51 protein-coding genes (1 of these 51 cut by a window edge) are annotated in these 57457 nt (G+C 68.6%); 32 read left to right on the top strand and 19 right to left on the bottom strand.

Annotated elements, in window-relative coordinates:
• Positions 1 to 80 carry the 3' end of a TrmH family RNA methyltransferase gene (locus tag AC07R7_RS23410; protein ID WP_494636768.1) on the top strand. The gene continues 712 nt to the left of window position 1, outside the view, so only the last 80 of its 792 coding nucleotides appear in the window; its start codon lies off the left edge, out of view; its stop codon occupies positions 78 to 80.
• On the opposite strand, the gene hrpB is transcribed toward AC07R7_RS23410, so the two are convergent.
• On the bottom strand, positions 77 to 2518 hold the full coding sequence (gene hrpB / locus AC07R7_RS23405; RefSeq protein ID WP_494636794.1) for an ATP-dependent helicase HrpB: 2442 nt from the start codon (positions 2516 to 2518) through the stop codon (positions 77 to 79). The genes AC07R7_RS23410 and hrpB overlap by 4 nt on opposite strands.
• Positions 2519 to 2648: 130 nt before the next feature.
• On the opposite strand from hrpB, the gene AC07R7_RS23400 reads away from it, so the two are divergent.
• The 5 genes from AC07R7_RS23400 to AC07R7_RS23380 all read left to right on the top strand — a co-directional run bounded on the left by AC07R7_RS23400 (position 2649) and on the right by AC07R7_RS23380 (position 8336).
• Positions 2649 to 4277: an amino acid permease gene (locus AC07R7_RS23400; protein ID WP_494636767.1), complete on the top strand. Its 1629-nt coding sequence runs from the start codon at positions 2649 to 2651 to the stop codon at positions 4275 to 4277.
• A gap of 75 nt (positions 4278 to 4352) precedes the next feature.
• Positions 4353 to 5096, top strand: a complete 744-nt coding sequence (locus AC07R7_RS23395; protein ID WP_492884498.1) for an MBL fold metallo-hydrolase — start codon at positions 4353 to 4355, stop codon at positions 5094 to 5096.
• Positions 5097 to 5262: 166 nt separating this feature from the next.
• A complete protein-coding gene (locus AC07R7_RS23390) occupies positions 5263 to 6027 on the top strand; it encodes a response regulator (protein ID WP_492884496.1) in 765 nt (254 codons plus the stop codon).
• On the top strand, positions 6024 to 7445 hold the full coding sequence (locus AC07R7_RS23385; protein ID WP_492884495.1) for an ATP-binding protein: 1422 nt from the start codon (positions 6024 to 6026) through the stop codon (positions 7443 to 7445). Before AC07R7_RS23390 ends, AC07R7_RS23385 begins: the two co-directional genes overlap by 4 nt.
• A gap of 114 nt (positions 7446 to 7559) precedes the next feature.
• The gene (locus AC07R7_RS23380; RefSeq protein WP_494636766.1) at positions 7560 to 8336 is read left to right on the top strand and encodes an EF-hand domain-containing protein; all 777 of its coding nucleotides are present in this window, start codon (positions 7560 to 7562) and stop codon (positions 8334 to 8336) included.
• Here the strand turns inward: AC07R7_RS23380 and AC07R7_RS23375 are convergent.
• Positions 8333 to 9001 carry a DUF1345 domain-containing protein gene (locus AC07R7_RS23375; RefSeq protein WP_494636765.1) on the bottom strand — a complete coding sequence of 223 codons (669 nt, stop codon included), beginning with the start codon at positions 8999 to 9001 and terminating at the stop codon, positions 8333 to 8335. The genes AC07R7_RS23380 and AC07R7_RS23375 overlap by 4 nt on opposite strands.
• Before the next feature lie 118 nt (positions 9002 to 9119).
• On the opposite strand from AC07R7_RS23375, the gene AC07R7_RS23370 reads away from it, so the two are divergent.
• Positions 9120 to 9251 (top strand): hypothetical protein, encoded by a 132-nt coding sequence (locus AC07R7_RS23370; RefSeq protein ID WP_125157400.1) that lies wholly within the window; start codon positions 9120 to 9122, stop codon positions 9249 to 9251.
• A 40-nt stretch (positions 9252 to 9291) separates the two neighbouring features.
• A complete protein-coding gene (locus tag AC07R7_RS23365) occupies positions 9292 to 9498 on the top strand; it encodes a con-10 family general stress protein (protein ID WP_047413350.1) in 207 nt (68 codons plus the stop codon).
• Between the two features lie 93 nt (positions 9499 to 9591).
• On the opposite strand, the gene egtB is transcribed toward AC07R7_RS23365, so the two are convergent.
• From egtB to AC07R7_RS23350, 3 genes are all read right to left on the bottom strand, one after another.
• On the bottom strand, positions 9592 to 11772 hold the full coding sequence (gene egtB, locus AC07R7_RS23360) for an ergothioneine biosynthesis protein EgtB (protein ID WP_494636764.1): 2181 nt from the start codon (positions 11770 to 11772) through the stop codon (positions 9592 to 9594).
• A 311-nt stretch (positions 11773 to 12083) separates the two neighbouring features.
• Positions 12084 to 12713, bottom strand: a complete 630-nt coding sequence (locus tag AC07R7_RS23355) for a TetR/AcrR family transcriptional regulator (protein WP_494636763.1) — start codon at positions 12711 to 12713, stop codon at positions 12084 to 12086.
• A gap of 58 nt (positions 12714 to 12771) precedes the next feature.
• Positions 12772 to 13869 (bottom strand): MBL fold metallo-hydrolase, encoded by a 1098-nt coding sequence (locus tag AC07R7_RS23350; RefSeq protein ID WP_494636762.1) that lies wholly within the window; start codon positions 13867 to 13869, stop codon positions 12772 to 12774.
• A gap of 89 nt (positions 13870 to 13958) precedes the next feature.
• On the opposite strand from AC07R7_RS23350, the gene AC07R7_RS23345 reads away from it, so the two are divergent.
• Both AC07R7_RS23345 and AC07R7_RS23340 read left to right on the top strand, forming a co-directional pair.
• A complete protein-coding gene (locus AC07R7_RS23345) occupies positions 13959 to 14879 on the top strand; it encodes a haloalkane dehalogenase (RefSeq protein WP_494636761.1) in 921 nt (306 codons plus the stop codon).
• Positions 14876 to 15292 carry a DUF1330 domain-containing protein gene (locus AC07R7_RS23340; protein WP_494636760.1) on the top strand — a complete coding sequence of 139 codons (417 nt, stop codon included), beginning with the start codon at positions 14876 to 14878 and terminating at the stop codon, positions 15290 to 15292. Before AC07R7_RS23345 ends, AC07R7_RS23340 begins: the two co-directional genes overlap by 4 nt.
• Positions 15293 to 15423: 131 nt before the next feature.
• Here AC07R7_RS23340 and AC07R7_RS23335 read toward each other — a convergent pair whose 3' ends face one another.
• Positions 15424 to 16437: a formylglycine-generating enzyme family protein gene (locus AC07R7_RS23335; RefSeq protein WP_494636759.1), complete on the bottom strand. Its 1014-nt coding sequence runs from the start codon at positions 16435 to 16437 to the stop codon at positions 15424 to 15426.
• Entirely contained in the window at positions 16425 to 18077 is a 1653-nt protein-coding gene (locus tag AC07R7_RS23330) for a sulfatase-like hydrolase/transferase (RefSeq protein WP_494636758.1), read from the bottom strand. The genes AC07R7_RS23335 and AC07R7_RS23330 overlap by 13 nt, the downstream gene beginning before the upstream one ends.
• 91 nt (positions 18078 to 18168) lie before the next feature.
• Here AC07R7_RS23330 and AC07R7_RS23325 point away from each other — a divergent pair, with 91 nt between their 5' ends.
• Positions 18169 to 19509, top strand: a complete 1341-nt coding sequence (locus tag AC07R7_RS23325; RefSeq protein ID WP_492884475.1) for a 2-hydroxychromene-2-carboxylate isomerase — start codon at positions 18169 to 18171, stop codon at positions 19507 to 19509.
• Positions 19510 to 19557: 48 nt separating this feature from the next.
• Here the strand turns inward: AC07R7_RS23325 and AC07R7_RS23320 are convergent, their stop codons facing one another.
• A complete protein-coding gene (locus AC07R7_RS23320; RefSeq protein WP_494636757.1) occupies positions 19558 to 20181 on the bottom strand; it encodes a cysteine hydrolase family protein in 624 nt (207 codons plus the stop codon).
• Positions 20178 to 21242 (bottom strand): LLM class flavin-dependent oxidoreductase, encoded by a 1065-nt coding sequence (locus tag AC07R7_RS23315; protein WP_494636756.1) that lies wholly within the window; start codon positions 21240 to 21242, stop codon positions 20178 to 20180. The genes AC07R7_RS23320 and AC07R7_RS23315 overlap by 4 nt, the downstream gene beginning before the upstream one ends.
• Positions 21243 to 21396: 154 nt before the next feature.
• Between AC07R7_RS23315 and lptC the strand changes: the two genes are divergently transcribed.
• The 7 genes from lptC to spt all read left to right on the top strand — a co-directional run bounded on the left by lptC (position 21397) and on the right by spt (position 28699).
• The gene (lptC, locus tag AC07R7_RS23310) at positions 21397 to 22029 is read left to right on the top strand and encodes an LPS export ABC transporter periplasmic protein LptC (protein WP_494636755.1); all 633 of its coding nucleotides are present in this window, start codon (positions 21397 to 21399) and stop codon (positions 22027 to 22029) included.
• Between the two features lies 1 nt (position 22030).
• On the top strand, positions 22031 to 23158 hold the full coding sequence (locus tag AC07R7_RS23305; protein WP_492884467.1) for a CDP-glycerol glycerophosphotransferase family protein: 1128 nt from the start codon (positions 22031 to 22033) through the stop codon (positions 23156 to 23158).
• Positions 23155 to 24534 (top strand): lipopolysaccharide biosynthesis protein, encoded by a 1380-nt coding sequence (locus AC07R7_RS23300; RefSeq protein WP_492884465.1) that lies wholly within the window; start codon positions 23155 to 23157, stop codon positions 24532 to 24534. Before AC07R7_RS23305 ends, AC07R7_RS23300 begins: the two co-directional genes overlap by 4 nt.
• The gene (locus AC07R7_RS23295; protein WP_494636754.1) at positions 24497 to 26215 is read left to right on the top strand and encodes a fatty acyl-AMP ligase; all 1719 of its coding nucleotides are present in this window, start codon (positions 24497 to 24499) and stop codon (positions 26213 to 26215) included. The genes AC07R7_RS23300 and AC07R7_RS23295 overlap by 38 nt, the downstream gene beginning before the upstream one ends.
• Positions 26208 to 27152 (top strand): ceramide reductase, encoded by a 945-nt coding sequence (cerR, locus tag AC07R7_RS23290; protein WP_494636753.1) that lies wholly within the window; start codon positions 26208 to 26210, stop codon positions 27150 to 27152. Before AC07R7_RS23295 ends, cerR begins: the two co-directional genes overlap by 8 nt.
• A gap of 77 nt (positions 27153 to 27229) precedes the next feature.
• Positions 27230 to 27481, top strand: a complete 252-nt coding sequence (locus tag AC07R7_RS23285) for an acyl carrier protein (protein WP_013079816.1) — start codon at positions 27230 to 27232, stop codon at positions 27479 to 27481.
• Between the two features lie 3 nt (positions 27482 to 27484).
• A complete protein-coding gene (gene spt / locus AC07R7_RS23280; protein ID WP_492839594.1) occupies positions 27485 to 28699 on the top strand; it encodes a serine palmitoyltransferase in 1215 nt (404 codons plus the stop codon).
• A 97-nt stretch (positions 28700 to 28796) separates the two neighbouring features.
• Here the strand turns inward: spt and AC07R7_RS23275 are convergent, their stop codons facing one another.
• Genes AC07R7_RS23275 through AC07R7_RS23265 form a run of 3 tightly spaced genes read right to left on the bottom strand, consistent with a single transcriptional unit; the run spans position 28797 to position 31644 of the window.
• Positions 28797 to 29678: a hypothetical protein gene (locus AC07R7_RS23275; protein ID WP_492884459.1), complete on the bottom strand. Its 882-nt coding sequence runs from the start codon at positions 29676 to 29678 to the stop codon at positions 28797 to 28799.
• Positions 29675 to 30667, bottom strand: coding sequence for a diacylglycerol/lipid kinase family protein (locus AC07R7_RS23270; RefSeq protein ID WP_494636752.1), 993 nt, complete (start codon positions 30665 to 30667; stop codon positions 29675 to 29677). Before AC07R7_RS23270 ends, AC07R7_RS23275 begins: the two co-directional genes overlap by 4 nt.
• Entirely contained in the window at positions 30586 to 31644 is a 1059-nt protein-coding gene (locus AC07R7_RS23265) for a CDP-alcohol phosphatidyltransferase family protein (protein WP_492884455.1), read from the bottom strand. The genes AC07R7_RS23270 and AC07R7_RS23265 overlap by 82 nt, the downstream gene beginning before the upstream one ends.
• A gap of 158 nt (positions 31645 to 31802) precedes the next feature.
• Between AC07R7_RS23265 and AC07R7_RS23260 the strand changes: the two genes are divergently transcribed.
• Positions 31803 to 32717: a metallophosphoesterase family protein gene (locus AC07R7_RS23260; RefSeq protein WP_494636751.1), complete on the top strand. Its 915-nt coding sequence runs from the start codon at positions 31803 to 31805 to the stop codon at positions 32715 to 32717.
• Here AC07R7_RS23260 and AC07R7_RS23255 read toward each other — a convergent pair.
• Entirely contained in the window at positions 32714 to 33211 is a 498-nt protein-coding gene (locus tag AC07R7_RS23255; protein WP_492884452.1) for a DUF2141 domain-containing protein, read from the bottom strand. The genes AC07R7_RS23260 and AC07R7_RS23255 overlap by 4 nt on opposite strands.
• A gap of 62 nt (positions 33212 to 33273) precedes the next feature.
• Between AC07R7_RS23255 and AC07R7_RS23250 the strand changes: the two genes are divergently transcribed.
• From AC07R7_RS23250 to AC07R7_RS23230, 5 genes are read left to right on the top strand one after another with little or no spacing between them, the layout of a single operon-like run.
• Entirely contained in the window at positions 33274 to 33711 is a 438-nt protein-coding gene (locus AC07R7_RS23250; protein WP_492884450.1) for an HIT family protein, read from the top strand.
• Positions 33708 to 34928 (top strand): LptF/LptG family permease, encoded by a 1221-nt coding sequence (locus AC07R7_RS23245; protein ID WP_494636750.1) that lies wholly within the window; start codon positions 33708 to 33710, stop codon positions 34926 to 34928. Before AC07R7_RS23250 ends, AC07R7_RS23245 begins: the two co-directional genes overlap by 4 nt.
• Positions 34925 to 35986, top strand: a complete 1062-nt coding sequence (locus AC07R7_RS23240; protein ID WP_494636749.1) for an LptF/LptG family permease — start codon at positions 34925 to 34927, stop codon at positions 35984 to 35986. The genes AC07R7_RS23245 and AC07R7_RS23240 overlap by 4 nt, the downstream gene beginning before the upstream one ends.
• The gene (gene bcerS, locus AC07R7_RS23235) at positions 35986 to 37140 is read left to right on the top strand and encodes a ceramide synthase (RefSeq protein WP_492884444.1); all 1155 of its coding nucleotides are present in this window, start codon (positions 35986 to 35988) and stop codon (positions 37138 to 37140) included. The genes AC07R7_RS23240 and bcerS overlap by 1 nt, the downstream gene beginning before the upstream one ends.
• Positions 37044 to 37892 (top strand): nucleotidyltransferase family protein, encoded by an 849-nt coding sequence (locus AC07R7_RS23230; RefSeq protein WP_494636748.1) that lies wholly within the window; start codon positions 37044 to 37046, stop codon positions 37890 to 37892. Before bcerS ends, AC07R7_RS23230 begins: the two co-directional genes overlap by 97 nt.
• Positions 37893 to 37996: 104 nt before the next feature.
• Here the strand turns inward: AC07R7_RS23230 and AC07R7_RS23225 are convergent, their stop codons facing one another.
• Positions 37997 to 38761, bottom strand: coding sequence for a phosphocholine cytidylyltransferase family protein (locus AC07R7_RS23225; RefSeq protein WP_492839580.1), 765 nt, complete (start codon positions 38759 to 38761; stop codon positions 37997 to 37999).
• Between the two features lie 355 nt (positions 38762 to 39116).
• On the opposite strand from AC07R7_RS23225, the gene AC07R7_RS23220 reads away from it, so the two are divergent.
• Both AC07R7_RS23220 and AC07R7_RS23215 read left to right on the top strand, forming a co-directional pair.
• Positions 39117 to 40319 (top strand): glycosyltransferase family 4 protein, encoded by a 1203-nt coding sequence (locus tag AC07R7_RS23220; RefSeq protein WP_494636747.1) that lies wholly within the window; start codon positions 39117 to 39119, stop codon positions 40317 to 40319.
• 53 nt (positions 40320 to 40372) lie between these two features.
• A complete protein-coding gene (locus AC07R7_RS23215; RefSeq protein WP_494636746.1) occupies positions 40373 to 41314 on the top strand; it encodes a flippase-like domain-containing protein in 942 nt (313 codons plus the stop codon).
• On the opposite strand, the gene AC07R7_RS23210 is transcribed toward AC07R7_RS23215, so the two are convergent.
• Genes AC07R7_RS23210 through AC07R7_RS23195 form a run of 4 tightly spaced genes read right to left on the bottom strand, consistent with a single transcriptional unit; the run spans position 41311 to position 44810 of the window.
• The gene (locus AC07R7_RS23210) at positions 41311 to 41916 is read right to left on the bottom strand and encodes a response regulator transcription factor (protein WP_494636745.1); all 606 of its coding nucleotides are present in this window, start codon (positions 41914 to 41916) and stop codon (positions 41311 to 41313) included. The two genes, AC07R7_RS23215 and AC07R7_RS23210, sit on opposite strands and share 4 nt — an antisense overlap.
• Complete coding sequence (locus AC07R7_RS23205; protein ID WP_494636793.1) at positions 41913 to 43076, bottom strand: sensor histidine kinase; 1164 nt, start codon at positions 43074 to 43076, stop codon at positions 41913 to 41915. The genes AC07R7_RS23210 and AC07R7_RS23205 overlap by 4 nt, the downstream gene beginning before the upstream one ends.
• Positions 43077 to 43078: 2 nt before the next feature.
• Positions 43079 to 43816 carry an ABC transporter permease gene (locus AC07R7_RS23200; RefSeq protein ID WP_494636744.1) on the bottom strand — a complete coding sequence of 246 codons (738 nt, stop codon included), beginning with the start codon at positions 43814 to 43816 and terminating at the stop codon, positions 43079 to 43081.
• 1 nt (position 43817) lies between these two features.
• Positions 43818 to 44810 (bottom strand): ABC transporter ATP-binding protein, encoded by a 993-nt coding sequence (locus AC07R7_RS23195; RefSeq protein ID WP_494636743.1) that lies wholly within the window; start codon positions 44808 to 44810, stop codon positions 43818 to 43820.
• 124 nt (positions 44811 to 44934) lie between these two features.
• On the opposite strand from AC07R7_RS23195, the gene AC07R7_RS23190 reads away from it, so the two are divergent.
• The 6 genes from AC07R7_RS23190 (at position 44935) to AC07R7_RS23165 (ending at position 55710) form a co-directional block, all read left to right on the top strand.
• Positions 44935 to 47244, top strand: a complete 2310-nt coding sequence (locus AC07R7_RS23190) for an acyl-CoA dehydrogenase (protein ID WP_494636742.1) — start codon at positions 44935 to 44937, stop codon at positions 47242 to 47244.
• Between the two features lie 62 nt (positions 47245 to 47306).
• A complete protein-coding gene (locus AC07R7_RS23185) occupies positions 47307 to 48254 on the top strand; it encodes a UDP-glucuronic acid decarboxylase family protein (RefSeq protein WP_492839572.1) in 948 nt (315 codons plus the stop codon).
• Between the two features lie 90 nt (positions 48255 to 48344).
• Positions 48345 to 50330, top strand: coding sequence for a TonB-dependent receptor (locus tag AC07R7_RS23180; protein ID WP_494636741.1), 1986 nt, complete (start codon positions 48345 to 48347; stop codon positions 50328 to 50330).
• 85 nt (positions 50331 to 50415) lie between these two features.
• Complete coding sequence (locus tag AC07R7_RS23175; RefSeq protein ID WP_494636740.1) at positions 50416 to 52857, top strand: M1 family metallopeptidase; 2442 nt, start codon at positions 50416 to 50418, stop codon at positions 52855 to 52857.
• Positions 52854 to 53378: a DUF6702 family protein gene (locus tag AC07R7_RS23170; RefSeq protein WP_494636739.1), complete on the top strand. Its 525-nt coding sequence runs from the start codon at positions 52854 to 52856 to the stop codon at positions 53376 to 53378. The genes AC07R7_RS23175 and AC07R7_RS23170 overlap by 4 nt, the downstream gene beginning before the upstream one ends.
• Positions 53379 to 53475: 97 nt before the next feature.
• Positions 53476 to 55710, top strand: coding sequence for a TonB-dependent receptor domain-containing protein (locus AC07R7_RS23165; RefSeq protein ID WP_494636738.1), 2235 nt, complete (start codon positions 53476 to 53478; stop codon positions 55708 to 55710).
• 58 nt (positions 55711 to 55768) lie between these two features.
• On the opposite strand, the gene AC07R7_RS23160 is transcribed toward AC07R7_RS23165, so the two are convergent.
• The gene (locus AC07R7_RS23160; protein WP_492884423.1) at positions 55769 to 57175 is read right to left on the bottom strand and encodes a helix-turn-helix domain-containing protein; all 1407 of its coding nucleotides are present in this window, start codon (positions 57173 to 57175) and stop codon (positions 55769 to 55771) included.
• Between the last annotated feature and the right edge of the window lie 282 nt (positions 57176 to 57457).

Here is a 57457-nt window from a genome sequence, read left to right as displayed (position 1 = left end):
AGATCCCCATGCGCGGCCGCGCCGACAGCCTGAACCTGTCGGTGGCCACGGGGATCATGATCTACACGGTCACGGGTTAGGTTCCGCGCGGCTTGGCTCGCGTCGTCGGCGCGGTATTGGCGGGATCATCCGGCCAGACGTGCCTGGGGTAGCGGCCCTTCATCTCGACCTTCACCTCGCGCCACGAGCCCTTCCAGAAGCCGGGCAGGTCGCGGGTGATCTGGATCGGCTTGTGGCCGGGAGACAGCAGCGACAGCACCAGCGGGACCTTGCCGCCGGCGATGCTGGGGTGCTCGGTCAGGCCGAACAGCTCCTGCACGCGGATGTCGATGCGCGGGCCGGCCTCGGCGGCGTAGTCGATGGCCACGGTGGTGCCGGTCGGGGCCTTGAAGCGGGCCGGCAGCATCTGGTCGATCTTCTGCTGCAGGTCCCAGGGGACCAGCGACCGGATCGCGCCGTCCAGGCTGCTCTCGTCCAGGCTGGCCAGGGACGAGCGGCCGTGCAGCAGCGGCGCCAGCCATTCGTCGAGGCGGGCGACCAGGGCGGCGTCCGACAGGTCGGGCCAGGCCTCGCTGTCCAGGGCGCGCAGGAAGGCCACGCGACTGCGGAAGCTCTCGACGCCCTGCCCCAACCGCAGGCCCGATAGTCCGTCGGCCCGGACCTGATCCATCAGGGCGCCGGCGATCAGGGCCGGGTCGGGATTCTCGATCAGCCGCTCTTCCAGCACCAGCCGGCCCAGGCGCAGCAGACGCTTGGCGCGCACCTTGCCGCCGGCGGTCTCCAGGCGGTCTTCCGCGACCAGACGATCGGCGAAGGCCTCGCGCAGGTCGGCCTCGTCGACGGCGGCGGCCAGCAGGATGCGGTCGCGGCTGTCGCCGCCGCCCAGCTCGCCCACGGCCAGCCAGGGCTCGCGCGCCAGCGGGTCGGTCGGCTCAAGATAGACGCCGCGCCCGCCGGCCAGCTGGAACTCGCCCGGCTTGCCCCGCGCCTTGGCCACACGCTCGGGATAGGCCTCGGCCAGCATCAGGCCGATCTCCAGTTCGGGCGCCTTTGACGGCCGGCCGGCCGCGCGACTCCAGCGCTCGACCAGGGCCATGGCGTCGCGGGCTCGCGGCGAGCGATCGCGATGCAGGTTTTCCAGCCGACGGCGCAGGTCGACGTCCTTGCCGCCCAGGCCCTGTTCGGTCAGCACGGCGGCGATCTCGGCGGCCTCTCGGGCCTGGCCCGACGCGGCCGCGCGGACCACCATGTGCGCCAGGCGCGGCGGCAGCGGCATCTCGGCCAAGGCCTTGCCGTGAGCGGTCAGGTCCCCCTGCCCGTCCAGCGCCTGGATGCGGTTCAGCAAGGTCCGCGCCTCGGCGAAGGCGGCGGGCGGCGGCGGGTCCAGGAAGGTGAGCCCCGAAGGATCGCGCGCGCCCCAGCGGGCCAGGTCCAAGGCCAGGCGCGAGAGGTCGGCCTCCAGAATCTCCGGCCGGGCGAAGGCCGGCAGGGCGCGGGTCTCCGGCTCGTCCCAAAGGCGGTAGCAGACGCCCGGCTCGGTCCGCCCGGCGCGGCCCCGGCGCTGGTCGGCGGCGGCGCGGCTGACGCGGACTGTGTCCAGCCGGGTGATGCCCGAGGCCGGATCGTAGCGCGGCACGCGGGCCAGGCCGGCGTCGATGACGACCCGGACGCCCTCGATGGTCAGGCTGGTCTCGGCGATCGAGGTCGCCAGCACCACCTTGCGGCGTCCCGCTGGCGCGGCGGCGATGGCGCGGTCCTGCACGGCCGGCTCCAGCGCGCCGTAAAGCGGCGCGACATCGACATCCGGCCGGCGCAGGCGCTCGTTCAGCCAGCTCTCGGCGCGGCGGATCTCGCCCTGTCCGGGCAGGAAAACCAGGACGCTGCCGGTCTCTTCCGCCAGCGCCCGTTCGACGGCGCGGCCCACCCGCTCTTCCAGGCGCAGACGATCGTCGCGGCCGAGATACCGGGTGTCGACCGGGAACATCCGTCCCTGGCTCTCGATCACCGGCGCGTCGCCCAGCAGAGCCGAGATTCGCGCCCCATCGAGGGTCGCCGACATGACCAGCAGGCGCAGGTCGTCGCGCAGCACGCTCTGGACGTCGCGCGCGAAGGCCAGGCCCAGGTCGGCGTCGAGGCTGCGTTCGTGGAACTCGTCGAACAGCACGGCCGCGACGCCCTCCAGGCCCGGGTCGTCGAGAATCATCCGGGTAAAGACGCCTTCGGTGACCACCTCGATGCGCGTCCGGCCCGAGACCTTGGACTGCAGACGCACCCGGAAACCGACCGTCTCGCCGACGGATTCGCTCAAGTTCGCGGCCATGCGCGAGGCGGCGGCGCGGGCGGCCAGGCGGCGGGGCTCCAGGACGATGATCTTGCGGCCCAGGACCCACGGCTCGTCCAGCAGCGCCAGGGGCACGGCCGTGGTCTTGCCCGCGCCCGGCGGCGCGACGAGAACGGTCGCATCGGAAGCGAGCAGAGCCGCCTTGAGCGCGGGCAGGACATTCTCGATCGGCAGCATCATGGGGAGGCATAGACCCTCAAAACGCTTCCGTCACCGCAAGCCGTTGCGTGAGGGCTGTACTCTGACTAACGTCGCCGCCCAGTGCCTGACTAGCGGGGGTTCGCTGGTCGTTGGGGAAACGGAACACATGGCCGGAAACAGGCTGTTTTTGAAGAAATCGATCGCGAGCATCCAGAAGGAAGCCGCACACAGCCAGCTGAAACGAACGCTGGGTCCCATCAACCTGATGAGCCTGGGCATCGGCGCCATCATCGGCGCCGGCATTTTCGTGCTCACCGGTCAGGTCGCTTCGGCCAATGCCGGCCCGGCGATCATGCTGTCGTTCATCGTCGCCGGCATCGCCTGTGGCCTGGCCGGCCTCTGCTACGCCGAACTGGCCTCGACCATGCCGGTATCCGGCTCGGCCTATACCTACGCCTATGGCACCCTCGGCGAAGTCGCCGCCTGGATCATGGGCTGGCTGCTGGTTCTCGAGTACGGCGTCGCCGCCTCGACCGTCGCGGTCGGCTGGTCGGGCTACGTGGTCAGCACCCTCCACGCCTTCGGGGTGAATTTCCCACAGATCATGGTCGCTGGCGCCGATGCGCCGGTGTGGGCAACGCCGCTCATCCAGGCCGTCGCCACCCCTGAAGGCGGCACCGTTTTTGCTCTCACCGGCACCCTCAACGTCGTCGCCGCCATAGGCATCGCGCTGGTCTCGGCCCTGCTGGTGCTGGGCGTCAGCGAGTCGGCCAACGTCAACAACGCCATCGTCGTGATCAAGGTGATCGTGCTGCTGGTGTTCATCGCCGTGGGCGTCCAGTACATCAACCCCGCCAACTGGCACCCCTTCATCCCCGCCCCGACCGGTCAGCCGGGCGAGTTCGGCGCGGGCGGCATCTTCCGCGGCGCGGCGATCATCTTCTTCGCCTATGTCGGTTTCGAAGCGGTCTCGACCGCCGCCGCCGAGGCCAAGAACCCCTCCAAGGACGTGCCGATCGGCATCCTGGGCGCCCTGGTCGTCTGCACCTTGATCTACATGGCCGTCGCCGCCGTCATGACTGGCGTCGTCCCCTACAAGCAACTGGCCAGCCCCGCGCCCATCGCCGTCGCCATCGACCGCATGGCCCTGGAATGGGCCGACATCCCCTATGCGGCGGCCGAGGGCGGCAAGCTGAATCTGATCAGCATCGCCATCAAGATCGGCGCGATCACCGGCCTGTCCTCGGTCATGCTGGTGCTGTGCTACGGTCAGACCCGGATCTTCTACACCATGGCCCGCGACGGCCTGCTGCCGAAGGTCTTCGCCGCGATCCATCCGAAGTTCCGCACCCCCTGGCTCGGCACGATCCTGCTGGGCGCGGTGATCGCCATCGCCGCCTCGTTCCTGCCGATCAGCCTGCTGGGAGACCTGGTGTCGCTGGGCACGGCCGTGGCGTTCTCGATCGTCTGCCTTTCGGTGATCTATCTGCGGATCAAACACCCCGACATGCCGCGCCCCTTCAAGGTTCCGGGCGGCATTGTCACCGCGATTCTGGGCATCCTGGCCTGCCTGTTCCTGGCTTGGCAGAACTTCCAGCCGATGATTGTTCACGCGATGAACAACAACCCGTTGCCGTTGATGATCCTCGCCGTCTACTCGGCGGTCGGGGCGGTGATCTACATCGCCTACGGGTACTGGAACTCGAAGCTCGCCAAGGGCATCGACATCACTGAAGACACCGACATGAACTCTCCCGCCGAGGCCATGGGGCGCGGCGTGGACGACGTGAAGTAACCAGACTGCTTCGGCGATCGATCGAAGGCCCGGGAGAGATCCCGGGCCTTCTTTCTTGCACGCTCGCTAACGCCTATGCTGGATTCAGAAGGAGTTTTCGTGAGCCAGCCCCAAACGCCCATCGCCGCCGTGATCGCCCCGGTCACGCCGCTGCAGCAGAACTGCACGATCGTCTGGTGCACGAAGACGATGAAGGCCGCCGTCATCGATCCGGGCGGCGAGGTCGACCGCCTGCTCAAGGTCATCGCCGACAAGGGCCTGACCCTGGAGAAGATCTGGATCACCCACGGCCACATGGACCACGCCGGCGGCGCGGCCGAGCTGAAGGCCCGCACCGGCGTCCCGATCGAGGGCCCGCACAAGGACGACCAGTTCTGGATCGACCGCATCCAGCAGTCCGGCGAGCAGTACGGCATGCCCGAGGCGCGGATCTTCGTCACCGACCGCTGGCTGAACGACGGCGACACCGTCACCCTGGGCGAGACCGCGTTCGAGGTCTTCCACTGCCCCGGCCACACCCCCGGCCACGTGGTGTTCTTCCACCGCGAGACCAAGTTCGCCCAGGTCGGCGACGTGCTGTTCCAGGGCTCGATCGGCCGCACCGACTTCCCCCTGGGCAATCACCAGGATCTGATCGATTCGATCACCCAGAAGCTCTGGCCGCTGGGCGAGGACGTGCGGTTCGTGCCCGGCCATGGGCCGATGTCGACCTTCGGGGCCGAGCGGCGCAACAATCCGTTCGTGGGTGATCGGGTGGTGGCGGCCATGGAGGCCCAAGGCGGGGCCTACCAGGCTCCTGAGAACCACTCTCCGGGCTGAGGAGATCCGACCCGTTCAAAAGGGGGAGGACGGGCCGGATCTCTGGCCGCCGACGCGTCGGGTGGGGGATGACGCGCCGCCGGTGCGACGTTGGATCGCATGACCGGGTTGCGTCGCTGTTTCAGCCGTGAAATCTGAGCGTGACGGGGGCGTGACAGGAAATCGCATGGAAAACGTCCAAAGCACCGCCCAGAGCGACGCCGACGCCCAGCGTGGGGCGGCGCCACGCATCCTCATCGTCGACGACGATCCCGGCATCCGCGACGTCGTCTCCGATTTCCTCAGCCGCCATGGCTACGCCGTCGAGACGGCCCAGGACGCGCGCACCATGGAGCAGGTCCTGGCGCGCGGTCCGATCGACCTGATCGTGCTGGACATCATGCTGCCTGGCGAGGACGGCCTGGCCATCTGCCGCCGCCTGTCGTCGGCCAGCGACGGACCGGCGATCATCATGCTGTCGGCCATGGGCGAGGACACCGACCGCATCGTCGGCCTGGAACTCGGCGCCGACGACTACCTGCCCAAGCCTTGCAATCCGCGCGAGCTGCTGGCCCGCGTCCGCGCCGTGCTGCGCCGCCGCCAGGAGCCGCGCGCCGTCGACGACGCCATGGGCGCGGCCTGCGAGTTCGCCGGTTGGCGCCTGGACCTCGTCCGCCGCGAGCTGCGCTCGCCGCAGTCGGTGGTGGTCAATCTGTCCAGCGGCGAGTTCTCGCTGCTGCGCGCCTTCGTCGAGCGTCCGCAGCGCGTCCTGACCCGCGATCAGTTGCTGGACCTGGCGCGCGGCCGCGACAGCGACGCCTATGACCGCGCCATAGACGTCCAGATCAGCCGCCTGCGCCGCAAGCTGGACGACGGCGGCGGCAGCGAGCTGATCCGCACGATCCGCAGCGAAGGCTACATGTTCACCGCCAAGGTCGTCCGCACCCCATGACCCTCTTCCGGCGCGGCGCGCCGCTGTTCGTCCAGGCCCTGGGGCTGGTGATCGTCACCCTGGTGGCGGCCCAGTTGATCGCGATCGCGGTCATCTTCACCCTGCCGCCGCCGCCGCCGGAGTTCTATCGGTCCAGCGAGATCGCACGCGCCCTGAAGACCGGCCAGCCGGTGCAGCCCCGCGACGGCCGCCTGCTGGTGGTCAAGCAGCGCGTCACCCTGCACCCGATGGGCCAGGACACCCCGCGCCGCGTCGACTTCAAGACCGACATCAGCCGCGCCGTCGACGTGCCGGTGAACCGCATCGAGCTGCAGATCGACAATGGTCCGCGTTTCTTCGTGCGCCGCACGCCGGTGACGCCGCCCAAGCCCGATGCGCCGCCCCGTGGTCCCGGCGCCCGCGAACCATTCGCCCGCGAGGGCGGCGGCCCCGGGGGCGCCGGTGGTCCGCCCGGCGCGCGCGGCAAGGGCGTCGACGAGCCGCTGATCTTCGGCGACTTCAAGCTGGGCGTGCGCCAGAGCGATGGCCGCTGGCTGGTGGTCGAACCCAAGCCGACCTTTCGCTTCGACAACTGGCAGCAGCGGGTGCTGCTGATCCTGTTGCTGTCGGTGATCGCCGTGACGCCGCTGGCCTGGCTGTTCGCCCGCCGCCTGGCCCAGCCGATCACCGCCTTCGCCGACGCCGCCGAGCGCCTGGGCAAGGATCCGCGCACCCCGCCGCTGAGCATTTCCGGCTCTGGCGAGGTGGTCGCCGCCGCCACGGCCTTCAACATGATGCAGGAGCGCCTGCGCCGCTATGTCGAGGACCGCACCGCCATGGTCGGGGCCATCGCCCATGACCTGCGCACGCCCCTGACCCGCCTGAAGTTCCGCATCGAGGCCGTGCCCGACGACATCCGGCCCAAGCTGGCCGCCGACATCGACCAGATGGAGGCGATGATCGCCGCCACCCTGGGCTTCGTGCGCGACACCCAGCGCCCGGCCGAGCGCACGCGGCTGGAGCTGTCCTCCCTGGTCGAGAGCGTCATCGACGAGGCCGCCGAGACCGGCGGCGACGCCATCGTCGAGCGAACCGAGAAGACCGTGATCGAGGGCGATCCGGTGGCCCTCAAGCGCCTGGTCGCCAATCTGGTCGAGAACGCCCTGAAATACGGCGTACGGGCCCGCGGTCGGGTCTATGCCGAGGACCACATGGCGATCATCGAGGTCGACGACGACGGTCCCGGCATTCCCTCGAGCGAGCTGGAGCGGGTGTTCGAGCCCTTCTATCGCGGCGAGCCCTCGCGCAATCGCGAGACGGGCGGCAACGGCCTGGGCCTGGCGGTCGTGCGCTCCCTGGCCCGCGCTCACGGCGGCGACGTCATCCTGGCCAACCGCCCAGGCGGCGGTCTGCGCGCCAGCGTGCGGCTGCCAGCTTAGCAATTACGGCGGAAACGGACGGCTTTGTTGCGGCGCCGCAAGGCCGCGCCCGCGTCTGACATCACCGGGCAACCCGGCTGGGCTTCAAAGCCTGGCTGGATGGAGATTTGCCGGATGATGCTTCGCTCGCTTGGCCTGACGGCCGTCCTCGCCGCCACCCTGGCCGCCTGCGCCAGCGCGCCGCCGGAACATCCCGAAGGTCGTCGCGGCCCGCCCGCCGAAGGCGGCGGCGCGCCGATGGCCGGTCCGCAGCTGTTCATCAGCCCGGCCGGCGAGCCCTTCCGCGCCGCGCCCGGCGCGCCCTACCCGATCGCCGACTGGTTCGCCGGCGCCGACGCCAACCATGACGGCGCCCTGACCCGCGACGAGTTCGTGGCCGACGCGGTGCGCTTCTTCGGGGTGGTCGACGCCGACCACAACGGCGTCATCGACGGCTTCGAGGTGGCGGCCTACGAGCAGAATATCGCGCCCGAGATCATTGGCGGCGCGGCCCCCGGCGGGATGCGGCGCGGCCTGCGCGGCCTGGGCGTGGCCGAGGGCCAGGAAGCGCCGAGCGACGACGACATGTCGCCAAGCCGCCGCCGTCCGCAGAGGACGAACGTCCTGCAAGGGGCCTCGCTGTTCGGCCTGATCGCCGAACCCGAGCCGGTGATGGCCGCCGATGGCAATTTCGACCGCCGCATCACCAAGGACGAGGCGACCAAGGCGGCCAGGACCCGCTTCGCCCTGCTCGACACCGACAAGGATGGCCTGCTGAAGCTGGCCGAGCTGCCCAAGACGCCGGTCCAGGGCGGCCTGCGCCCCGGCGCGGGCCCGGGCGGCGGCAAGGGCAAGATGGGCGGCCCCGGCGGCGGAAGACGAGGCGGTCCGGGCGGCGGTCGTCGCGGCTAGCTACCGACCAGGCTGGCGATGATGTTGATCCCCAGCGCCAGGATGGCGGTGTTGTAGAAATAGGCGGCGGCCGCGTGGGCCGTCACCAGCTTGCGCAGATTCGAGGTCAGGATGCTGTTGTCCGACACCTGGAAGGTCGCTCCGACGCTGAAGGCCAGATAGGCGAAGTCCATATAGCCGGTGGGCTGTTCGCCGGGGAACTCGATGCCCGGCTTGCCGGATCCGTCGCCGAAATTGCGGTGGGCGTAGTGCAGGACGAAGGCCGACTGCAGCACCAGCCACGACAGCACCAGGGTCACGCCGGCGCAGGCCGTCACGAAGGCCTGGGCATGGCTGCCGGCATGTTTGGCCGCGATCATGGCGTCGACCACCGCCCACAGGCTGGCGGCGATGGCGGCCAGGACGATCAGCAGGAGAACAGGCACCCCCTCGTCCTCCTGGGCGGCGCGCGAGCGCACCTCGGCCTCGTCGGCTTTCAGAAACAGCGTCCACGTGGTCAGCAGATAGACCAGCGCCGCGGCGTCCCAGCCCAGAAGAAGGTGCGCGACCTGGGGCGCGCCCAAATATTTCGCCGTCAGCCACACAGCGACGCCGACGCCCTGCGCGGCGGCTAGACGCCAGTGCGACGCGACGCGGCCGACCATGTGTTTGGTCTTACGGGCCATTCTCCGGCGTCTCCTCGAACGGGCGCTTGTCCCTATGCGGCGTAATTAGTGCGAACTCACGGTGAACCGAAAGCGTCTTCGCTGGTTACTTCACCGGAACGCGCAGGAGACGACGCCAGTGACCGACCCAGACGCCCCGCCCCCGCCCGAGCCCAAACCGCCCGAGTATGAGCCGGGTGTCGTCCCCGTCGAGGAACCCCCAACCTCGCCGCCGGTCGATCCAGGGGACGACCGTCCCTATGACGCCTGATCCTTGCTCGTGCCGCCTGTGACCAGACTAGGAGCCCCACATGGACACCGATAGCGAACGTCCCCGCGGTCGTCGCGGTTTCGCCGCCATGGACCCGGAACGCCGCCGTGAGATCGCCAGGAAGGGCGGAGCTAGCGTGCCCAGTGAAAAACGCAGCTTCGCCAAGGACCGTGATCTGGCGGCCAACGCCGGCCGAAAAGGCGGTTCTTCTTCACGCGGCGGTCGCCCCGGCGAGCGCGCGCTTTAGAAGCTAACCAACAAACAACCTTGACGCGCCGGTCCCGATCTCTCGGAGCCGGCGCGTCTTCGTGCGTGTGGACCAGCGCGCCGCTATCTCCCGTCAGGCGGTCAGCGCATAGACCGCGAAGGTCGGGTCCTTGCTGATCCAGCGCTGGGCCACGGTCCAGCCGGCGCGGCGGGCGATGCTCTCGAAGACCTCGGACGGGTATTTGTACGAATTCTCGGTGTGGATGGTCTCGCCGGCGGCGAACCGGAAGCCGTAGTCGCCGACCATGACGATCTGGTCGCGCACGCTTTCCAGATGCATCTCGATACGGCTTTCCCGAGCGTTCCACACGGCCTTGTGGGCGAAGGCGGCCGGATCGAAGTCGCCGCCCAGCTCCCGGTTGATGTGGACCAGAACGTTGCGGTTGAACGCCGCCGTCACGCCCTGGGCGTCATCATAGGCCGGGATCAGCACGGCCGGATCCTTGGCGACGTCGGCCCCGACGATGAACAGCGAGCCCTCGCCCAGCAGGGCGCGGGCCTGGCGCAGCAGGGCCTCGGCTTCATCGGGCGCGAAGTTGCCGATCGTCGATCCGGGAAAGAAGCCGACGGGCGTATGGCCCTTGGCGCCGTCCGGCAGCTGGATGGCCTTGGTGAAGTCTTCGACCAAGGGGGCGATGGCCAGGTTCGGATAGTCCTGGCGCAAGCTGGCGGCGGCGGCGTCGAGGGCGGACGGGCTGATGTCGATCGGCGCGTAGACGGCGATCCGCGGCGCGGCGTCCAGAACGATACGGGTCTTGGTGCTGGCCCCGCTGCCGAACTCGACCAGCGCCGCGTTATCGGGAATGCGGGCGGCGATCTCCGGCGCGATCTGGCGCAGCAGCGCCGTCTCGGTGCGGGTCAGGTAGTATTCGGGCAGCTCGCAGATCGCCTCGAACAGACGCGAGCCCTCGGCGTCGTAGAAGTACTTGGCCGACAGGGTCTTGGGCGTCGCCGACAGGCCGGCGACCACTTCGTCCAGGAATCGGTCGCCCGGCTTGACCTCGACCAGGCGGTCATCATCGGCCAGGCGCACGCCGCCGAACATCCAGCGGCTGCCAGGGTGGAAGAAGTTGCGATAGGTCGAGCGCGAGTGGCCGGGCGGCGTGGCCTCGCAGCCCCCGCGCAGCACCATCTGGCTGACCATGAACTTGCCGTTATATTCGCCCAGCGCACCCGGTCCTGGCTTGAAACCCGGATAGGCGCTGTAGGCGCTGGCGGTCCACTGCCAGGCCGCGCCGCACAGCTGACGGAGCGCCGACGGGGCGCCGGTGGCCGTGGCGGCGGCTTCCCATTCGGCTTCGGTCGGCAGACGACGGCCCGCCCAGGCGGCGTAGGCGGCGGCCTCATAGTAGCTGACATGGACGACGGGAACATTGGGGTCGACCGGATGACGGCCGCGCAGGGTCATGGTGGTCCACGCGCCGGTCTCGTCGCGACGCCAGTAGCCAGGTGCCTCCCAGCCCTCCGCGTTGACCTTGGCCCAGCCCTCCGAGAGCCACAGCTCGGCGCGGCCGTAGCCGCCGGCCTCGATGAAGGCCAGCCACTCGCCATTGGTCACCAGGCGGTCGGACAGACGGAACGGCGCGACGTAGGTCTTGTGGCGCGGCCGCTCGTTGTCGAAGGCGAAGCCCGCCGCGCCCTTTTCGTTTTCAGGCGCCCCGATCTCGACGAGACCGCCGGCGAAGCGGTGGAAACGCTGCGGACCCGGATCCGGACGCGGGGTCGCGGCGCCGGGCTGATAGGCCGGGCTGAGCGGCGACTGGGCGAACAGGTGCAGGATGTCCATCAGGATCAGCTCCTGATGCTGCTCCTCATGATTCAAGCCCAGCTCCAGCCGCTCGCGGATCTCGGGCGTCAAAGGACCGGCCAACAGGCGGACCATGGCCGCGTCGACATGGGCGCGATAGGCGCCGACCTCCTGCGCCGACGGCCGGGTCAGCAGGCCGCGTTGCGGTCTTGGCTGCCTGGGACCGGCGGCTTCGTAATACGAGTTGAAGATGTAGTTGAAGCGCGGGTCGTGGACAGCGTAGCCCGGCAGGAACGGCGTCAGAAGGAAGGTCTCGAAGAACCAGGTCGTATGCCCCCGGTGCCACTTGGTCGGGCTGGCGTCGGGCATGGACTGGGCCGCCTGGTCCTCGGGCGATAGCGGCGCGGCCAGAACCTCGGTGCGACGGCGAACGCGGCGATAGAGGTCGATCAGGACGTCCGCCGAGGCGTCGGCGAGATCCATGGCGGGCATTTCGTCCGGGATCATGGTGTCTCCTGCGAGCTAGAGCGGCGCTGGGCCAAGGCCCCAGTCGACGACAACGTTCCGAGAACTTCGGTGTTCCCCCTCGCCGTGGCAACCGCGCAAGCCTCGCGCTGCTGCCACTCTATGGCAGCAGGTCGTCCACAAGCTTGAACGCGACGGCTCCAACGAAACGATTTTTTCGACGACAGGCTTGAGGGTGAGCCACCGCGGGAACGTCTACCAGACGGAGGACGCCAGCACGCCCCTTACGGCTGGCGTACCTGCCGGTCGGGGAATTGAGCAGCCTCGACCGGCTTTACCTCGTACCCGACATTTCAGTCCCCGATCGGCGCATCCAGCAGCCCGGCCAGAACGCCCTGCAGCACCTCGGTGGCGCGCTTGGGCGAAAGGTCCTGGTCGCGGCGCAGCCGATGCCAGGCGTCGAAGCTGAGCAGCAGGTCCATGGCCTCGAACCGCACGCGGTCCTTGGCGAGTTCGGGCGGCAACTGGGCGCGCAAAATATCGCGCGAGATCTGCACCATCTTGGCGTTGTCGACGGCCAGGGCCGGCGACTGGTGGCGGTGAACCTCGGAGGCGCGCTTGAACGGGGCGATTTTCTCGTAGGCCCAGCCTCGGCGCTCGACCAGCTCCAGCACCCGCTCGCGCCAGCTCTCGCCCTTGAACGGCGTGTGGACCAGGGCCATCAGCTCGGTCGTGATCACCGCCGACATCTCGCTATAGAGGCTGTCCAGATCGCTGAAGTGGCGGAAGACCGTGCGAAGGCCGACATCGGCGCGGGCGGCGACCAGTTCGGCCGAGGGCGAGACGCTGCCTTCGCGCACCAGCTCCAGCATGGCCTGGACGATGCGGGCGCGGCTGTCCTGCGAGCGCCTGCGGCGACCGTCGATCGCGACTTCAGGCGCGGCGTCGATTCCCGGACGAAGATTACGCGCGGCGGAACTCAAGGCCCTGGGCTCTCCCATTCGTGGCCCTTGCTTAAACCCGCGGAACGCCGACGACCACCTAAAGCTTCAGAAGGTCGAGCCGGTTGGACCATTTGATCTCGGTGGAGCCAGCCGGCAAGCTGGCGAAGTCACCGTCGCGGCCTACCTTCATCGGCCCGCCGAAGATCGCGCGCGAGCGGCCCAGGAACGGCCCCTCAAGCGCCCGGACCGGCAGCGGCGGGATGATGTGGTAGAACAGCACTTCCCTCACCCCGGCCGTCTTGGCCTCGCTGGCCACCGTCTCAGGCGCGGTGTGATAGTCCAGGATGTCGTGGAAGATGTGGGCGTAGTTGTCCCGCCCGGCCTTCTTCGCCACGTCCGCCTGGATCGCCACGAGGTTCGGCGACAGGCCCTCGTGGACCAGCAGGTCGACGCCCTTGGCCGCCTTGACCAGCCGCTCCGACGGCCCGGTGTCGCCGCTGATCACGGCGGTGCGGCCCTTGTATTCGAAGCGATAGGCGACGGCCGGATGGACCGGGTCGTGCTTGACCGGGAAGGCCCAGACCTTCAGGCCCGGCTTTTCCAGCACCAGCATGTCAGGACCGTTCGGATCGGCCGTGAAGACGTGGGTGACGGCGCCGAAGCCCGAGGGCGGCATGACGGCTTCGCCGTGGTGGGCGACGCGGTAGCCGCGATCCAGGGTGTAGGCGTCCTGGAAGCCCTTCACCACCTGATCCAGGCCCGGCGGTCCGTAGATCGGCAGCGGCGCGTGCGCGGCTCCGCCTCCCCAGCGCTGCAGCATCAGCTCGCCCAGGTCGGCGATGTGGTCGGAATGATAGTGAGTGACGAAGGCGGCGCTCAGCCGGGGCGGCGGCAGGTTCATCAGCAGCAGGTTGCGGGTCGAGCCCGAGCCGGAGTCGACGACGAACAGGTCCCTGCCCGCCACCACCGCCACGCAAGGCCCCGCCCGCGTCGGGTCGGGCATCGGCGCGCCCGAGCCGCAGAGGCCGACATGCAGGCCGTCCGGCAGCTCGGCAAGCGGGTCGGTCGCCAGGGCCGTTTCATACAGTCTGCGCATGCCCGCCTCGGCCAGGCGTTCGCGGAACAACCACGCCAGACCCAAGGCGATGGCGACCACACCCGCCACGGCGCCCAGCCCGATCCAAACCTTGCGCATATGTTCCTCCCAGAACTTGACCTAGTAGCGCCATAATGGCACTCATAGTGTCAATAGAAATCCGCCGAGCGGTGTCGAGGGAGAACGGAATGAACGTGTTGCGCACGCCGGACGAACGGTTCGAGGGCTTGGTCGACTGGCCCTACGCGCCGCGCTACACGTCGGTGGTCGACGCCGACGGCACGCCGCTGCGCATCCATCATGTCGACGAAGGTCCCAGCGACCAGCAGCCGATCCTGCTGATGCACGGCGAGCCGTCTTGGGCCTATCTGTACCGCAAGGTGATCGCCGACCTGTCGGCGCGCGGCCGCCGGGCGATCGCGCCTGATCTCGTCGGCTTCGGCCGCTCGGACAAGCCGGCCGCGCGCGCCGACTACACCTACGAGCGGCACGTGGCCTGGATGAGCGAGTGGCTGGTCCGCAACGACCTGACGAACATCGTTCTGTTCTGCCAGGACTGGGGCGGGCTGATCGGTCTGCGCCTGGTGGCGGCCTTCCCCGAACGGTTCGCCGCCGTGGTCGTCTCCAACACCGGCCTGCCCGTCGGCTCGGGCAAGAGCGAGGGCTTCGAGGCCTGGCTGAACTTCAGCCAGAACGCGCCCGAACTGCCAATCGGCTTCATCCTCAACGGCGGCACGGCGCGCGATCTCTCCGAGGCCGAGCGCGCGGCCTATGAAGCCCCCTTCCCCGACGAGACCTACAAGGAAGGGGCGCGGATCTTCCCGGCCCTGGTGCCGATCACGCCCGAGCACGCCTCGGTGGCCGAGAACAAGGCCGCCTGGGCGGTGCTGGAGACGTTCGACAAGCCGTTCATCACCGCGTTCAGCGACGCCGACCCGATCACCCGCGGCGGCGAGGCGGTGTTCCAGTCCCGCGTGCCGGGCGCCAAGGCCGTTGCTCACACGACGCTGAAGGGCGGCCACTTCGTGCAGGAAGACAGCCCCAGCGAAATCGCGGCCCTGCTCGATGGCCTCGTCGCCAGCTTGGCGAAAAAGGAGATCGCCGAATGAACGTCGTCAATCAGGTCTTTCCCTCGCCCGAGCAGTTCCAGGAGTTCTTCGGCGGCCCCGAGGACGGGCCGTTCGTGATGGTCAACCTGCTGAAGTTCCGCGACAAGGCCGAGTACGAGGACGGCGCCGAGCCCGAACTGTCTGGCCGCGAAGCCTATAACCGCTACGGCGTCGAGGTGGCCAAGCTGGTCAAGGCGCTGGGCGGCCAGATCCGCTACAGCGGCCCGGTCACCGGTCTGATGATCGGCGAGGTCGAGGAGATGTGGGATGCGGTCGCTCTGGCCGAATACCCATCCCTGGCCGCCTTCCAGAAGATGGCTCTGTCTCCGGAAATGCACGCCATCGAGCACCACCGCAAGGCCGGCCTGGCCGGACAGCTGAACATCCGCACGAAGCCGGCTCCCGGCGTCTAGAACAGCTAACTTGTCATCCCGGAAGCCTCGCAGAGGCTGTCCGGGACCCAGGGGCCAATGGCAGTGCGGTTGCCCCTGGGTCCCGGACAAGCGCTACGCGCTTTCCGGGATGACAAGGAATTAGGTCCACTCTACGGCTCCCGGTACACCGTCCTGAAGCCGACGTGGGAGGCTCCGCCGTCGGGCGGTCCGGGCGTGCGGGCCGCCGGGCGGTATCGGAAGCAGTAGTCGTCGGCGCAGAGGAACGAACCGCCCTTGACCACGTGTTTGGGCGTGTTCGGCTCGTTGGGGTCGAGGGCGCGGATCTCGGGCGGGCCTCCGGCCTCGATGACGCTGGCGACCTCCAGGCCCGGCCTGAACCAGTCCTTGGTCCACTCCCAGACATTGCCGGCCATATCGACCAGGCCATAGCCGTTGGGCGGGAAACAGCCGACGGACGCGGCCTGGGCCTTGTAGCCGTCGGTCCCCAGGTCCAGGGCCGGGAACACGCCTTGCCAGGTGTTGGCGCGGGGGCGTTGAGCGTCCTGCGGCTGGTCGCCCCAGACGTAGCGCTTGCCCACCAGGCCGCCCCGCGCGGCGTATTCCCATTCGGCCTCGGTTGGCAGGTCGCGGCCCAGCCATCGGGCGTAGGCCATGGCGTCCTCCCAGGCGATGTGGACCACCGGCCAGGCTTCGCGGCCCCTGATCGTCGAGCGCGGTCCCTCCGGATGCCGCCAGTCCGCGCCGGGGATCACCCGCCACCATTGCGCGGGATCGTCCGACCTCGCCCCCTTCGCCCCCACGAAGACGAGCGAGGCCGGACGCCGCTGCGCCGCCGACAGCTGGGCGTAGCGCGCGGGATCGAGCGGTCGTTCGGCCAGGGTGCGGTAGCCCGTGGCGTCCACGAACCGCGCGAAGGCGGCGTTGGTCACTTCCGTGCGGTCGATCCAGAACGGCGCGACCTTCACTGTCTGTGGAGGCCCCTCTTCCGGCCGCATCGGCGCCGCGCCCATGGCGAAGTCGCCGCCCGCGATCCGGACCATGCCAGCCGTCCGGTGCGCGGGATCGGCGATGGGCAGGCCCGTCAGGCACGCCTTCGGCGCCGGCTTGCCGCAGCCCGCCAGCGCCAAGAGCAGGAGGAAAGGAACCGCCCTCAATTGTCCCAATAGACGTACTCGTCGCTCGCCTTGGCCTTCTGGCCGCCCGGATGGTCGATATAGAAGGCGCCGGAGATTAGCGAGGGCCAGGCGGGCTTGACCATCTGGCTATCCAGTTGCGCCAGCGTCGCCTGCATCTCCTTGAGCTTGTCCGGCCGGGTCCTGGACAGGTCGTGGCGCTCGGTCGGGTCGGTGTTCAGGTCGAACAGCCAGACCTTGTTCGGCTCCTGGGCGACCTGCAGTTTCCAGCCGCCCGCCATCACCGTCTTGTAGCGACCCGAGCGCCAGTACATTGCCTTGTGCGGGTCGCCCGCGGCCTTGCCCTGCACGAAGGGGACAAGGTCAACGCCGTCGATCGTCCGGTCCTTGGGCGGGGTCGCGCCAGCCGCGCCGGCGGCGGTGGCGAAGATGTCCACGTGACCCACGGGGCTGCGATAGACCGCGCCCGCCGGCAGCTGCCCCGGCCAGCGCAGCAGGAACGGCACGTGGATGCCCCCCTCGAAGAAGGTCGCTTTCCAGCCGCGATACGGCCGGTTGATGTCGGGAAGGCCGATATAGTTGGCGCCGCCGTTGTCGGAGGTGAAGATCACCAGGGTGTTGTCGTCCAGGCCCTTGTCCTTCAGCGCCTGCAGCACCCGGCCGATGTTGCGGTCCAGGTTGCGGACCATGGCGCCGTAGACGCGTAGGCGATGATCCTTGATCTGCGGCAGGGCGTCGTAGTCGGCCTTGGGCGCCTGCAGCGGCGTGTGGACGGCGTTGTAGGCCAGGTACATGAAGAACGGCCGGTTCCTGTTGGCGTCGATCGACTTGATCGCTTCGTCCGTCAGGTAGTCGGTCATGTAGGTCGACGGGTGGAACATCTTCGAACCGTTGTACTGCACGGCGAACGGCAGAGCGCCCCACAGGAACTTGTCGATCGGATCCCAATCCTGCCGCGATTCCTCGACCGACGGGTCGCCGACCGGCGCGAACAGCGAGGCGCCGGCCATGAAGCCCAGGCTCTCGTCGAAACCCTGGTCCTCGGGCCGCGAGCCCTTGACCCCGCCCAGGTGCCACTTGCCCAGGTGAACGGTGTGATAGCCGCGGGTCTTCAGGGCCTCGGCGATGGTGATCTCGGTGGAGGGCACGGCCTCGGTGTTGTCGTCCTTCGGCGTGTTCTTCACCTCGTCCTTGTTGAAGTGCGAGGGGTGCAACGGGTCGCCCGCGTGACCGCCGACGACGCGCGAGAAGGCCACGGGCGTAGGCGTGAACTCAAAGCCGAAGCGGGTGGCGTAGCGGCCGGTCATGATCGCCGCGCGCGACGGGGCGCAGGTGGCGTTGCCGCTGTAGCCGTTGGCGAAGGTGACCCCCTGGTGGGCGATCGAGTCGATGGCCGGGGTCGGCACGGCCCCGTTCGCGACACCGCCGCCGTTCAGGGTGACGTCGTTGTAGCCAAGGTCGTCGGCCAGGATGAACACCACGTTCGGCGGCCGCTGCCCAGCCGGCGTCGCGGCCGGGCCTTGCGCCCAGGTCACCGCGTGATTGGCCTCGATCTTCGGCTGCTTGGCGCGCGCGATCATGATGATCAGGTCGAAGCGGAAATGCCAGGCCGCCACGCCGGCCGCGACCAGCACAACGACGATCCCCGTGAACAGCTTCCAGGCCTTCATGCGCGCCTCCCTCTTATCGTTCGCTGGAGCATATATTGACATTCATCGTGCCGCTAGATGTCATGCATCCGACAGTTGGGAGGCTGTCGCCATGTCTCTGCGCACCCACATCATGCGAAGCGTGACCACCGTCCTGACCAGCCCGGCCCGCCGCCGGATGGCCCACGATCTGGCCGCCGTTTCCGCCCGCCTGCGCGGCGAGCGCCCGACCGTCCGCTATTTCCACCAGGCCGACGATCCCTATTCGCACCTGGCCGTGCAGATGCTGCCGCGCCTGCGCGCCCGCTATGGCGTGGAGATCGATCCCTATCTGGTCCCGCCGCCCGAGGACTCGGCCGCGCCAGACCGCGAGCGCCTGCGCGCCTACGGCCTGCGCGACGCCGCCCGCCTGGCGCGGGCCAGGGGCATCGGCTTCCCCGCCGACGCCCAACTGCCCTCGGCCGAGGATGTGCGCCGGCTGCAGGTGGTGCTGGCCGACGCGATCGAGCGCGAGCGGTTCGAGGATACGGCCCCGGCGGCCGGCGCGGCCCTGTGGTCGGGTGACACCAAGACTCTGGCCGGCATGGCCGCCTGGGCCAGCGGCCAGGACACGGACCTCTGCGACGACCTCCTGGCCTTCAGCCAGCGGCGCCGCGCGCAGTTGGGCCACTATCTGGGCGGCATGTTCCATTTCGAGGGCGAATGGTTCTGGGGCGTCGATCGCCTGGGTCACCTGGAAGCCCGCCTCGCGGCGCGCGGCCTGGACCGCGAGCCCGGAGCCCCGCGATTGGCCCCGGCCCTCGAGCCGACCCTGCTGGCGGCGCCCGGCGCGTCCACGGCGACGATCGAGGCCTGGTTCTCATTCCGCAGCCCCTATTCCTGGCTGGTCCTGCCGCGCATCCGCCAACTGGCCCAAGCCCATGGCGCGAAGCTGCAACTGCGGCCCATCCTGCCGATGGTCATGCGCGGCCTGGCCGTGCCGCGCATAAAGACGATCTACATCACCCTGGACTGTAAGCGCGAGGCCGAGCGCCTGGGGCTGCCGTTCGGCAAGATCGTCGACCCGGTCGGGGCCGGGGCCGAGCGGGCCCTGGCGGTGCTGCACCACGCGATCGATCTCGGCCTGGGCGAGGAATTCGCCGAGTCGGGCCTGAAGGCCGCCTTCGCCGACGGCCTGGCCCTGGCCGAGGATGGCGGCCTCTACGCCGCCGCCCGCCGCGCCGGCCTCAACGACGCCCAGATCGCGACCGCCCTGGCCGACGACAGCTGGCGCGACCGGGTCGAGACCAACCGCGCCGCCCTGCTGGAGGCCGGCCTGTGGGGCGCGCCGACCTTCCGGGTCAGTGACCACGAGGCGCACTGGGGTCAGGACCGGCTGTGGATGCTGGAAGACGACCTCCGCGCGGCGACGGCGCCGACGAAGGCTTATGCGCCGAATGGAGTGTCCGGATAGACCGACGAGCTCTTCGCGGCCTCGTCCAGTTCAGCGCGGCCGCGGATCTCAGGCGCTCCAGGCGGCGGCGACGCTGGCCGAGTCGGTCAGGATCGCGGTGTTCAGGTCCAGCATCTTCAGCGCCCCCGCGTGCAGGTCGGGCTCGTAGGCCGCGCAGGCGTCGGCGGCGATGAACACGTGGTAGTCATGGTTGAAGGCGTCCTTGGCCGTGTCGGCGACACAGCACTCGGTGGTCAGGCCGGCGATCACCAGGGTGTCGACCTCCAGCGCCTTTAGCCGCGCGTCGATGTCGGTGTCCCAGAACGGGCTGTACCGAGTCTTGCGAAGGACAAGTTCGCCGGGCCGGGGCAGAGGTCCGACGAAGGCGCTGCCCGGCGCGCCGGCGCGGCAGAGCGCCGGGCTGGCCTCGGGATCATTGCCGCGCCGACGCATCCGCTCGTCCCAAACGTCGGAGTCGGTTTCCGGCGTCGTGAACAGGCCGGCGAACACCACCGGGACGTCCGCCGCCCGCGCCGCATCGGCCAAGCGCTCGGCCGCCGCCAGGGCCGCCGGCACGGTCGAGATGTCCAGCCCCCACTGACCGCTCAGTCCGTCGGGCGAGGCGAAGTCGGCCTGCATGTCGACGATCAGCAGCGCCGTGCGTCCGGGCGCGATCCAATGCTCGAGGTTCATGAGAACGCCGTCCGCAGTCGTGGCAGGATTTCGGAGCCGAACATGGCCAGCCCTTCCCCATAGTCGGGGAAGATCAGCATAAGCCCGTCCAGTTCGCACTCGGTCATGAAGCCTTCGACCTGCTCGCGGCAGGTGGCGGGCGCGCCGATCATGGTCTCGGTCATGAACGCGCCCTGCTTGTGGGCCGCCGCCTGCAGCTTGTCGGCCGGCACGCCCCAACTGGCCAGCATGGAGAGGATCGCGCCCATGTCCGCGCCCTCGGCGTAGCGCCGGGCCAGAGCCTGCGCGCCTGCATCGCTCTCGGCGTGGATGATCGTGCACATGGCGTAGGTGCGTACCGTCTTGCCCAACTCGGCGGCCAGCGCCTTGGCCCGGCGCGAGGCGTCGCGGTGCTCGGGGCGCGAGCGGCCGCCGATGAAACAGGCGTCGGCGTGGCGCACGGAAAACTGGAAACCGCGATCGGACATCCCCGCGCAGATCAACTGCGGACGCGGTTTCGACAGGGGTTTGGGCCTGGACTGACAGTCCCGCATCGTGAAGTACTTGCCGGCGAAGTCGACGCTGTCCTCGGCCCACAGGCGCTTGACGATGGTCGTCCATTCCTCGGCCAGGGCGTAGCGGTCGTCGTGGGACAGCGAATCGTCCCAGGCGCTCATCTGGTCGAACTCGGCCTTGTAGGCCCCGGCGACGATGTTCAAGCCCGCCCGGCCGCCGCTGATGTGATCCAGGGTGGCGATCATCTTGGCGGCCACCGCCGGGTTTTGCAGCAGCGGGTGCACCGTGGCCCAGATGCGCACGTTCGTCGTCGCCTCGGCGATGGCGGCCATCAGAGTCACCGACTCCAGCGAGGTCCCCCAATGGTCGGTCTCGCCGCCGAAGCCGCGGAACTTGCCCATCGACATCACGAAATCCAGCCCCGTCTGGTCGGCGGCCACGGCGGCGGCGCGGTTCTGGGCATAGAGACCGTCCAGGACGGGCGTGGCGCCGGAGACGATCCAGCCGCCATTGGCCACCGGCAGGAAAACGCCAAAATCCTTGTGCTGCGAGGGGCGCTGGAACATGCGGCCGATCTTCACGCGCTTCGCCGCCCCGAACAACCGCACTTGACGCTGCGTCCGCCGACGCCATCTGCACCCCACTTACCCGCGCCAGGACCGCGCACCGGAAAACAAAGGTCTTGGGCGAATGACCACGTGGGACTATCCATTCCCCCAAATGCTCACCCAGACCGATGGCGTTTCCGCCGTCCCTCCCACCGAAAGCGCGGCTGAACGCGCCCGCAACCGCCGCCGCAAGCCGGTCCGGCGGCTGCGCTTCGCCTTGGCCGTGTTCGCCATCGGCGTCGCCGTCGCCGTGATCGCCCAGGCGTCGTGGAACAGCTTCGTCTCCAGCAAGCTGCAGACCCAGACCGCCGCCTCGCCCCTGGTGCTGGACAAGCCGCGCTTTACCGGCGTGCTCAAGGACGGCCGTCCGTTCCTGATCACCGCGGAGAGCGCCGAGCGCGACCCCAAGGACGAGAACCTGGTCCATCTGGTCTCGCCCGTCCTGGTGCGTGGCTACGGCCAGCCCAATCCCAGCCAGGCGACGGCCAAGACCGGCCTCTATCGCGAGGCCGAGAACACCCTGCTGCTGACCGACGAGGTCAAGATCACCAGCGCCGAGGGCTATGACTTCGACGCCCCGCGCGCCCTGATCAACATGAAGACGGGCGAGGTCAGCGGCGACGCCGGCATCGCCGGCAGCGGACCCAAGGGCAGCACGCAGGCCAACGCCTACAACGTCACCGACAAGGGCGACCACGTGGTGCTGAAGGGCCGCGTCCATACCCGGCTGGAGCGTCAGCGCTGACGTGGCCGCCGCCAAACGCGTCTGCTTTCTCTATATCGCGCAACACCATCAGGTCTGGCACAGCCTGTCGGTGGCCGTCGCCATGGCCAGACGCTGGCCGGCCATCAAGGTCGAGATCGCCACGACCACGCCCGAACTGCTGGACTACGTCTCCGGCCTGCTCGCCGAGCTGGGCGGCGCCGCGATCGAGCTCGTCCTGTTGCCGCCGGCCTGGTTGCGCCGCTTCGGCGGCGGCGGCGCCCCGCCCAAGGCGCCGATGCTGATCGCCAACGCCCGACGGCTGGCGCGCTACGACGCGGTGATCACTCCCGAACGGACCACCGCCCTGCTTCGTCAGTTGGGCGTGCGCCACCCGCTGCTGGTCTACACCCAGCACGGCGCCGGCGACCGGGAAGGCCCGTTCGAGCCGCGCCTGAAGCTGTTCGACCTGGTCATGGCGGCCGGCCGCAAGCAGCGCGACCGCATGCTGCAGGAGGGCTGGGTCACCGAAGACACCTGCGTCATGGTCGGCTACCCCAAGTTCGACCTGGTCGATGATCTGCCCCAGCGCGCGGCCCCGCGGTTCGACCATCCGGGTCCGGTGGTGCTGTACAATCCGCACTTCCACGCCACGCTGGGCTCCTGGCCCAAGTGGGGCCGGCAGGTGATGGAATTCTTCGCGGCCAACGACCGCTACAACCTGATCTTCGCCCCGCACATCCGCCTGTTCGAGACCGCCTCGACCGAGGAGCGCGCCGCGTTCAAGACCTTCGCCGAGCATCCGCGCATCCATGTCGACCTGGGCGGCCCGGCGGCGGCGGACATGACCTACACCAAGGCGGCCGACCTCTATCTGGGCGACGTCTCCAGTCAGGTCTACGAGTTCCTGCGCACGCCCAAGCCGTGCCTGTTCCTCAATTCCAGCCAAGCAACCTGGTGCGGCGATCCCAGCTTCCATCACTGGCTTTACGGGCCGGTGCTGGAGAACATCGAACGGCTGGGCGAGGCGCTCGACGAGGCCTTCGCCACTCACGACAACTATCGCGAAACCCAGGTCTGGGGCATTGAGGAGACGTTCGACATCAGCGACGTCCCGGCCTCGGTCCGGGCGGCGCGCGCCATCGTCGACAAGCTGGAGCGCGAGGCATGACCGACGCGCCTCCCGCCGCTCCAAACCCGCTGAAGCATGTCCTGCGCAACGCCGGCCAACTGCTGAGCGGTCGGATCGTCAACGCCGTCGTCGGCCTAGCCTATATCGCCCTCACCGCCCGGAGTCTGGGCAAGGAGGCGATGGGCGTGGTCGTGCTGATCAACGCCTTCGCGCAGTTCCTGGGCGAGGTGGCGCACTTCCAGTCCTGGCAGACCCTGATCACCTACGGCACGACACCCGCCTTGGAGAACGATCGGCCCAAGTTCCACCAGGTGCTGCGCCTGTCGCTGCTGCTGGACCTGGTGAGCGGCGTGCTGGGCGTCGCCCTGGGCGTGTTGGGCTCGTGGTTGTTCTGGCGCGAACTGAACTGGCCGGCGGGCATGAGCGGCTATGGCGCGCTGTACGCCCTGTCGATCGGGGTGATGACCTCGGCCACGGGCGTCGGGCTGCTGCGCCTGTTCGATCGCTTCCGCTACCTGGCGGGCCAACAGGCGGTGAGTTCGTTCGTGCGGATGATCGGCTGCGGGATCTGCGCCCTGGCCGGCGCGGAGATCCAGTGGTTCCTGGCGGCCTGGGCGGCCGGCACCTTCGTCTCGTTCTTCTATATCGCCGCCATCGCGGCCTGGGATCTGAACAAGCGCGGCCTGCTGAAGGGCTTCACGCTGAGGGGCCCGACCAGCCGCGGCCTGCCGGGCGTCTGGCGCTTCGCCATGGCCACAAACTTCTCCAGCACGATCGATGTGGGCTTCACCCACGTGCTGACCCTGGTGGTCGGCGCCATGCTGGGCCCGGTCCAGGCGGCCTACTGGCGGATCGGCAAGCAGGTGGCCGACGGCATGGCCAAGCCGGCCCGCCTGATGGTGCCGGCCCTCTATCCAGAACTGGCCAAGATGCGCGCCACCGGCGGGCGGCAGGCCATGACCAAGCTGGCCCTGCAAATCGGCCTGATCGGCGGCGGCGCGGCCGCCGCGCTGCTGCTGGTCAGCCTGCTGGCCGGCCGCTGGATCCTGGAGATCGTGATGGGCAAGGCGTTCGGCGCGGCCGCGGGGGTCATGAACTGGCAGGTGGCCGCGGCGGCCATCGCCATCCTGTCCCTGCCGCTGGAGCCGATGCTGGTGTCCATGCGCGCCGCCGGCGCGGCCTTGGCCGTACGCCTCGTGGTCGTTATCGCCTATCTGGCGGCCCTCGGACCGCTGATCAAAACCTTCGGCCTGACCGGCGCGGGAGCCGCTCTGGTTGCGTCCGCTTTGGCGATGGCCGTGGGCATGTATTTCATGGCGCGTCACAGGCTCGCCCGACTCGCCGCGGAGGAAGGCTCCGCGCGCACCGACAAAGACGATGAAAGACTATCTTATGATCACCCCCACGGCGTCTGAGCGTACCGTCCGGTTCGCCGACTTCCCGACCCTGACCCAGGCCCTCGATTTCGCCGCGACCGGCGAGACCGGGGTCAACCTGTATTCGCTGCGCGGCGAACTGGTCGAGGCGATCCCCTACGCCAAGCTGCGCGAGGACGCGCTCGTCCTGGCCCGTCGCCTGCTGGCCACCGGCGCCAAGGTCGGCGACAGCGTGGCCCTTCTGGCCGAGACCGACGCCGACTTCGTGCGCGCCTTCTTCGCCTGCCAGTACGCGGGTCTGCTGCCCGCGCCGATGGCCCTGCCAACCCCGCTGGGCGGTCGCGAGGCCTATATCGAGCAGATCAAGAACCTGGCCCAGTCGGCCAAGGCCAAGATCCTGATCGGCCCGAACGGCCTGAAGGACTGGGTGGCCGAGATCGGAGAACGCGCGGGCCTGGAGTTCGCCGGCGTCCTGGCCGACCTGCCGGAAGACGGCGGCGCGGCGCTGCCGACCATCACCCCGGAAGATCCCTGTTACCTGCAGTTCTCGTCGGGCAGCACCCGCACGCCGACGGGCGTCCTGGTCCGCCACAAGGCCCTGATGGCCAACTGCGTGGCGATCACCCGCGACGGCCTGCAGGTGACGGCGTCCGACCGCGCGATCTCGTGGCTGCCGCTCTATCACGACATGGGCCTGATCGGCTTCCTGCTCAGCCCGCTCAGCTGCCAGATGTCGGTCGACCTGTTGCCGACCGGTGCGTTCGTGCGCCGCCCGCTGCTGTGGATCGACCTGATCGGGCGCAACAAGGCCACCATCGCCTACAGCCCGACCTTCGGCTACGAGCTGTGCGCGCGCCGCGTGCAGGGCCAGCCGCTGGACGCCTACGACCTCAGCCACTGGCGCAGCGCCGGCCTGGGCGGCGACATGATCCGCATGCCGCCGCTGAAGGCCTTCGTCGAGGCGTTCGGGCCGGCCGGCTTCTCGGACAAGGCGTTCGTGGCCAGCTATGGCATGGCCGAGGCGACCCTGGCCCTGTCGATGGCCCCGCTGGGCAAGGGCTTGCGCGCCGAGACCCTGGATGTCGAACGCCTGGAACGTGACAATCTGGCCGTGGACGCCCCGGAAGGCTCGGACCGCGCCCGCGACTTCGCCCGCTGCGGCCCCGCCCTGCCCGATCACTTCCTGGAGGTCCGCGACGAGACCGGCGCCATCCTGCCCGAGCGTGGCGTTGGCCGCATCTTCGCCAAGGGCCCCTCGGTGATGAGCGGCTACTTCGCCAATCCGGAAGAGACCGCCCGCGTGCTGTCGGCCGACGGCTGGCTGGACACCGGCGACATCGGCTTCAAGATCGAGGGCGAGATCGTCATCACCGGCCGCGCCAAGGATCTGATCATCCTCAACGGTCGCAACATCTGGCCGCAAGACCTTGAATGGACGGCGGATCACGAGATCGACGGCCTGCGCAGCGGCGACGTCTGCGCCTTCTCGATCCCCGCCGAGCCGGAAGACCAGATCGTGGTGCTGGTCCAGGCGCGCGGCGGCGACGCCGACACACGCGCCGCCCTGGTCGAGCAGGTGTCCACCCTGCTGCGCACCCGTCACGGCGTCGAGGCCAAGGTCAAGCTGGTCGGCGCCCACGCCCTGCCCCAGACCTCTTCGGGCAAGCTGAGCCGCTCGAAGGCCAAGACCGCGTACCTGGCCGGCGCTTACGGTGACTAGATCCGTCGTCGCGGTCACCGGCGCCACGGGCTTCCTGGGCCGTCATCTGGTCCGCGCCCTGGCCCAGGACGGCTGGACGCCGCGCGTCCTCGTCCGCCGCGACCCGATCCACCCGCTGTGGCGCGATCTCGAGGTCGAGATCGTCGTCGGCGATCTGAAGACCCCCGGGGCGCTGGACCGCCTGTGCCGGGGCGCCGAGGTGGTGATCCACGTGGCCGGCCTGATCAAGGCCGCCTCGCTGGACGGCTTCAACGTCGTCAATCGTGACGGAGCCCGCGCCGCCGCCCAGGCCGCGCGAACAGCCGGCGCGCGGTTCATCCTGGTGTCCAGCCTCGCCGCGCGCGAACCGCGGCTCTCGAGCTACGGCGCCAGCAAGCGCGCGGGCGAGGACGCGGTGCGCGAAGCCAGCCCCAGCGCCCTCATCGTGCGCCCGCCGGCCATCTATGGCCCGGGCGACACCGAGACCCTGGCTCTGTTCGAACTGGCGGCCAAGAGCCCGGTCCTGCCGGTGCTGTCGCCTGACTCGCGGATCGCCATGATCCACGTCCAGGACGCCGCCGCCAAGCTCGTCGCCTTCTGCCGCAGGCCGGTTTCGGGCCTCGTGGAGCTCTCCGATGTGCGGCGCGATGGTTACACTTGGTCAGAAATCATGACCGCCGCCGGCCAAGTGATGAACCGCGCCCCCCGGCTGGTCCGGTTGCCCGATAACGCGCTACTGCTGGCTGGAATCCTAGCGGATGCTTGGTCTTTCGCCTCAAACAACCCCTCGGTGTTCGGTTTAGGCAAAGCCAGGGAGTTGCTTCACAACGATTGGTCCCTATCTAGCGCTCCGATGGCGGAGGGAGTACCCAGCGTATTCGGTCTGACCGACGGCTTCTTGCACACCGTCGATTGGTATCGAGAACAGGGGTGGTTACCCAAAAACGTCGCTGCCTAGTTCAAATATGGCGGAAATCTGACAGACTCGCCGTTACAGTAGTGTCACGGGTGGGGCTCCCGGAGGTTTAGTTTAGAATGGAAACGGTTACGGATCTCAGCTTGCGCGAGATCGGGGTGGCGGCGAGCAAGGTTCTGGGACGACCCGTGGAGGTTCGTGCAGAGTCGCATATCGGTCGCGATCTCGCCGTGGACTCCCTGGCCCTGATGAACATCATCATGGAGCTCGAAGACACCTTCGACATCTCCATTCCTCTCGATCGCCTGGCCTCTGTCGAGACCGCCGGCGACCTTTCCAAACTGATCAATGATCTCCGGACTAGGGCTTAACTAATGGGGCTATTCGATAAGCACCTGGCCTATCGCGATGCGTACAAGGCCATCCAGAGCGCCGGCGCCGACCCGTTCAAGGTTCGCTTCGACGCCGTGACCTCGCCGACCGAAGGCGTCGTCGAGGGGCGTCCGACCATCCTGCTGGGCACCAACAACTATCTGGGCCTGACCTTCGACGAAGAGGCCATCGCCGCCTCGGTCAAGGCCGTCCAGGAGCGCGGCACCGGCACCACCGGCTCGCGCATCGCCAATGGTTCGTTCGAGGCGCACGTCGAGCTCGAGCAGGAACTGGCCAAGTTCTACGGCCGCAAGCACGCCATGGTCTTCACGACCGGCTACCAGGCCAATCTGGGCGTGCTGTCGACCCTGGTCGGCCGCGGCGACCACCTGATCCTCGACGCCGACAGCCACGCCTCGATCTACGACGGCTCGCGTCTGGGCCACGCCGAGGTCATCCGCTTCCGCCACAACGATCCCGAGGACCTGGCCAAGCGCCTGCGCCGCCTGGGCGATGCGCCGGGCGAGCGCCTGATCGTGGTCGAAGGCGTCTATTCGATGATCGGCGACGTCGCGCCGCTGAAGGAAATCGCCGCCGTGAAGCGCGAGCTGGGCGGCTACCTGCTGGTCGACGAAGCCCACTCGATGGGCGTGCTGGGCGCCACGGGCCGCGGCCTGGCCGAGGCAGCCGGCGTGGAAGACGATGTCGACTTCATCGTCGGCACCTTCTCCAAGAGCCTGGGCGCCATCGGCGGCTTCTGCGTCTCGGACATGGACGACTTCGACGTCATGCGCGTCGTCTGCCGTCCGTACATGTTCACCGCCTCGCTGCCGCCGGCCGTGGTCGCCTCGACCATCACCGCCCTGCGCCGCATGATCGAGCAGCCCGAGCTGCGCGACCGCCTGAACCGCAACGCCAAGCGTCTTTACGACGGCCTGACCGCCATGGGCTTCCACACCGGCCCGACGGCCAGCCCGGTGGTCGCCACGACCATCCCGGACCAGGAACGCGCCATCGCCATGTGGAATGGCCTGCTGCAGGCCGGCGTCTACCTGAACCTGGCCTTGCCGCCCGCCACGCCGGACAGCCGTCCGCTGCTGCGCGCCAGCGTCAGCGCCGCCCACACCGACGAGCAGATCGACGCCGTCCTGGGCGCCTTCGCCGAAATCGGCGCGGCCCTGGGCGTCATCGAGCCCCTCAAGCGCGCCCGCGCCTAGGGGTTTTGCCTCTCTGGAAATCCAAACGCCCGGATCGAACGGTCCGGGCGTTTTCGTTTGATCGTCAACTCGGAGATAGGTTGGCTCAGATGAGGGCCTAGCTTGCCCTGCGACGGCTCTTCCAGACCTTCAGCAGCACGCCAGGCGCGGCCAGGATGGGATGGCGCTCGCGCCAGGGCGTGACCTCGATGGGCACGCCGGTGTGACGCTCGATCTTCCAGGCGGCGTAGCGCGCCGCGCCCTGGAAGGTGAAGGATGCTTTCATCAGCCGCGCGGCGTTCAGCGGCTTGCCCAACAGCTTGCGCGGCCGCCACTCACGGCGCACGCGGGCGCGCTCGGCCTCTTCCATCGCCCGGCCCTCGTCGCGCCAGACGGCTTCCATGACGTGGTCGTAGCGCTGCGGGTCGAAGCTCAGGATCGAGACCTCGCGGCCAGCCTTCTCGACCCGCAGTTCGGCCTTGTAGGTCTCGCGGAACAGGGCGGTCCACAGGTCGCGCGGCGTCCCGTCGACCGGCCCCAGAGCGCGGGCGTAGCGCGCGGCCGTACGGCAGGCGTCGGTCACCGCGTCGATCACCGTCTCGCGCGCGCCTTCGGCCGCCCAGATCAGAGCGCAGGGCTGCACGAAGCGGGCCCAGATGGTGGTGTCATGGTCCGCGCCGCTGGCGGCCTTGCGGAATTGGCCCAGGGTCATCGAGGCGACCTTGGCCCGCAGCATCCGCCCCTCGTGCTCAAACTCGTGATAGCTGACGTCCGGCCACAGGATGCGGGTGAAGAAGCCGCGCCAGCCGGCCGGCGGCCGCTCTGTCAGGACGTAGTAGTCGAGCACGCCCGACAGGTCGCCCGTCCGCAGGATCGAGCCGTAGAACAGCACCGCCTGGGCGCCCGGAAAGATCGTCGTCAGGCGCTCGGCGAAGGCGGTGATCGGCGCGGGGGTCGGCGTGGACAGCTCGGCCGCGACAAGGTCGCGAAGGCTGCTCATCCGACGAGGAATCGCAAGGACGGCCCCAGGCCGATGGTCAGGTCGCCGCCTTCATAGACCTCGCCGTCCAGCACGAACGGCGCGCCGCCGGCCAGGGCGATCTGGCGCGGGTCGCGACGGCGATAGCCCAGGCCTTCCAGGGCCGGCTCGGCCCTGCCGCTCAGCACCATCGGCAGCGCCTTCATGAGCCGTCGCGGCGGGGCGTCGACGTCCAGCAGCTTCAGGCCCTCGCGCGGCGCGCCGAAAGGCTTGAGGCCAAAGGGCAAGCGCTTGAGGGCGGTGGCCACGATGGCGAACCGCTCATCGCCGGGCTGGTCCTGGCCATCGATGACCAGCCTGGCCGGCACGCCCTCGCGCCACTCGTCCTTGGCCCCGCCGAACAGCGCGCCCATGGTGGCGGACAGGATGGTCACGGCCACGGCCAGGTTATGGAAAAAGCCGACCTTGTGAGCCTTCTGGGCCAGGTTGGTGGCCTTGACCATGGCCCCGACGCCGAAGAAAAAACCCTGCAGGCACGGCCGGCCGTCGGCCCAGCTGACCCGCAGCGGCGGCCGCTCCTTGATGCGCGGATCGGCCTGGCGGGCGGCGATCAGGACTTCCTCCAACCGCCAGTCGTTGGGGGCCCCCAGGTCGATGGCCAGGACGTTGGTCTTGCCCGACGGCAACACCGCCAGCAGCGGCAAATTCTCGCCGAAGGTATGCGGCAGCAGGCTGATGACGTCGCGCACCGTGCCGTCGCCGCCGTCGATGATCAGCAGGTCCAGGCCCTCGCGGGCGAAGTTCTCGAGTTCCGCTCTCAGGGCGTCACGGCCAAGGGGCTCGACCAGCCGCACGCCCTCGGGCGGCGGACCGGGCGGGTGCGCCCGGTTGCCGTGGCTCTTTGGATTGCGAACAACCCCGATGCGCGTCATTTCGACAGCCAAGACTGGATTGAGCCCTTCGGCGCGGCCAGACCCTGTAGAATCTGGACGGCGTGCACGATCAAGCACACCGCGGTCCAGATAGCCACAAGGGTGAAGCCGATGTCCGGCCGGCCCACGAGGGCGCTGGCCGTCAACAGGATCAGGTTGGGGTTCCGGCGCGCGGTGATCAGGCGGAAGAAGCTGTCGAACGGCCGCCAAGCGTGCACCTCCAGCTTGAAGAGGGCCAGGAAGATCCCCTCCTCCACGCGCTGCAGCACATAGCCGGCGATGACAATGGCCAGGCTCAGGCCCGCATACGGGATCTCCTGGCCGATCGCGTAGACGCCGACGAACCAGGCCCACCACCAGAACGGCGGGTGCAGCAGGTCGATGCCGTGATCGAAGACGTTGCCCCACTTGGACGAGGTCAGGGTCACGCGGGCCAGCTTGCCGTCGACGGTATCGAGGAAGGTCATGATCCAGGCGCAGACCAGGCCCCAGCCGAAGTGGCCGGTCCAGAACAGGTACATGGCCGCCAGCACCAGCAGGAAGCCGATGCCGGTCACCTGGTTGGGGGTCATCTTGGCGATGGCGGCCCAGCGGGTGACGACCCGGGCCGGCGCGGGCCAGACGTACTTGGTGACGAGGTCGGTGACGCCCTTGTACGAGCCTTGGAACAGGCGTTTTTCGACAGCGCGCACGGTTTGCGGCGTCAGGCGTTCCAGCACCGGCGGCTCGCGCTTGCGCAGGGCGCTGTTGTAGGCCGAACCCAGTTCCAGGGCGGTCAAGCGCGTCAGGCGCGGATCCAGGCCGGTGGGGTCCTGCCCGGCCGCCAACGCCTCGGTGGCGGCATAGCCCAGCTCGACCGGGGCGTGGACGGCGACGGCGCGACCGGAGTCGTCGACCAGCACCGCGCCCTCGCGGCCCGCCAGCGCCTTGATCAGCGACTCGTCGAACACCCAGCCGGCGTCGACCGCCACCACGGCGTTCGACAGGTCGACGGCCGGGGTCTCGACCAGACCCAGGCGACGATAGATGCGCGACAGACGCTCGCGCGAGGTCATGCCCCAGATGCGCGCGCCGCTCTCGCCAACGCTCAGAGCCCGAGGTCCCGCAGGCGCGAGGTTTTGGATTTCACCACTCAAAGACAGATATACCCCTTGAAACTCGCGCCGATTGATAAGCAGCTTCGGCTGCTTCGACCAGAACGACCCGAACCGTCTTGCCCATATATCGCATCGCTCACCTCTCCGACCCCCACCTGCCGCCGCCGCGAGGCGCGTTCGGGTGGAAGGACGTCTTCACCAAGCGGCTGCTGAGCCGCATCGCCTGGCGAAAGAAGCGCAAGGTCCACCGGCCCGAAGTGCTGGCGGCCCTCGTCGCCGACGTGAAGGCCGCCAGCCCCGATCATGTGGTGATCAGCGGCGATCTCACCAACTTTGCTTCGCATACGGAGATCGCGGCGGCGACGAAGTGGTTGGAATCCCTGGGACCGGCCAGCGACTGCACCGTCAGCCCCGGCAATCACGACGCCCTCTCCGACAAAGGCAGGGCCGGCGCGGGCGGCGGCGAACGCTTCGCGCCCTGGACGCCGTGGCTGGGCGACGCGGGCGAGGTTCAATTCCCGCAGGTCCGCGTGCGCGGACCCGTCGCGATCTTCAACCTGTGCTCGGCCGTGCCGACCCCGCCGCATCTGGCCACCGGCCGCCTGGGCGAGGATCAGCTTCAGCGGCTGGACCTGGCCCTGGCCGATCCAGCCTACAAGGATCTCTTCCGCCTCGTCGTCCTGCACCACCCGCCGCACAAGGGCGCGGTGTCGAAGCGCAAATCGCTGGATGATCAGGAGGCCCTGCGCGCGCTGCTGGCCAAGCATGGCGCCGACCTCGTCCTGCACGGCCATGCCCACGAGACGATCATCGGATCGGTGCCAGGCCCCAAAGGCTCGGCGATCCCGGTTCTGGGCGTGCCCTCGGCCTCATCGGGACCGGGCGGCCATTCGCCCGCCCGCTGGCATGTGATCGAGGTCGAGCCCAAGCCGGACGGCGGCCACAGCGCTCGTGTCGTCGTGCGGGGCGTCGAGGCCGCTCGTGAAGGTCTGTCGGAACTCGGCCGCTACAATCTGGCCGACATAGGCTAGCGCGGGTAGCGCACCTTGACCCGGATGGTGGTCTCGCCCGGCTTCACGCCGAACCGCACCGAGTCGAACGATGGGAACGCGAACCTGGTCGGCGCATCGTTCGAGTAGCCGTAGCCTTCCAGCGGCATGCCCTGCGGGCTGCGGTCCAGCTCCTTGTTGGCGTTGGCGTCGTGATAGACCTCCACCGCATAGGCGTCGCTGGGCGACGGCAGCCAGAAGCAGGCCTGGCTCATCGGGGCCGAGGTCCTGACCCGCGCCCGCTCCACCTTGCCGCGCGGGGTCAGGAAGCGGCTCGGATCGCCCGGATAAACCGTGATCACCACCTCGCCGGCGTTCGAGCGCAGCGCCCCGACCTGGACATTCAGGCGCGTGGCGCTCTTGCGGCCGACGCACTCCTTGTCCGTCAGGGGCCGGGCCACGCCTTCGGCCCAGGCGATCCCGACCGTCGCGGACGTCAACAACATCGCGCCGACGAGAACGGAACATGCTTTCATCTAAAACGCCGCATCCCTATTGTTATTCACGGGCGACATCAGCCTGAAGTTCCGGCTTTCTCATGACCAATCCCACAGCTCTGGCGTTCGGCTATCCCGGCTCCAAGATCGCGGAGACCGATTACTGGCTGATTCTGGTCCGTCCGAAGCAACCGACATTTGGGTCTTTGGTCCTGGTGTGCAAGGAAACGGTCCGGGCGTTCTCCGAGGTGAGTCCCGCCGCCTTCGCCGACCTGCAAGTCGCCGTGGCCGGCATTGAGCGCCTTCTGAAGGCGCAAGTCGACTACGAGAAGATCAACTACCTGATGCTGATGATGGTCGACAAGGACGTCCACTTCCACGTGCTGCCCCGCTACGAGGGCGCGCGCGCGTATGAGGGACAGAGCTTCCCCGACGCCGGCTGGCCCGCCGCCCCGGATCTTGGAACCGCCGTGGCGCTTTCGAGCGAGGGCGTCGAGCGCCTGGCGCAACGCTTCGCCGAGGCTTGGGTCCAAGCGTGAGCGCCAAGGCATTGAGCATCGGCCCCTTGAGGCTGATCGACCGTTACCTGTTGCGTCTGCTGTTCTGGCCGCTGGTCGGCTGCCTGGGCGTCACGGTCGTGGCCCTGCTGCTGGAGCGTGTCCTGCGCCTGCTGGACGCGCTGTCCCAGAGCAGCGCTCGCTTCGGCTATGTCGCCCAGCTGGCCGCCAACTTGGTGCCGCACTATCTCGGCCTGGCCTTGCCGGTCGCGTTCTTCGTGGCCCTGTTCATCGTCATCACCAAGCTGTCGGACGGCTCGGAGATCGACGCCCTGCTGGCCAGCGGCCAGTCGCTGGAGCGCATCGTCGCGCCGTTCCTGGCCGTCGGCCTGTTCCTCAGCGTCTTCAGCCTGATCGTGTTCGGCTACATGCAGCCCTACAGCCGCTACGCCTACCGCGCTGTGATGCACGCGGCGATCAACGCCGGCTGGAACGGACGCCTGGCGGGCGGGGCCTTCATCGACGACAAGGGCTCGCTGATGACCGCCGACAGCGCCGACGTCGCCGGCCAGCGCCTGACGCGGGTCTTCATCCGCCGCCTGGACGCGCGCGGCCAGGAGGAAATCATCACCGCCGCCCAGGCCGACCTGAAGATGGATCCGGGCGGCAAGACCATCACCATGGACCTGAAGGACGGCCGCCGTATCGCGCGTGACTCCGCTGGCGACTACCGCAACCTGGCTTTCAGCAGCCTGACCACCCAGACCCCCTTGAGCGCCGCGGCGGTGCTGCTACGGGCGCGCGGCGGCGACGAGCGCGAACTGACGCTGGGCGAGCTCTACCGACAGTCCAAACTGCCCAATCCGATCGTTCCCAAGGCCACGCTGCTGAGCGAACTCTACGGCCGCCTGGCCCGCGCGGCCTTCCTGCCGTTCCTGCCGATGCTGGCCTTCCCACTTGGCCTGGCCTCCAAGCGCGGCAATCGCGCCCCGGGCCTCATCATGGCGGGCGTCCTGCTGCTGGCCTTCCAGCACTCGCTGCTGCTGGGCCAGAGCATGGCCTCGTCCGGTAGGCTACCGTCCATCCCGGCCATCTGGGTTCCGTTCGCGATCTTCGCCGGACTGGGCGTCTGGCTGTTCATGGGCAGTCGCACCCGTCCGGGCGACACGCCGGTCTCGCGCACCGTGCGCCGCATCAACAAGCTGGTCACGCGTTTCGTCCGCCTCTTGCCCCTGCCGAAGAAACGACAAGCCGCATGAGACTGCAGCTCTACGTCCTGAAGACGGTCGCCACCCGGATCCTCGGCGCAGCCCTTATCCTGATGTCCATCCTGCAGATCCTGGACCTGCTGGACGTGACCAACGACATCCTCGACCGGGGCCTGGGCATGGCGGGCGTGGCCTACTACGCCTTCATGCGCCTGCCGCGCCTGTTCGAGCAGATCGCCCCGATCGCCGTGCTGGCCGGCGGCCTGTTCGCCTTCTCGCAGCTGGCTCGCGAAAGCGCCATCGTCGCCATGCGCGCCACCGGCGTCTCGGGCTACCGCATCATCGGCATGGCCATGCCCGCGGCCATCTTCGTGATGCTGCTGGACGCCCTGTGCGGCCAGTACCTGGCGCCTCGCGCCGATCCGGCCCTGGCCGACTGGTGGAAGAACACGACCCCCGTGGCGGAACGCAAGGTCCCCGCCCCGCGCACCTTCCGCGCGGGGTCCGACCTGGTCATCGGGGCCACGGCCACCGCCGACGGCCGCGAGATCGACAAGGTCACCATCTTCCGCCGCGACCCCAAAGGTATCCTGATCGAGAAGGTCGAGGCCCAGAAAGCCCTCTACGCCAATGAGCGCTGGACGCTGGAACAGCCGAAGACCACCCGTTTCTCCGGTGACCTGGCCCAGGCTTCGACCGCCGCCTCGACCACCTGGCCCGCCGCGCTGAAGCCGCGCGACGTTCAGAGCCTGTTCGGCGACGACGCCGTGCCCACCGCCGCCTCCGCCCAGCGCGCCTTGCAAAACGGCGGCTCGGACCGGCCCGAGAGCTTCTATCGCACCCACTTCCACGCGGCCTTCGCCGGCCCGTTCGTGGCCCTGGTCATGCTGCTGCTCAGCGCGCCCGTGGCCCTGGCCAACTTCCGCAGCGGACAGGGGGCGGTGCTGCTGACCACCGGCCTGGGCGCCGGCCTCTTTTTCCTAGTGGCCAACGGCATGCTGACCGCCCTGGGCGAGTCCGGCGCGCTGGACCCGTTCCTGGCCGTCTGGGCCGCTCCCGCGATCTTCGGCGCCCTCGCCATCCGCACATTCCTGGCCCTGGAGGGGTGATGCCTTTCGACTCCGCGAACGCCGACCTCACGGTCATCCCGGTCAAGACGCCGCAGGAGCTTAAGCGCTTCATCGCCCTGCCCGCCCGCCTGAACGCCAAGGATCCCAACTGGATCACCCCGCTGTTCATGGAGCGCACCGAGGCCCTGACGCCGAAGACCAACCCCTTCTTCGCCCACGCCGAGGTCCAGCTGTTCCTGGCGACGCGCGGCGGCCGCGACGTGGGCCGGATCAGCGCCCAGATCGACCATCTGACGCCGCAGCCGACGCCGGGCCGCCTGGACGGCCATTTCGGCATGATCGCCGCCGAGGACGATGGGGCGGTGTTCCAGGTGCTGTTCCGCGCCGCCGAGGACTGGCTGCGCGCGCGCGGCCGCACTCATGTGGTCGGCCCGTTCAACCTGTCGATCAACGAAGAGGTCGGCCTGCTGGTCGAGGGCTTCGACACCCCGCCAATGATCCTGATGGGCCACGACCCGGTCTATGCCGGCAAGCGGGTCGAGGAACAGGGCTACGCCAAGGCCCAGGACCTGTTCGCCTACAAGGCCGATGAGAACGGCGACATCCCCGAGATCGCCCAGCGCCGGCTCAAGCGCGGTCTGCCCGCCGGCGTCGCGCTGCGCCAGCTGGACATGAAGCGCTATGACGCGGAGGTCCAGACGCTGACGGACATCCTCAACGACGCCTGGTCGGACAACTGGGGCTTCACTCCCACCACCGAGGCCGAAACCGCCCAGCTGGGCAAGGCGCTCAAGCAGGTGATCGACAAGCGCCTGATCTGGTTCGCGGAAATCGACGGCGAGGCGGCCGGCGTCGTGGTTTTCCTGCCCAACGTCAATGAGGCCATCGCCGACCTGGGCGGCAAGCTGCTGCCGTTCGGCTGGGCCAAGCTCTTGTGGCGACTGAAGGTCAAGGGCGTAAAGTCGGCGCGCATCCCGCTGATGGGCGTGAAGAAGAAGTTCTCCAGCACCCAGCGCGGCCGCATGCTGCCGTTCTGGATGATGAAGGCCAGCCGCGATACCGCGATGAGTCTGGGCTACAATCGCTACGAGATCTCGTGGGTGCTGGAGGCCAACAAGGCCATGACCCACATCGCCGAGAACGTGGGCGGCACGCACTACAAGACCTATCGCGTCTACGAGAAAGCCCTTTGAGCTCCTTTAAAGTCCTCATCCTGGCCGGTTCGCGCGGCGGCGAGGTCGATCCCGTCGCCGCCTACGCCGGCGTCCGCCACAAGGCCCTGATCACGCTGGAGGGCAAGACCCTGCTCAGCCGCGTGCTGGGCGCGATCGAGGCCGCCGGTCCCGAGCGCGTCGGTGTCGCGGCCAATGACGAGGCGATCAAGACGGCTTTGGCGGACGCCAGGGTCGTGGTGCTTCCCACCGCCTCGGGTCCCAGCCAGAGCGTCGAGAACGCCGCGAAAGAACTGGGCTTTCCCCTGGTGGTGACCACGGTCGACCACGCTCTGCTCAAGCCCGAGTGGATCACCCAGTTCCTGGCCGACACGCCCGACTGGGCCGACGTCGCCGTGCTGCTGGCCCCCGAAGACCGCGTGCGGGCCGCCGCGCCGCAGACCAAGCGGACCTATCTGCGCTTCCAGGACGGCCGCTATTCGGGCTGCAACCTCTTCCTGCTGCGTAACGAGAACGCCCTTAACGTCGTCCATGTCTGGCGCAAGGTCGAGGCGCTGCGCAAGCAGCCCTGGAAGATCGCCGCCATGCTGGGGCCCAGCTTCCTGATCCGTTACCTGCTGAACTGGCTGACCCTGGACGAGGCCGTGCTGAAGCTAGGCAAGCTGGCCAAGGTCAAGGCCGCCGCCGTGCGCGCCCACGACGGCCTGGCGGCGGTCGATGTCGACAAGCCATCGGATCTGGATCTCGTGCGCGAACTGGTGGGCGAAACCTGAACAGCGAAACCTCGCCCTTCGACAAGCTCAGGGTGAGGTTTCTGATGAACCGCCGCAAAAAGTAGTCCTCATCCTGAGCTTGTCGAAGGACGAGGACGGCGCCCTCAGACCACTTCGGCTTCCTTCGCCGCCCACTCGGCGGTCAGGGCGCGATTGCGCACGAGGTCTTCGGGGAAGTCCATCTCGGCCCACTCCAGGCCCTGGATCGAGCGCACGCGGACCACATCGTGGGCCTGGGCGATCTCGTTGATCACGCTGAGGTACCAGCGCTTCAGGCCTTCCGGCTTGCGCATGATCTTTTCCAGCGTCTCGATGAACAGGGCCGAGCCCTCTGCGTCGAAGCGCAGGAAGCCGATTGATTCCGCGTCGTACGCGGTGATCGTCTTGCCGATGGCGCGCAGGGCGTCGCCCTCGGTCAGGACCTTCATGTCGTCGCTGTCGTAGACGCCGTCGGCCTTGCGATCGACCGTCACGGTGATCGGGGCGGCCGGCGCGCTGATCAGACGCTCGGCGATGGCCGGCTCGAACAGGGTGTCGCCATTGAGGATCATGAACGGCCCGCCGCGCATCTCCTCGCGCGCCAGCCAGCAGGTCGCGAGGTTGTCGGTGACGCTGTAGAAGGGGTTGTAGAGCGTGCGAACGCTCATCCCCGGAAACCGCAGGCGCGCGACCTCGGCCTCGACCAGATCGGCGCGGAAACCGGTGACGACCACCGCCTCGGTCACGCCCGCCTGATGCAGGTGGCGCAGCTGCCATTCCAACACCGTACGGCCGGCCAGCTCGACCAGGCACTTGGGCCGGTCGTCGGTCAGGGGCGACAGGCGCTTGCCCTGACCGGCGCTGAGAATGAGGGTCTTGACCGGCTGCATGACGTTTCGGGATCTCGCTGGAAATCGGGGCGGCTTGGCCCCTCTAGGAATCGCTGGACCGCCCACCTCGCGGCCACGGGCGCATAACTGAGCACGAACCGGCCTCACGGCAAGTCCGAGCGGACCGCCAAAAGCGGGTCATGGCGTCGCGGCGCAAGCCCCCGCGCGCGTTTTTCCATGACCGCGCCCCCAAGGACACGCCTTAGGGGGTGTAACCCAGACGCTACAGTGAACCGACCGTGCACGGAAAAGGACGCCCTTACCCCCTTCCGGAAACTGAACCATTCCACCATATGGCCATTGTCATACTCGGAGACGGGCGGGGGCCTCGGGGGATGTAACCAACGGAGGCGTCGTGCTGCTCGCGGAAAGACCTTTTCATCAGCCCGCAGAGGAAAATTCCGCCGAAGGCCTGCGTCTGGCGCTATTTTCCGGAAACTACAATTACACGCGCGACGGCTCGAACCAGGCGCTCAATCGCCTGTCCGCCTACCTGATACGCCACGGCGCCGAGGTTCGCGTCTATTCGCCCACCACCGACACGCCAGCGTTCGAGCCGGCCGGTGAACTGGTGTCCGCGCCGTCGATCGCGATCCCGGGTCGTGGTGAGTATCGGCTGGCGCTGGGCCTGAACCGCGCGCTGCGCGCCGACCTGGCCGACTTCCGCCCGACCGCCGTCCACCTGTCCGCGCCCGACCTCCTGGGCAATCAGGCCGGCAAGTGGGGCCGCAAGATGGGTCTGCCCGTGGTGGCCAGCCTGCACACGCGGTTCGAGACCTACCTGTCGTACTACGGCCTCGACTGGCTGCGGCCTAGCGCCGAGCGCTATCTGGACAGGTTCTATCGCGGCTGCGACCGCGTGTTGGCCCCCAACGCCCCGATCGCCGAGCTGCTGCGCGAACAAGGCCTGGGCGAGCGCGTGCGCGTCTGGGGTCGAGGCGTCGACCGCGAACGCTTCTCGCCGGTCAAGCGCGACCTGAACTGGCGCCGGTCGATAGGTATCGATGACAACGAGATCGTCGTGGCGTTCCTGGGCCGTCTGGTCATGGAGAAGGGCCTGGACGTCCTCTGCGAGACGTTCGTCCGCCTGCGCGGCCGGCCGATCCGCGCCCTGATCATCGGCGAGGGACCCGCCCGCGCTTTCGTCGAGGAGCGCCTGCCCGAGGCCATCCTGACCGGTCACCTGGACGGCGCCGACCTGGGCCGCGCGGTGTCCAGCGCCGACATCCTGTTCAACCCCAGCCTGACCGAAGCCTTCGGCAACGCCAGCCTGGAGGGCATGGCCGCGGGCCTGGCCGTGGTCTGCCCGCGCGCGCCCAGCACCAGCGCCCTGATCGCCGACGGCCAGGACGGCGTACTGACCGCCGGCGCCGACGCGCAGGCCTACGCCGCGGCGATCGAGAGCCTGATCTCCGAACCCCTGCGCCGCGTGCGCCTGGGCCGCGCCGCCCGCCGGTCCAGCGCTCGCTACGATTGGAACACCATCTGTGGCGAGGTGCTGGACGTTTATCGCGAACTGGGCGTGACCGCCGACCGACGGGCGCGCTCGGCCGCATGACGACGGATACGGAGGGGCTAGCGAAACGCAGACCTTCGCTCTGGCGGGGCTGGTTGCTGACGATCGGCGTCGCCCTGTTGGCGATCCTGCTGGCCACGCACGGCGTCGGCGCGGTCCGCGAGATCCTGGGCCAGGTTGGCTGGCAAGCGTTGATCGTCATCGCCGCCCACCTGCCCGTGACCTTCCTGGCCACGGTCAGTTGGCAGGTCCTGCTGCCGCCCGATCGCCGCCCGCCCCTGACCTTTCTGTTTCGCGTCCGCCTGATCAAGGAGGCGGTCAACGCCCTTCTCCCCGTCGCCCAGGTCGGCGGCGACGTCGTGCGGGCCAAGCTATCGGCCCGCAACGGCCTGACCCTGGCCGAGGCCACGGCGAGCTGCGTCGTCGATGTCCTGGCCGGAACGGTGGGTCTGGTGCTGTTCGTCCTGGCCAGCCTGCTCGTGGCCATCGCCACGCTGCACGACCCACGCCTGGCGCAAGCCGGCCTGACCCTGGTCGCCATCGTCGTCGGCGTCGTGCTAACCGCCTATCTGGCCCACAAGGCCGGCCTGCACCGACGTCTGGGTCAATTCTCGCAACGCTGGACCGCCATCGCCGGCCGGGCCGGCGAGCTGGGCGAAGCCTTCCGCCTCATCGGCCGCCAGCGCGGAAATCTGTTCGCCTCCTGGGCCTGGCACATGGCCGCCTGGCTCGCCGGCGCGTTCGAGACCTATGTCTCGATGTGGGCCCTGGGTCTCAATCCCACCCTGCTTCAGGCCCTGATCGTCGAGGGCCTCGCCCAGACGGCCAAGGTCGTCGGCTTCGCCATACCCGGCGCCCTCGGCGTGCAGGAAGGCGGCTACCTGCTGCTGGGCGGCGCTCTGGGTCTTACGCCCGACCAGGCCCTGGCCCTGTCGCTGCTGCGTCGCCTGCGCGAGCTGACGCTCGGCGTGATCGGCCTGGTGCTGTGGCGAACGACGCGAGCGCCGGCGGCCGACCCCGAACCCGCGACGGCCTAAAGCCAGCCGTTGGAGCGGGCGATCCGGCCGGCCTCGACCCGGTTGGCCGCGCCCAGCTTCTGGGCCGCTTCGGACAGGTAGTTGCGGACCGTGCCCGGCGAGAGGTCCAGCACGTCGGCGATGTCCTTGTTCGAACGCCCCTCCTCGGCCAGACGCAGGATCGCGCGCTCGCGGTCGGTCAGCGGATCGGACTGGGCGTCCCAGATCGCCTCGGACAGCTCCGGCGCGATGGCCCGCCCGCCGGCGGCGATGGTGCGGACGGCGGCGGCCAGCACGCTGCTGGGACCGTCCTTGAGGAGGTAGCCCTTCACCCCCGCCTCCATGGCCCGGCGCAGATAGCCCGGCCGGCCGAAGGTGGTGACGATCAGCACCCGCGTCGCCGAGCCGTCGGCCTTCAGTCGGGCGGCGACGTCGATGCCGGTCAGGCTGGGCATCTCGATGTCGGAGATCAGCACGTCCGGCTTCTCGGCCTTGACCAGCTCCAGGGCGACGGCGCCGTCGGGCGCGCGGCCGACGACCTGGATGTCGCCTTCCATCTCGAGCAGCGCGCTGAGCGCCCCCAGCACCATCTTCTGGTCTTCGGCGATGACGACGCGGATCACGAGACGGTCTCCCCATTCGCGCTGCTCAGGGGCGCGGTGGCGACGAGGCGGGTCCCCGTCTTGCCGGACCTGATGTCCAGGGCCCCGCCGATGGCGGCAAGACGCGCGCGCATGCCTTTCAGGCCCGAACCCTCGACCAGCCGGCCGCTGCCCCCCGGACCATTGTCGGCGATAGTGAGCGTGAGCGCCTTGGCGCTGGGCTCCAGCGTGATGTCGCATCGCTTGGCGCCGGCGTGGCGGATGACGTTGGTCACCCCCTCGCGCAGGGCCATGGCCAGCACGGCTTCCTGAGCCGGGTAGCCGTCGGTGGTGAGAGCCGAGATCTCGGCCTCGATATCCGCGGCGGCCAAGGCCTGGCGGGCCTTGTCGATCTCGAACGCCAGGGAGGCGCCTTTCATGCCGACCACCGCCGTGCGCACCTCGGAGAGGGCCTCGCGGGCGGCGGCGGCGACGGCCTGCATCTCGCGCTCGGCGGCCTCGGAGTCGCGGCTGACCAGGCGGGCGGCCAGCTCGGCCTTCACGGCCACCAGGGTCAGGGTGTGCCCCAGAAGGTCGTGCAGGTCGCGGGAGATCCGCTCCCGCTCGGCCGTCGTGGCCAGGGCCCGAACCTCCTCGTGGGCGACGGCCAGTTCCTGGTTCTTCCGCTCGACATCCATCTGCATGAGGGTGGCGAAGCCGGTGATGCCGCCGAACAACACGCCCGAGGCCCAGATCGGCCAGACGTGGCGATAGAAGACCAGCCCGACCGCCAGCAGCACGATCTCCAGGGCGATCATCACCCGGATCGACATCCGCCGCGACGGCAGGCGCGAGGCGAACGACATGGCGTAGATCGTGTAGACGCTCCAGCCGGCGTTGAAGGGCGAAAGCGCCAGGCCGATGCCGTAGATCGCCAGCACCTGCCATGGCGCCGGTCGGCCCCGCTGGTTCCAGATCGTCCAGAAGAGGGCGAGGAAGACGAGAAGGCCCGCGATTGAGGCGACGACTTCCAGCGAGCTGGGTCGGTGGTTGAACCACGAGACGAAGTAGAACGGCAGGTAGGAGAGGAACACGAGGCTCCAGCGTCGCCGGTGGCCGGCCTCGGCGAGGGTCGCCGAGGCCTTGTCCTTGTTGGGTGTCGCCTGATCCATGGCGGCGATGTCGCGCGGCGGGCTCGTCACGGTCAAGCCGCTTGCCGCCGCCAGGCCGACCAGGCCCCGATCATGGCGGCGATGCCGATCGCGGCCATGATCGAGAGGTGGTGCGGGACATCCGCCATCGGCTGCATGCCCGACAACATCTGCGACAGCTGTCCCAGGTGATAGGACGGCGTGACCTCGGCGATGTCACCGGCCCACTTCGGCATGATGCTAAGCGGAACCCACAGGCCGCCGAACAGGCAGAAGCCCAGGAACAGCAGGTTGGCGACGGCGGTGGCCCCTTGCGAACCGAACCGCAGGCCGACGTTCAGGCCGATCAGGGCGAACGGGACGGCCGAGACCAGGCCCAGACCCAGGGTCGCGGCCCAGCGCCAGGGGACCATTCTAACCCCGCCGAACCAGGCCAGCACGCCGAGCAGGCCGATCGCGACACCGACCAGAACGAGCGCGGCGACCAGGCGGCCGGCCAGGTAGCCGCCGGCGGGCAGCGGCGCGATCTGCTTCAGCTCGATCAGCTTGGCTTCGCGCTCGGCGGCCACGGCGGCGCCGAAGCCGAACATGGCCGGGGCGATGGCGGCGAAGATCACATAGTTGGCCAGCATCATATGGGCGATCTCCTCGCGCCCCTTGCTGAGACCAAGGCCCATCACCCCATAGAACAGCAGCGGCAGGGCCACGCTGGGGATGATGAACTGCGGGGTGCGCCAGGTGGAGACGATCTGGGCCCGAGCTTCACGGATGTAGACGAACAGGGTGTGCATCTCAGGCGACCTCGGCTTGCCCAATGGGGGACTTGTTTGAGGCAGGCGCGCCGGCCTGCACGAGACGGGTGACGGCGTCCTCCAGCGAGGCGCCGGCGACGGTCAGATCGTCGACGGTTTCGTCGCGGACCAGGAGCTCGCGCAGGGTGGCGGGCGCCGAGGTGGTCAGCAGCGTGACCCTGCCGCCATCGCGACTGACGCCGGTGACCCGGGCCAGGCCCGAGAGTTCGGCGTCCGACAGGCGCGTGCGGCAGCGGATGGCGACGCCCGACACCCGGCTCTTGATGGCTTCGGGCGAGCCGTCGGCGATGACCCGGCCGTGGTCGATGACCACGATGCGGTCGGCCAGGGCCTCGGCCTCGTCCAGGTGGTGGGTGGTCAGCAGCACGGCCGCGCCCCGGGCGATCTCGGCCCGGACCGCGGTCCACAGGCCGCGACGGGCGTCGATGTCCATGCCGGTGGTCGGCTCATCCAGCACCAGGAAGTCCGGGCGGCCGGCGATGGCCAGGGCGAACTGCACGCGGCGCTGCTGGCCGCCGGACAGCGCGCCGCAGCGGCGACGCTCCAACCCTTCGAGACCGGCCAGACGGAGGGTCTCGTCCAGCGAACGAGGCTTGCGATAGTAGCCCCGGAACAGGTCGACCTGCTCGCGGACGGTCAAAGTGCGCGGCAGGCCGGCCTCCTGCAGCATGACCCCCATGCGGCCCCGGGCGGCGATGTCGCGCGGATCGCCGCCGAACAGGCTGGCGGTCCCGGCGTCGGGGCGCAAGCGGCCGGTCAGCAAGGCGACGCTGGTGCTCTTGCCGGCCCCGTTGGGCCCGAGCAGCGCAACGCACTGACCCGGACGGATGTCGAGATCCAGACCGTTCAGGGCCAGGGTGGCGCCGCGACGCCTGACCGCCTGGCGCAGCATCGCGATCGGTTCGGAAGGTCTGGGTGACATGGGTGGCTCCCTCGTTGTGAAGCCACCATGCCGCCGGCCGAGGCGGTCCATCAGTGCCGCGCGTCACGGGCGCCGCATGACAAACGTCACCCTTAAGTCATCCAGGGCCAGGTTTTCGCGGAGCCGCCTCGCCGCGCTCGCGTTTTCACAGCGCGAGTATCCGTGAGGCAGCGTCATGACCACCTCTTCCTTCCGTCGGGACACCATCACCCGGCCGATCTACCAGTGGGCCAAGGGCGTGCTGCCCGCCCTGTCGGAAACCGAGCGCGACGCGATCGAGGCCGGCGACACCTGGTGGGACGCGAACCTGTTCACCGGCGATCCGGACTGGAACGAGCTGCTGTCGTACCCCAAGCCGACGCTCAGCCCCGAGGAGCAGGCGTTCTTCGATGGTCCCGTGAACGCCCTGTGCGCCATGCTCGACGACTGGCGCATGACTTGGGAGACGCGCGACCTGCCGCCCGAGGTGTGGGACTTCCTGAAGCGCGAGAAGTTCTTCGGCATGATCATCCCGAAAGCGTTCGGAGGCCTGGGCTTCTCGGCCTTTGGCCACGCCGAGATCGTCCGCAAGATCGCCACCCGCTCGACCTCGGCGGCGGTGACGGCCATGGTCCCCAACTCCCTGGGCCCGGGCGAACTTCTCGTGAAGTTCGGGACGAAGGAACAGCAGGACTACTGGCTGCCGCGCCTCGCCGACGGCCGCGAGGTTCCGGCCTTCGGCCTGACCAGCCCCGAGGCGGGATCGGACGCCGGCGCCATGGTCGACGAGGGCGTGGTCGTTCGCGGGACGTGGAAGGGCGAGAGCGTCCTGGGCGTCCGCCTGAACTGGCACAAGCGCTACATCACCCTCGGCCCCGTCTGCACGGTTCTGGGCCTGGCCTTCAAGCTGCGTGACCCCGACCGCCTGCTGGGTGGGGAAGAGGACATCGGCATCACCTGCGCCCTCGTGCCGACCGACACCCCTGGGGTCAGCATCGGCCGCCGCCACCTGCCGGCGTTTCAAACCTTCCAGAACGGCCCCAATTGGGGGACGGACGTCTTCATCCCCGTTGATCTGATCATCGGCGGGGCCGAGCGCGCCGGCCAGGGCTGGAAGATGCTGATGACCGCCCTGGCGGCCGGTCGCGGCATTTCCCTGCCCGCCATGGCTGGCGCGGCGGCGGCCTATAGCGCGCTGACCACTGGCGCCTATGCCCGCGTGCGCAGCCAGTTCGGCATCGCGATCGGCAAGTTCGAGGGCGTGCAGGAGCGCCTGGCCCGCATCGCCGGCAACGCCTACCTGGTCGACGGCGCACGGCGGCTGACCTGCGCCGGCCTGGACCTTGGCAAGCACCCGTCGGTGATCTCGGCGATGATGAAGTCTGGCGCGACCGAGCGGATGCGCACCGTGGTCAACGACGCCATGGACGTCCACGGCGGCAAGGCGATCATGGAGGGCCCGCGCAACTACATGGGCAGCCAGTACCGCGCGCTGCCGGTCGGCATCACGGTCGAGGGCGCCAATATCCTGACCCGCAGCCTGATGGTGTTCGGCCAGGGCGCGATCCGCGCCCATCCCTACATGCTGAAGGAGATCCTGGCCCTCGGCGATCAGGACGAGGCCAGGGGCCTCGCGCAATTCGACGAGACCTTCTGGAAGCACGTCGCGCACGCCTTGCGCAACGGCATCCGCGCCACCGCCCGCGCCTGGACCGACGGCGCCCTGGCCCCCGCGCCCGACGCCGGCCGCGCCGCCCGCTTCTATCGCAAGCTGGGCCGCTACAGCGCCGCCTTCGCCCTCACCTCTGACATCGCCCTGCTGACCCTGGGCGGCGAGCTGAAGCGCAAGGAGATGCTGTCGGCGCGTCTGGGCGACATTCTCTCCGAGATGTACTTCCTGTCCGGCGCCCTGAAGCGCTGGGAGGACGACGGCCGGCCGGACGCGGATTTCCCGCTGCTGCAATGGTGCGCCGAGACGGCCTTCGCCACGATCGAGCAGCGGCTGGACGAGGTGTTCGCCAACCTGCCCAACCGCCTGGCCGGCTGGCTGCTGCGCGCGGCCGTACTGCCGTTCGGCGCGCGTCGTCGCGGTCCGTCGGACCATGTCACCCGCGCCTGCGCCGACCTGATCCTGCATCCGTCCGCCACCCGCGACCGTCTGGTCGAAGGCGTCTATGTCGGCGGCAAGGATGAGGCGATCGGCCAACTGATCGACGCCTTCGAGCGCGTGGTGGCCACCCAGCCGATCCATGACCGGCTGAAGGACCAGGGCGTGCGCCACTGGAAGGACGGCCTGGCCAAGAACCTGCTGACGCCCGACGAGATCGCGGCGCTCGACGCCGCCGATCAGGCGGTAGCCGCCGTGGTCGCGGTCGACGACTTCGCGCCCGAGCAGATCTCGCCCCGTCCAGCGGAAACGGCCCAGCCCGCCAAGCGACCCAAGCCGATCGCCGAACCCTCCGTCGTCACCGAACCCCGCTCCTTCGGCGAGGGCTCGACGGCCTAGAAACCCGAGCGGTACAACATCAGGGACGACTCTCCTTGAGTCCCTGAAAGGTCGGCCGGTCCATGCATGCGCAGAGAATCCTGGTGACCGGCGGCGCCGGCTTCGTCGGCTCGCATCTGTGCGACCGGCTGCTGGAGACCGGGGCCGAAGTGCTCTGCGTGGACAACTACTACACCGGCTCGCGCCAGAACGTGGCCCAGAACCTGACCAACCCGCGCTTCGAGCTGCTGCGCCACGACGTGACCATGCCGCTCTATGTCGAGGTCGACCAGATCTACAACCTGGCCTGCCCGGCAAGCCCGGTGCACTATCAGTTCGACCCCGTCCAGACGACCAAGACCAGCGTCCACGGGGCCATCAACATGCTGGGCCTGGCCAAGCGGGTGAAGGCCAAGATCCTGCAGGCCTCGACCTCGGAAGTCTACGGCGACCCCAGCATCCACCCGCAGGTCGAGAGCTACTGGGGCAACGTCAATCCGATCGGCATCCGCTCGTGCTACGACGAGGGCAAGCGCTGCGCCGAGACCCTGTTCTTCGACTACTGGCGCCAGCATCGGCTGCGCATCAAGGTGGCGCGGATCTTCAATACCTATGGCCCGCGCATGCACCCCAACGATGGGCGCGTGGTGTCGAACTTCATCGTCCAGGCGCTGAAGGGCGAGGACATCACTCTCTACGGCGACGGCGCCCAGACGCGCTCGTTCTGCTATGTCGACGACCTGGTCGACGGCCTGATCCGCCTGATGAACACCGGCGACGAGGTGACCGGCCCGATCAACCTGGGCAACCCGGTCGAGTTCACGATGAGGCAGTTGGCGGAGCTGGTCGTGGAGCTCACGGGCAGCAAGTCGGACCTCGTCCACCGTCCCCTGCCCTCGGACGACCCGCGCCAGCGCCAGCCCGACATCACCCTGGCCAAGCAGGTGCTGGACTGGACCCCCACCGCCCCGCTGAAGGTCGGCCTGATGCGGACGATCGAGTATTTCGACGGGCTGCTGAAGGCGGCTTAGCGCTTCGCCGCCGCTCCCGCGGACTTTCAAAGCAACATCGAGGACGGCGCCGAACTTGTCCGAAGCGCCCTGCTCGCCTAACAGCCGGGCATGATCCGTTCCGCGTTTCTGATCACCCTGCTCTGCGCCGCCTCGACGCCGGTTCTCGCCCAGGCCCAGGAGGTCGAGGCGATCTCGGTCTGGGGCCGCCGCGCCAACGACCTCGGCCGCGCGACGTCGGCCAGCGAGGGCCGCATCGCCTACGCCGACTTCGCCGTGCGTCCGCTGCTGCGTCCGGGCGAGTTGATCGAGGCCGTGCCAGGCCTGGCCGCGACCCAGCACTCCGGCGCGGGCAAGGCCAACCAGTACTTCCTGCGCGGCTTCAACCTGGACCACGGCACCGACCTCTCGGCCTCGCTGGACGGCGTGCCGCTGAACCTGCCCAGCCACGGTCACGGCCAGGGCTACCTCGACCTCAATGTCCTGACGCCGGAGTTCGTCCACGACATCGGCTTCAAGAAGGGTCCCTACTCGGCCGAGAACGGCGACTTCGCCACCGCCGGCGCCGTCGCCTTCGAGACCGCGGACCACCTGCACGGCGACGGGCTGCAGGCCTGGGTCGGCGAGAACGACTATTACCGCGCCGTCGGCTCCAAGGCCCTGAGCCAGAACCTGCTGGTCGCAGCAGACGTCTCGACCGCGCGCGGCGCCTGGTCGACGCCGGAGGACCTGAAGAAGATCAACCTCCTGGGCCGCGCCCTGGTCGGAGGCTGGTCGATCACCGCCCTGGCCTACGACGCCGACTGGAACGCCACCGATCAGATCCCGCGCCGCGCGGTCGAGGATGGGCGGTTGGGCTATCTCGACGCGGTCGACAAGACCGACGGCGGGAACACCTCGCGCTACATCCTGTCGGCCCGCCGCCGCGACCTGCTGCGCGGCCTGGACACCGTGGTCTATGTCCAACGCTACAAACTCGACCTCTATTCGAACTTCACCTACTTCCTCGACGACCCGGTCCATGGCGACCAGTTCGAGCAGGTCGACCAGCGCTGGATCTATGGCGGGTCGCTGACCAAGCGCTGGAGCCTGAGCGACGGCTGGAGCGCCCGCACCGGCGTCTCGGCCCGCGTCGACGACATCGGCAAGGTCGGCCTCTACCGCACCACCGCCCGCGTGCGGCGCGAGACCGTGCGCCAGGACGCCCTCACTGAGTGGTCGACGGCGCTGTGGGGCGAGGCCTCCAAGTCCTTCGGCAAGCTGGACGCCACCTTCGGCCTGCGCGCCGACGCCATGGGCGCGGACGTCAAGGCCGGCGATCCACGCAACGCCGGCGACGTCAGCGACCTGCTGGTCAGCCCCAAGCTGGCCCTGGCCTGGCGCCTTTCGAAGACCTTCGAGCTCTACGCCGACGCCGGACGCGGCTTCCACTCGAACGACGCACGGGGGGCGGTGATCACGGTCGATCCGGTCACCGGCGATCCGGCCGAGCGGGCGCCGCTGCTGTCGCCGTCGGACGGCGCGGAACTGGGCCTGCGTTGGAAGCGCGACGGCCTGACCCTGACGGCGGCGGCCTGGGCGCTGCACGTCGATTCCGAGCTCGTCTATGTCGGCGACGGCGGCTTCACCGAGGCCGCCGGCGCGACCCGGCGCGAGGGCGTCGAACTTCTCGCAGATTGGCGGCCGACCGCGCGCCTGAACCTGACGGCGTCCTATGCCGGAACCCACGCCCGCTTCACGAATGGCGACCGCATCCCCAATGCTGTCAGTTCGGTGCTGAGCGCGGGCGCGAGCTGGAAGCTTGGTCAGGCCTCGACCGTCTCTCTGACTTGGCGCCGCCTCGGCGCCGCGCCGCTGATCGAGGACAATTCCGTGCGCTCGCGGCCTACCGGCCTGGTCAATGCGCTGTTCGTCCAGGATTTTGGCAAGGCCAGCCTGATGGTCGAGGTCCTGAACCTGACCAACAGCAAGAAGGACGACATCGCCTATTCGTACGCCTCGCGCCTGCCCGGTGAGCCGGCCGACGGCGTGGACGACGTCCATTTCCACCCGGTGGAGCCCCGTGCCGCGCGCCTCGGCATGAAGATAAATTTCTGACACACTACGGCGAAAATGGGGTGATTTTCTTCCGCGCCCTGCCAAGGTCGCAGCGGGGTTTAGTCAGGGTTCTGAGGGGCAGAATTTGTCAAAACATTCTATTCGCTACGCTGTGGCCGGCGTCATCGCCGCCGCGCTCTCCGTCACGTCTCTGGCTTCTGGCGCTCACGCCGACGCCATCAAGCAGACAAAGGCGCCGTTCGACGACAAGTTCCGCCAGCTTGAAGGCGAGGACTGGCCGACGCCGACCGACTACCGCAACGCGTCGGGCGCGCCGGGCTACCGCTACTGGCAGCAGAAGGTCGACTACGACGTCGCCGTTCGCCTGAACGAAGACACCAAGCTGCTGACCGGCAAGGAAACGATCAACTACAAGAACAACTCGCCGGACAACCTGCCTTATCTGTGGCTGTTGCTGGACCAGGACTATAAGCGCGACTCGATCAGCAAGCTCACCGAAACCGTCTCGGGCGACTCCATCAGCCTGAGCCAGGTGCGCCGCATTCAGCGCATGAAGGAATGGGAAGGCGGCTTCACCATCAAGTCGGTGAAGGACGCCTCGGGCCGTCCGCTGAACTTCACCGTCGTCGACACCCTGCTGCGCGTCGACCTGCCCGCCGCCGTGCGCGGCAATGGCGGCGAGACCAAGATCACCATCGAGTGGTCGCTGCCCATGGTCGAGAACAAGGTCGTCGGCGGCCGCAGCGGCTATGAGTGCTTCACCGGCAAGGGCGAGGACGGCAACTGCATCTACGAGGGCGCCCAGTGGTTCCCGCGTCTGGCCGTCTATTCGGACTATGAAGGCTGGCACAACAAGGCCTTCCTCGGCTCGGGCGAATTCACGCTGGAGTTCGGCGACTATCGCGTCGCCCTGACCGTGCCGTCCGACCACGTGGTCTCGGCCACGGGCGTGCTGCAGAACCCGGCCGCCGTGCTCAGCCCCGCCCAGCGCGACCGCCTGACCAAGGCCCGCACCGCCGCCGAGCCGGTCTATGTCGTCACCCCCGAGGAGGCCCTGGCCGCCGAGAAGGGCAAGGCCACGACCGAGAAGACCTGGGTGTTCTCGGCGACCAACGTCCGCGACTTCGGCTGGGCCAGCTCGCGCAAGTTCGTCTGGGACGCCCTGGGCGTGAAGCAGGAGAGCGACGCCGCCCACCCGCTGGTCATGGCCATGTCGTTCTTCCCGAAGGAAGCGCGCCCGCTGTGGGACGCCTATTCGACCAAGTCGATCGCCCACACCCTGAAGGTCTATTCGGACTTCACCTTCTCCTACCCCTATCCGGTGGCCCAGTCGGTCAACGGCCCGGTCGGCGGGATGGAATATCCGATGATCTCCTTCAACGGCCCGCGGCCGACGAAGGACAAGAAGACCGGCGCCCTGACCTATACCGAGCGCGCCAAGTACGGCCTGATCGGCGTGGTCATTCACGAAGTGGGCCACAACTACTTCCCGATGATCGTCAATTCGGACGAGCGTCAGTGGACCTGGATGGACGAGGGCCTCAACAGCTTCCTCGAGTTCCAGGCCGAGGTGCAGTGGGACAAGAAGTTCCCGTCGCGGCGGGGCGAGCCCAAGGACATCGTCGAGTACATGGTCAGCCAGGACCAGGTGCCGCTGATGACCCAGTCGGACTCGGTGATCCAGTTCGGCCCGAACGGCTATTCCAAGCCCGCCACCGCCCTGGTCATCCTGCGCGAGACGGTGATGGGCCGAGAGCTCTTCGACCGCGCGTTCAAGGAGTACGCCACCCGCTGGCGCTTCAAGCACCCGACGCCGTACGACTTCTTCCGCACGATGGAAGAGTCGTCGGGCATCGATCTCGACTGGTTCTGGCGCGGCTGGTTCTATTCGACCGACCACGTCGACATCTCGCTGGACAAGATCGTCAAGGCCCGCCTCGACAGCGGCGATCCGGACGCCGAGGCCGCCGTCCGCAAGACCCGCCAGGGCACGGAGCCGGAATCGCGCACGGCCGCCAACAACAAGGCGCCGACGGTCATCGATCGCGACCCCAAGGTTCGCGACTTCTACGATCAGACCGACGAGTTCACCGTGTTCGACAGCGCCCGCAAGAAGGCCAAGTCGGCCCGCGAGGACATGACCCCGGAAGAGCTGGCCGCCCAGGACTTCAAGGACAACCTTTACCGCTTCACCTTCCGCAACATCGGCGGCCTGGTGATGCCCGTGATCCTGAAGATGGACTTCACCGACGGTACGACGGAGACGGTCCGCATCCCGGCCGAGATCTGGCGCAAGAGCTCCAAGCAGGTCACGTGGCAATACGTGTCCGGCAAGGAGCTGAAGGGCGCCGAGCTCGATCCGCTGTGGGAAACCGCCGACGCCGACCGCGGCAACAACGTCTATGATGGCGCCATCACGCCGACGACGCTGAAGATCATGAAGTTCCCCGAGATGGGCAACCGCATGAAGGACGCCAATCTGAAGGTCGAGCCCGGTGGCCTCGCCACCTTCCCGGCCCCCGATCCGAAGAAGGACGGCGACAAGAAGGACGAAGGTCCGAAGTGATCGTGCGCGCGGTCGCCCTTGTCGCGGCGGCGGGCCTCGCGCTCGCCCCGCTCCCGGCGGCCGCGCATCGCGGCCACGGCGCGCTGAGCGTCGTGGAGATCGACGCCAAGACCGGCGCGGTCAGGGTCAGCCACCGGATCCCGGCGCACGACGCCGAACCAGCCCTGGCCCTGATCGCCCCGGACGCCCAGGCCAGCCTCGACGATCCCGAGGCTATCGAGACCCTCAAGACCTACATGCTCGAGCACTTCGGCGTCGCCGTGAACGAAGCGCCGGTCTCCCTCGCGCTGAAGGACATGACCCTGGGGGCGGACGAGGTCCGCTTCGAATATGTCGGCAAGATCGCGCCGGCCGACGCGGCCGCGGCCGTGACCGTCAAGGCCGCCATGTTCGCCGATGTCTATGGCGACGAGGTCAACCAGGTGAACATCCGCCGCCTCGGCGTGACTCGCACCCTGGTGTTCAACGGCGCCGAAGCCGCCCTCCCCCAGACGCTGGACGCGGTCGACGCGGCCAACTGAGGCCCGACATGACAAACGTCACCTCGCGCGCCTGACGCCCGGCACTGCAACGCTTTGGATCGTTCCGGCAGGGTCCTCGCGACAGAGGAGACCTTCCATGACCTTCACGACCCGCCGCGCCGCTCTGCTGGCCGCCACGGGCCTGGCCGCCCTCAGCACGGCCGCCGTCGCCCAGACCACGACCCCTGCCCCGACGACGCCCGCCCCGGCCAAGAAGGAGCAGTCCACCCAGGTGCAGGACGTGACCATCACCGCCCCCTCGGCCCAGGACATCAAGACCGCGATCGACCGCCGTAGCTACAGCCTGGGCAAGGACCTGCAGGCGACCACCGGCTCGGTCGCCGACGTGCTGCGCAACGTCCCCTCGGTGCAGGTCGACGTGCAGGGCAATGTCAGCCTGCGCGGCGATCCCAACGTCACCATCATGATCGACGGCAAGCCGTCCGGCATGTTCAAGGGCGACAACCGCGGCCAAGTGCTGCAGCAGATCCCCGCCAGCCAGTTCGAGCGCGTGGAGGTGATGACCAATCCGTCTGCCGCCTTCAGTCCCGAGGGCTCGGCCGGGATCATCAACCTGATCACCAAGCAGCAGCGCGGCGTCGGCACGACCGGTTCGGTCCGCGCCAACATGGGCACAGAAGGTCGCAAGAACGCCAGCATCAGCCTGGCCCGCAACACCAAAAAGCTGACCCTGTCGGCCGACGCCGGCTGGCGCCGAGACAAGGCCAAGGGCTCCATCGAGGACGACCGCTCGCGCCTGGATCCCGTCACCGGCCGCTACGCCGACAGCCGCCAGAAGGTCGGCTTCAACAGCCACGGCCAGTCGCATAACGCCCGCGCCGGCGTCGACTACGACCTCGACAAGCAGACTCGGCTCAGCGCCGAGGCGCGCTACAACGACACCTCCTACAGCTCCAGGGCCGGCTCGTCCTACGAGGGCAAGGACGTCAATGGCGCGCCGGTCGTCCGTTACCAACGCCTCAGCGACGGCAAGATGAAGAAGTCGGTAGCCGGCCTGTCGGGCGACCTGCGCCGCAAGCTCTCCGGCGACGAGCATGAGTTCACCCTGCACACCAGCGTCGAGCGCACCCGTGACCGCCAGCTCACCGACGCCAACGGCTTCAACCAGCTGCCGACGGTCTCGAACTATGTCGAGCATGTCAGCATCGGCGACGAACTGGTCCAGAGCCGCCTGAAGGCCGAGTACAAGCGTCCCCTGCCCGGCGGCGCCAAGCTCGTGGCGGGATACGAACTGCAGGTCGACAACAACGACTACGACAACTACGGCGCTCGCGGCCCGATGGGAGGCGCCCTGGCGGTCGATCCGGCCCTGACCAACCAGTTCAAGTACGACCAGGTCGTCCACGCGGTCTACGCGACCATCAGCCGCCCGATCGGCGACCTGACCATCATGCCGGGCCTGCGGATCGAGGAGGTCACGATCGACACCAACCAGGTCACCTCGAAGCTGAAGGACAGCTACGACTACCTGCGCGCATATCCCTCGCTGCACGTGCGGTACAAGCTCGACGACACCCGCCAGATCAACGCCAGCTACAGCCGCCGCATCCAGCGCCCGACGGCCCAGGACCTGAACCCGTACCGGATCTACCAGGACCCCTATAGCTACCGTCAGGGCGACCCGCGCCTGAAGCCGCAGACCACGGACTCGTTCGAGGTCGGCTACCAGCTGCGCAAGGGCTACAACTACTACCAGGGCACGCTCTACTACCGCGAGGCCCGCGACGGCGTCACCGACATGATCCGCGACATCGGCGACGGCGTGCTGCTGACCACCAAGGCCAACCTCGCCAAGAGCCGCAGCGGCGGCCTGGAACTGGTCGCCAACGCCCGCCTGACGCCCAAGATCTCGTACACGATCAGCGGCAACGCGTTCTGGAACGAGATCGGCGCCACCGACCTCGGCTTTCCCGACAAGCGCTCGGCCTGGACCGTGTCCGGCTACGCGGCCCTGAACGTGCAGGCCACGCCCAAGGATTTCCTGCAGATCAGTGGCTTCGCCACGGGCAAGCGGCTGACCCCACAGGGCTACAAGGAGCCGACCGGCATGCTGCTGCTGGGCTATCGCCATAAGTTCAACGACCGCGTCTCGGGCGTCGTGACGGTGCAGGACGCGCTGAAGACCTTCGGCGACAAGCTGGTCATCGACACGCCAGCGCTGAAGGACCGCCGCGCCCTCGACCTGGACCTGCGGGCCATATTCGTCGGCGTCACCTACAACTTCGGCGGAACCGGCGCCCCCGACCCGCGCCGCCGCCGCGAGCCGGCCTTCGACTTCCAGACCAACCCCGGCACCGTCGGCCCGATGTAGGCCCATTGCTCGGCGACCGGCCCCGCGACGATCCGTTGCGGCGGCCGGCCTCATCCGCTCACTTCAGCGAAAATGGCACCCAGCGGCGGTCGTTCTCAAGAACCTCGAAAGCCCGATCGACGGGCGGAAACGCCCGCTGTGGGCAGTCGGTCCGCTCGCAGATCCGGCAACTGACGCCGATGGGCGCCGAGGGCCCCGTCAGGTCCAGGCCGTCGGCATAGACCAACTGATCGGCGTATTGGGCCTCGCACCCCAGACCCAGGGCGTAGCGGCGATCGGCCTGCAGATAGGCGCCGGACGACTTCACCACGCCCTTGGCGACGCAGACATAGCGCAGCCCGTCTGGCATCTCGGCCAGTTGCACCATCCAGGCGTCGGGCCGGCTGAAGGCGTCGTGGACGTTCCACATCGGACAGGTCCCGCCAAAGCGGGCGAACTGGAAACGGGTGGCGCTGTGGCGCTTGGTGATGTTGCCCGCCCGGTCCAGCCGCACGAAGTAGAACGGCACGCCCCGAGCGCCCGGCCGCTGCAGGGTGCTGAGCCGATGGAACACCTGCTCCAGGCTCGTCTGGAAGATGAGGCTCAGTTGTTCGATGTCGTGGCGCTCGCGCCGCGCGGCCTCGCGGAAGCGGCCATAGGGCAATAGCAGGGCGCCCGCGGCATAGTTCAGCAGCCCGGTGCGGCAGACCTGGGCGGCGCTCTCGCTGCGGAACGACGCGGCCTTCAGCTCGGCTTCGACGACATCCGCCAGGGTCATGGCCGCGATCTGATAGGCCATCTGGAAGCTGCGCGTCGCGGCCGGCTGCGCCGCGCCCAGGAGCAGCCGCCCCGTCTCCGGCTCGAACCGGCGCAGGAGGTCGAACTCGCGCGAACGCTCCACCGTCACGCCCAGGCGCTGGGCCAGGTGACGCTCCAACGCTCGCTCGCCGTCGCCCTCCTCCAGGCCCAGCTCACCGGCCAGGACTTCCGCGGCGACATCCAGGGCGTGGACGTAGTTGTCCTTGTAGTGGAAGAAGTCGCGCACCTCCTCATAGGGAAGCTGGGCGCTGGCGGCGACGCGCTCATCCAGCGACACGGCTTCCTCGGTCTGCTTCAGGCGCTCGTCCAGCTGTCTGTAGGCGCGGTGCAGCGCCAGATAGGTCCGCGCGAATTGCGGGGCGTTGGTCACGACCTGCTTGATCTCGCCCAAGCCTGGCGTGTCGCCGCCGCTGACGGGATCGGCGACCGCTTCGCGCAGGTCGGCGATCAGACGCTGATCATCGGCGGCGTCCAGGGCCGTGGCGTCAACCTCGAACACGCGCATGGCGTCGATCAGCACCCGCGCGGTGACCGGCCGCTGATTGGCTTCGATCTGAGAAAGATAGCTTGGCGACAGGCCCAGCCGGATGGCGCAAGCCTCCAGCGTCCAGGCCCGCGCCTGGCGCAGCAGCCTCAGCCGCGGACCAATGAAAAGCTTCTCACGCATCTTCGCAACTTTGCAATTTTGCAGAAATCGCCATCGCAGCCGATCCGACAATGCCCGAAACTATGAGGGTTAGTCTGGACGATTTTCTCAACTTCGCCAAATTGCGATGCGTGAATGGCGTTGCCACTCCATCTTACCATGTCTGGATTCGCCTCCCCTCCAGGGGCGACCACCTTCTTTTTCCGGGGCGTGCGCGTTGCAGCAAATTCTCGAGGAACTCGACCGCCGTCGCGCGCAGGCCAGGGCCGGCGGCGGTGAGGCGCGGGTCGCCGCCCAGCACGC

The sequence above is a fragment of the Caulobacter sp. GW821-FHT05F04 genome (assembly GCF_059419665.1).
This window is presented reverse-complemented; position numbering and strand designations above follow the sequence as displayed.

Coding starts and splice junctions, on each gene's coding strand:
- AC07R7_RS23300 (WP_492884465.1), top strand. CDS start 23,155: ATGACCGACGCGCCTCCCGCCGCTCCAAACCCGCTGAAGCATGTCCTG.
- AC07R7_RS23315 (WP_494636756.1), bottom strand. CDS start 21,242: ATGTTCCAGCGCCCCTCGCAGCACAAGGATTTTGGCGTTTTCCTGCCG.
- AC07R7_RS23195 (WP_494636743.1), bottom strand. CDS start 44,810: ATGGACCGCCTCGGCCGGCGGCATGGTGGCTTCACAACGAGGGAGCCA.
- AC07R7_RS23275 (WP_492884459.1), bottom strand. CDS start 29,678: ATGAGCAGCCTTCGCGACCTTGTCGCGGCCGAGCTGTCCACGCCGACC.
- AC07R7_RS23165 (WP_494636738.1), top strand. CDS start 53,476: ATGACCTTCACGACCCGCCGCGCCGCTCTGCTGGCCGCCACGGGCCTG.
- AC07R7_RS23380 (WP_494636766.1), top strand. CDS start 7,560: ATGATGCTTCGCTCGCTTGGCCTGACGGCCGTCCTCGCCGCCACCCTG.
- AC07R7_RS23395 (WP_492884498.1), top strand. CDS start 4,353: ATGCTGGATTCAGAAGGAGTTTTCGTGAGCCAGCCCCAAACGCCCATC.
- hrpB (WP_494636794.1), bottom strand. CDS start 2,518: ATGCTGCCGATCGAGAATGTCCTGCCCGCGCTCAAGGCGGCTCTGCTC.
- AC07R7_RS23365 (WP_047413350.1), top strand. CDS start 9,292: ATGGACACCGATAGCGAACGTCCCCGCGGTCGTCGCGGTTTCGCCGCC.
- AC07R7_RS23350 (WP_494636762.1), bottom strand. CDS start 13,869: ATGCGCAAGGTTTGGATCGGGCTGGGCGCCGTGGCGGGTGTGGTCGCC.
- spt (WP_492839594.1), top strand. CDS start 27,485: ATGGGGCTATTCGATAAGCACCTGGCCTATCGCGATGCGTACAAGGCC.
- AC07R7_RS23225 (WP_492839580.1), bottom strand. CDS start 38,761: ATGCAGCCGGTCAAGACCCTCATTCTCAGCGCCGGTCAGGGCAAGCGC.
- AC07R7_RS23320 (WP_494636757.1), bottom strand. CDS start 20,181: ATGAACCTCGAGCATTGGATCGCGCCCGGACGCACGGCGCTGCTGATC.
- AC07R7_RS23180 (WP_494636741.1), top strand. CDS start 48,345: ATGATCCGTTCCGCGTTTCTGATCACCCTGCTCTGCGCCGCCTCGACG.
- AC07R7_RS23200 (WP_494636744.1), bottom strand. CDS start 43,816: ATGCACACCCTGTTCGTCTACATCCGTGAAGCTCGGGCCCAGATCGTC.
- AC07R7_RS23295 (WP_494636754.1), top strand. CDS start 24,497: ATGAAAGACTATCTTATGATCACCCCCACGGCGTCTGAGCGTACCGTC.
- AC07R7_RS23160 (WP_492884423.1), bottom strand. CDS start 57,175: ATGCGTGAGAAGCTTTTCATTGGTCCGCGGCTGAGGCTGCTGCGCCAG.
- egtB (WP_494636764.1), bottom strand. CDS start 11,772: ATGATCCCGGACGAAATGCCCGCCATGGATCTCGCCGACGCCTCGGCG.
- bcerS (WP_492884444.1), top strand. CDS start 35,986: ATGCCTTTCGACTCCGCGAACGCCGACCTCACGGTCATCCCGGTCAAG.
- AC07R7_RS23190 (WP_494636742.1), top strand. CDS start 44,935: ATGACCACCTCTTCCTTCCGTCGGGACACCATCACCCGGCCGATCTAC.
- AC07R7_RS23345 (WP_494636761.1), top strand. CDS start 13,959: ATGAACGTGTTGCGCACGCCGGACGAACGGTTCGAGGGCTTGGTCGAC.
- AC07R7_RS23375 (WP_494636765.1), bottom strand. CDS start 9,001: ATGGCCCGTAAGACCAAACACATGGTCGGCCGCGTCGCGTCGCACTGG.
- AC07R7_RS23250 (WP_492884450.1), top strand. CDS start 33,274: ATGACCAATCCCACAGCTCTGGCGTTCGGCTATCCCGGCTCCAAGATC.
- AC07R7_RS23340 (WP_494636760.1), top strand. CDS start 14,876: ATGAACGTCGTCAATCAGGTCTTTCCCTCGCCCGAGCAGTTCCAGGAG.
- AC07R7_RS23330 (WP_494636758.1), bottom strand. CDS start 18,077: ATGAAGGCCTGGAAGCTGTTCACGGGGATCGTCGTTGTGCTGGTCGCG.
- AC07R7_RS23240 (WP_494636749.1), top strand. CDS start 34,925: ATGAGACTGCAGCTCTACGTCCTGAAGACGGTCGCCACCCGGATCCTC.
- AC07R7_RS23325 (WP_492884475.1), top strand. CDS start 18,169: ATGTCTCTGCGCACCCACATCATGCGAAGCGTGACCACCGTCCTGACC.
- AC07R7_RS23385 (WP_492884495.1), top strand. CDS start 6,024: ATGACCCTCTTCCGGCGCGGCGCGCCGCTGTTCGTCCAGGCCCTGGGG.
- AC07R7_RS23400 (WP_494636767.1), top strand. CDS start 2,649: ATGGCCGGAAACAGGCTGTTTTTGAAGAAATCGATCGCGAGCATCCAG.
- AC07R7_RS23265 (WP_492884455.1), bottom strand. CDS start 31,644: ATGACCTCGCGCGAGCGTCTGTCGCGCATCTATCGTCGCCTGGGTCTG.
- AC07R7_RS23185 (WP_492839572.1), top strand. CDS start 47,307: ATGCATGCGCAGAGAATCCTGGTGACCGGCGGCGCCGGCTTCGTCGGC.
- lptC (WP_494636755.1), top strand. CDS start 21,397: ATGCTCACCCAGACCGATGGCGTTTCCGCCGTCCCTCCCACCGAAAGC.
- AC07R7_RS23285 (WP_013079816.1), top strand. CDS start 27,230: ATGGAAACGGTTACGGATCTCAGCTTGCGCGAGATCGGGGTGGCGGCG.
- AC07R7_RS23390 (WP_492884496.1), top strand. CDS start 5,263: ATGGAAAACGTCCAAAGCACCGCCCAGAGCGACGCCGACGCCCAGCGT.
- AC07R7_RS23255 (WP_492884452.1), bottom strand. CDS start 33,211: ATGAAAGCATGTTCCGTTCTCGTCGGCGCGATGTTGTTGACGTCCGCG.